This is a genomic window from Collinsella sp. LCP19S3_C9 (assembly GCF_052121575.1).
Classification (GTDB): domain Bacteria; phylum Actinomycetota; class Coriobacteriia; order Coriobacteriales; family Coriobacteriaceae; genus Collinsella.
On the sequence record NZ_JBQKDZ010000004.1, the window covers coordinates 57672 to 114274 of the forward strand.

The 56603-nt window shown below is 58.9% G+C and carries 57 protein-coding genes, 5 tRNA genes and 1 pseudogene (2 of these 63 cut by a window edge); 16 read left to right on the forward strand and 47 right to left on the reverse strand.

Going from position 1 to position 56603, the window contains the following annotated elements; genetic code table 11:
• From ACTQXI_RS02985 to ACTQXI_RS03000, 4 genes are all read right to left on the reverse strand, one after another.
• Positions 1–574 carry the 5' portion of a nucleoid-associated protein gene (locus ACTQXI_RS02985; RefSeq protein ID WP_118377194.1) on the reverse strand. 431 nt of this gene lie to the left of the window's left edge, so 574 of the gene's 1005 nt are visible here — the first part of the coding sequence; the start codon lies at positions 572–574; its stop codon lies beyond the left edge, outside the window.
• 172 nt (positions 575–746) lie between these two features.
• Positions 747–1697 (reverse strand): L-lactate dehydrogenase, encoded by a 951-nt coding sequence (locus tag ACTQXI_RS02990; protein ID WP_117564413.1) that lies wholly within the window; start codon positions 1695–1697, stop codon positions 747–749.
• 201 nt (positions 1698–1898) lie between these two features.
• Entirely contained in the window at positions 1899–3062 is a 1164-nt protein-coding gene (locus ACTQXI_RS02995; protein WP_154517336.1) for a pyridoxal phosphate-dependent aminotransferase, read from the reverse strand.
• Between the two features lie 118 nt (positions 3063–3180).
• Positions 3181–5160, reverse strand: coding sequence for an NAD(+) synthase (locus tag ACTQXI_RS03000; protein WP_441548294.1), 1980 nt, complete (start codon positions 5158–5160; stop codon positions 3181–3183).
• Positions 5161–5363: 203 nt separating this feature from the next.
• Between ACTQXI_RS03000 and ACTQXI_RS03005 the strand changes: the two genes are divergently transcribed.
• Both ACTQXI_RS03005 and ACTQXI_RS03010 read left to right on the forward strand, forming a co-directional pair.
• On the forward strand, positions 5364–6326 hold the full coding sequence (locus ACTQXI_RS03005; protein WP_441548295.1) for a hypothetical protein: 963 nt from the start codon (positions 5364–5366) through the stop codon (positions 6324–6326).
• A 138-nt stretch (positions 6327–6464) separates the two neighbouring features.
• Positions 6465–7778, forward strand: a complete 1314-nt coding sequence (locus tag ACTQXI_RS03010) for a hypothetical protein (protein WP_441548296.1) — start codon at positions 6465–6467, stop codon at positions 7776–7778.
• A gap of 59 nt (positions 7779–7837) precedes the next feature.
• Here ACTQXI_RS03010 and ettA read toward each other — a convergent pair whose 3' ends face one another.
• From ettA to ACTQXI_RS03025, 3 genes are all read right to left on the reverse strand, one after another.
• On the reverse strand, positions 7838–9517 hold the full coding sequence (gene ettA, locus ACTQXI_RS03015) for an energy-dependent translational throttle protein EttA (RefSeq protein ID WP_441548297.1): 1680 nt from the start codon (positions 9515–9517) through the stop codon (positions 7838–7840).
• Positions 9518–9701: 184 nt separating this feature from the next.
• Entirely contained in the window at positions 9702–10403 is a 702-nt protein-coding gene (locus tag ACTQXI_RS03020; RefSeq protein WP_441548298.1) for an SdpI family protein, read from the reverse strand.
• Complete coding sequence (locus tag ACTQXI_RS03025) at positions 10396–10674, reverse strand: autorepressor SdpR family transcription factor (RefSeq protein WP_154517353.1); 279 nt, start codon at positions 10672–10674, stop codon at positions 10396–10398. Before ACTQXI_RS03025 ends, ACTQXI_RS03020 begins: the two co-directional genes overlap by 8 nt.
• A gap of 300 nt (positions 10675–10974) precedes the next feature.
• Between ACTQXI_RS03025 and ACTQXI_RS03030 the strand changes: the two genes are divergently transcribed.
• A complete protein-coding gene (locus ACTQXI_RS03030) occupies positions 10975–11772 on the forward strand; it encodes a tRNA threonylcarbamoyladenosine dehydratase (RefSeq protein ID WP_441548299.1) in 798 nt (265 codons plus the stop codon).
• A 14-nt stretch (positions 11773–11786) separates the two neighbouring features.
• Positions 11787–12569 (forward strand): TatD family hydrolase, encoded by a 783-nt coding sequence (locus tag ACTQXI_RS03035; protein WP_441548300.1) that lies wholly within the window; start codon positions 11787–11789, stop codon positions 12567–12569.
• Positions 12570–12629: 60 nt separating this feature from the next.
• Here ACTQXI_RS03035 and ACTQXI_RS03040 read toward each other — a convergent pair whose 3' ends face one another.
• The 5 genes from ACTQXI_RS03040 to ACTQXI_RS03060 all read right to left on the reverse strand — a co-directional run bounded on the left by ACTQXI_RS03040 (position 12630) and on the right by ACTQXI_RS03060 (position 17700).
• A complete protein-coding gene (locus ACTQXI_RS03040; RefSeq protein WP_441548301.1) occupies positions 12630–13289 on the reverse strand; it encodes an HAD family hydrolase in 660 nt (219 codons plus the stop codon).
• Between the two features lie 64 nt (positions 13290–13353).
• Positions 13354–14196, reverse strand: coding sequence for a Cof-type HAD-IIB family hydrolase (locus ACTQXI_RS03045; RefSeq protein ID WP_441548302.1), 843 nt, complete (start codon positions 14194–14196; stop codon positions 13354–13356).
• Positions 14197–14345: 149 nt separating this feature from the next.
• Complete coding sequence (deoC, locus tag ACTQXI_RS03050) at positions 14346–15020, reverse strand: deoxyribose-phosphate aldolase (protein WP_441015806.1); 675 nt, start codon at positions 15018–15020, stop codon at positions 14346–14348.
• Between the two features lie 282 nt (positions 15021–15302).
• Entirely contained in the window at positions 15303–16997 is a 1695-nt protein-coding gene (gene pgi, locus ACTQXI_RS03055) for a glucose-6-phosphate isomerase (RefSeq protein ID WP_441548303.1), read from the reverse strand.
• Between the two features lie 199 nt (positions 16998–17196).
• Positions 17197–17700 (reverse strand): iron-containing alcohol dehydrogenase, encoded by a 504-nt coding sequence (locus ACTQXI_RS03060; protein WP_427718555.1) that lies wholly within the window; start codon positions 17698–17700, stop codon positions 17197–17199.
• 289 nt (positions 17701–17989) lie between these two features.
• Between ACTQXI_RS03060 and ACTQXI_RS03065 the strand changes: the two genes are divergently transcribed.
• The gene (locus tag ACTQXI_RS03065; RefSeq protein ID WP_441548304.1) at positions 17990–19507 is read left to right on the forward strand and encodes a Y-family DNA polymerase; all 1518 of its coding nucleotides are present in this window, start codon (positions 17990–17992) and stop codon (positions 19505–19507) included.
• Complete coding sequence (locus ACTQXI_RS03070) at positions 19500–19925, forward strand: hypothetical protein (RefSeq protein WP_441548305.1); 426 nt, start codon at positions 19500–19502, stop codon at positions 19923–19925. The genes ACTQXI_RS03065 and ACTQXI_RS03070 overlap by 8 nt, the downstream gene beginning before the upstream one ends.
• Before the next feature lie 20 nt (positions 19926–19945).
• Here ACTQXI_RS03070 and ACTQXI_RS03075 read toward each other — a convergent pair whose 3' ends face one another.
• Positions 19946–20164 (reverse strand): heavy-metal-associated domain-containing protein, encoded by a 219-nt coding sequence (locus ACTQXI_RS03075; RefSeq protein ID WP_427718562.1) that lies wholly within the window; start codon positions 20162–20164, stop codon positions 19946–19948.
• A 147-nt stretch (positions 20165–20311) separates the two neighbouring features.
• Here ACTQXI_RS03075 and ACTQXI_RS03080 point away from each other — a divergent pair, with 147 nt between their 5' ends.
• Positions 20312–20557, forward strand: coding sequence for a hypothetical protein (locus ACTQXI_RS03080; RefSeq protein WP_441548306.1), 246 nt, complete (start codon positions 20312–20314; stop codon positions 20555–20557).
• A gap of 116 nt (positions 20558–20673) precedes the next feature.
• Here the strand turns inward: ACTQXI_RS03080 and ACTQXI_RS03085 are convergent, their stop codons facing one another.
• From ACTQXI_RS03085 to ACTQXI_RS03105, 5 genes are all read right to left on the reverse strand, one after another.
• Positions 20674–21426, reverse strand: a complete 753-nt coding sequence (locus tag ACTQXI_RS03085; protein WP_022094423.1) for an amino acid ABC transporter ATP-binding protein — start codon at positions 21424–21426, stop codon at positions 20674–20676.
• Between the two features lie 12 nt (positions 21427–21438).
• Complete coding sequence (locus ACTQXI_RS03090; RefSeq protein ID WP_441548307.1) at positions 21439–22749, reverse strand: ABC transporter permease subunit; 1311 nt, start codon at positions 22747–22749, stop codon at positions 21439–21441.
• A gap of 166 nt (positions 22750–22915) precedes the next feature.
• Entirely contained in the window at positions 22916–23776 is an 861-nt protein-coding gene (locus ACTQXI_RS03095) for an ABC transporter substrate-binding protein (protein WP_441548308.1), read from the reverse strand.
• Between the two features lie 147 nt (positions 23777–23923).
• Positions 23924–24790 carry a deoxyribonuclease IV gene (locus ACTQXI_RS03100; protein ID WP_441548309.1) on the reverse strand — a complete coding sequence of 289 codons (867 nt, stop codon included), beginning with the start codon at positions 24788–24790 and terminating at the stop codon, positions 23924–23926.
• A 95-nt stretch (positions 24791–24885) separates the two neighbouring features.
• The gene (locus tag ACTQXI_RS03105) at positions 24886–26076 is read right to left on the reverse strand and encodes an aldo/keto reductase (protein WP_441548310.1); all 1191 of its coding nucleotides are present in this window, start codon (positions 26074–26076) and stop codon (positions 24886–24888) included.
• Between the two features lie 162 nt (positions 26077–26238).
• On the opposite strand from ACTQXI_RS03105, the gene ACTQXI_RS03110 reads away from it, so the two are divergent.
• Positions 26239–27009, forward strand: a complete 771-nt coding sequence (locus ACTQXI_RS03110) for a cyclase family protein (protein WP_441048582.1) — start codon at positions 26239–26241, stop codon at positions 27007–27009.
• Positions 27010–27126: 117 nt separating this feature from the next.
• Positions 27127–28041: a ketopantoate reductase family protein gene (locus tag ACTQXI_RS03115; protein WP_441048581.1), complete on the forward strand. Its 915-nt coding sequence runs from the start codon at positions 27127–27129 to the stop codon at positions 28039–28041.
• A gap of 91 nt (positions 28042–28132) precedes the next feature.
• Here the strand turns inward: ACTQXI_RS03115 and ACTQXI_RS03120 are convergent, their stop codons facing one another.
• The 3 genes from ACTQXI_RS03120 to ACTQXI_RS03130 form a co-directional block, all read right to left on the reverse strand.
• Positions 28133–28351: a hypothetical protein gene (locus tag ACTQXI_RS03120; protein ID WP_154517389.1), complete on the reverse strand. Its 219-nt coding sequence runs from the start codon at positions 28349–28351 to the stop codon at positions 28133–28135.
• 185 nt (positions 28352–28536) lie between these two features.
• Entirely contained in the window at positions 28537–29313 is a 777-nt protein-coding gene (locus tag ACTQXI_RS03125) for a hypothetical protein (protein ID WP_441548311.1), read from the reverse strand.
• Between the two features lie 312 nt (positions 29314–29625).
• On the reverse strand, positions 29626–30936 hold the full coding sequence (locus tag ACTQXI_RS03130; protein ID WP_441038734.1) for an O-acetylhomoserine aminocarboxypropyltransferase/cysteine synthase family protein: 1311 nt from the start codon (positions 30934–30936) through the stop codon (positions 29626–29628).
• Between the two features lie 274 nt (positions 30937–31210).
• Between ACTQXI_RS03130 and ACTQXI_RS03135 the strand changes: the two genes are divergently transcribed.
• The 5 genes from ACTQXI_RS03135 (at position 31211) to ACTQXI_RS03155 (ending at position 34820) form a co-directional block, all read left to right on the forward strand.
• Positions 31211–32158, forward strand: a complete 948-nt coding sequence (locus ACTQXI_RS03135) for a LysR family transcriptional regulator (protein WP_427747969.1) — start codon at positions 31211–31213, stop codon at positions 32156–32158.
• 140 nt (positions 32159–32298) lie between these two features.
• Positions 32299–32784 (forward strand): ribonuclease HI, encoded by a 486-nt coding sequence (gene rnhA / locus ACTQXI_RS03140; protein WP_441548312.1) that lies wholly within the window; start codon positions 32299–32301, stop codon positions 32782–32784.
• A 74-nt stretch (positions 32785–32858) separates the two neighbouring features.
• Positions 32859–33965: a Gfo/Idh/MocA family protein gene (locus tag ACTQXI_RS03145; protein WP_427718592.1), complete on the forward strand. Its 1107-nt coding sequence runs from the start codon at positions 32859–32861 to the stop codon at positions 33963–33965.
• A 2-nt stretch (positions 33966–33967) separates the two neighbouring features.
• Entirely contained in the window at positions 33968–34378 is a 411-nt protein-coding gene (locus ACTQXI_RS03150) for an acylphosphatase (protein ID WP_427795950.1), read from the forward strand.
• A 61-nt stretch (positions 34379–34439) separates the two neighbouring features.
• On the forward strand, positions 34440–34820 hold the full coding sequence (locus ACTQXI_RS03155) for a Fur family transcriptional regulator (protein WP_154517406.1): 381 nt from the start codon (positions 34440–34442) through the stop codon (positions 34818–34820).
• Between the two features lie 75 nt (positions 34821–34895).
• Here the strand turns inward: ACTQXI_RS03155 and ACTQXI_RS03160 are convergent, their stop codons facing one another.
• The 3 genes from ACTQXI_RS03160 to ACTQXI_RS03170 all read right to left on the reverse strand — a co-directional run bounded on the left by ACTQXI_RS03160 (position 34896) and on the right by ACTQXI_RS03170 (position 36787).
• On the reverse strand, positions 34896–35693 hold the full coding sequence (locus ACTQXI_RS03160; protein ID WP_441548313.1) for an HAD-IIB family hydrolase: 798 nt from the start codon (positions 35691–35693) through the stop codon (positions 34896–34898).
• Positions 35694–35776: 83 nt separating this feature from the next.
• Complete coding sequence (locus tag ACTQXI_RS03165) at positions 35777–36355, reverse strand: urease accessory protein UreE (protein ID WP_441548314.1); 579 nt, start codon at positions 36353–36355, stop codon at positions 35777–35779.
• Positions 36356–36358: 3 nt separating this feature from the next.
• On the reverse strand, positions 36359–36787 hold the full coding sequence (locus ACTQXI_RS03170; protein WP_441015842.1) for an FKBP-type peptidyl-prolyl cis-trans isomerase: 429 nt from the start codon (positions 36785–36787) through the stop codon (positions 36359–36361).
• Positions 36788–36907: 120 nt separating this feature from the next.
• On the opposite strand from ACTQXI_RS03170, the gene ACTQXI_RS03175 reads away from it, so the two are divergent.
• Positions 36908–37921: a dipeptidase gene (locus ACTQXI_RS03175; protein ID WP_441548315.1), complete on the forward strand. Its 1014-nt coding sequence runs from the start codon at positions 36908–36910 to the stop codon at positions 37919–37921.
• A gap of 74 nt (positions 37922–37995) precedes the next feature.
• Positions 37996–38772 carry a M48 family metallopeptidase gene (locus ACTQXI_RS03180; protein WP_427718607.1) on the forward strand — a complete coding sequence of 259 codons (777 nt, stop codon included), beginning with the start codon at positions 37996–37998 and terminating at the stop codon, positions 38770–38772.
• 6 nt (positions 38773–38778) lie between these two features.
• Here the strand turns inward: ACTQXI_RS03180 and folB are convergent, their stop codons facing one another.
• The 23 genes and pseudogenes from folB to ACTQXI_RS03295 form a co-directional block, all read right to left on the reverse strand.
• On the reverse strand, positions 38779–39264 hold the full coding sequence (folB, locus tag ACTQXI_RS03185) for a dihydroneopterin aldolase (protein ID WP_441048575.1): 486 nt from the start codon (positions 39262–39264) through the stop codon (positions 38779–38781).
• A gap of 43 nt (positions 39265–39307) precedes the next feature.
• The gene (locus tag ACTQXI_RS03190; protein WP_195838586.1) at positions 39308–39889 is read right to left on the reverse strand and encodes an HD domain-containing protein; all 582 of its coding nucleotides are present in this window, start codon (positions 39887–39889) and stop codon (positions 39308–39310) included.
• A gap of 2 nt (positions 39890–39891) precedes the next feature.
• Entirely contained in the window at positions 39892–40449 is a 558-nt protein-coding gene (gene folE, locus ACTQXI_RS03195) for a GTP cyclohydrolase I FolE (protein WP_427718613.1), read from the reverse strand.
• A gap of 67 nt (positions 40450–40516) precedes the next feature.
• Positions 40517–41098, reverse strand: coding sequence for an anaerobic ribonucleoside-triphosphate reductase activating protein (gene nrdG, locus ACTQXI_RS03200; protein WP_427727760.1), 582 nt, complete (start codon positions 41096–41098; stop codon positions 40517–40519).
• A gap of 426 nt (positions 41099–41524) precedes the next feature.
• Positions 41525–43747: an anaerobic ribonucleoside-triphosphate reductase gene (gene nrdD, locus ACTQXI_RS03205; protein WP_427718616.1), complete on the reverse strand. Its 2223-nt coding sequence runs from the start codon at positions 43745–43747 to the stop codon at positions 41525–41527.
• Positions 43748–44314: 567 nt separating this feature from the next.
• Positions 44315–44782 (reverse strand): hypothetical protein, encoded by a 468-nt coding sequence (locus ACTQXI_RS03210; RefSeq protein WP_441548316.1) that lies wholly within the window; start codon positions 44780–44782, stop codon positions 44315–44317.
• A gap of 100 nt (positions 44783–44882) precedes the next feature.
• A complete protein-coding gene (locus tag ACTQXI_RS03215) occupies positions 44883–46082 on the reverse strand; it encodes an MFS transporter (RefSeq protein ID WP_441548317.1) in 1200 nt (399 codons plus the stop codon).
• Between the two features lie 74 nt (positions 46083–46156).
• Positions 46157–47269 carry a butyrate kinase gene (gene buk, locus ACTQXI_RS03220; protein ID WP_441548318.1) on the reverse strand — a complete coding sequence of 371 codons (1113 nt, stop codon included), beginning with the start codon at positions 47267–47269 and terminating at the stop codon, positions 46157–46159.
• Between the two features lie 3 nt (positions 47270–47272).
• On the reverse strand, positions 47273–48280 hold the full coding sequence (locus ACTQXI_RS03225; RefSeq protein WP_441548319.1) for a phosphate acyltransferase: 1008 nt from the start codon (positions 48278–48280) through the stop codon (positions 47273–47275).
• Between the two features lie 5 nt (positions 48281–48285).
• Positions 48286–48519, reverse strand: coding sequence for an acyl carrier protein (locus ACTQXI_RS03230; RefSeq protein WP_441548320.1), 234 nt, complete (start codon positions 48517–48519; stop codon positions 48286–48288).
• A gap of 105 nt (positions 48520–48624) precedes the next feature.
• A complete protein-coding gene (locus ACTQXI_RS03235; protein WP_441548321.1) occupies positions 48625–49047 on the reverse strand; it encodes a Zn-ribbon domain-containing OB-fold protein in 423 nt (140 codons plus the stop codon).
• Between the two features lie 38 nt (positions 49048–49085).
• Positions 49086–50351, reverse strand: coding sequence for a thiolase family protein (locus tag ACTQXI_RS03240; RefSeq protein WP_441548322.1), 1266 nt, complete (start codon positions 50349–50351; stop codon positions 49086–49088).
• 342 nt (positions 50352–50693) lie between these two features.
• Positions 50694–51311 (reverse strand): TetR/AcrR family transcriptional regulator C-terminal domain-containing protein, encoded by a 618-nt coding sequence (locus ACTQXI_RS03245; protein ID WP_441548323.1) that lies wholly within the window; start codon positions 51309–51311, stop codon positions 50694–50696.
• A 28-nt stretch (positions 51312–51339) separates the two neighbouring features.
• A complete protein-coding gene (locus tag ACTQXI_RS03250; protein WP_441548324.1) occupies positions 51340–51978 on the reverse strand; it encodes a 4'-phosphopantetheinyl transferase family protein in 639 nt (212 codons plus the stop codon).
• 149 nt (positions 51979–52127) lie between these two features.
• Positions 52128–52202: transfer RNA gene (locus tag ACTQXI_RS03255), tRNA-Val, on the reverse strand.
• A gap of 3 nt (positions 52203–52205) precedes the next feature.
• Positions 52206–52281 (reverse strand) — tRNA-Gly (locus ACTQXI_RS03260).
• A 33-nt stretch (positions 52282–52314) separates the two neighbouring features.
• Positions 52315–52581 carry a hypothetical protein gene (locus ACTQXI_RS03265; protein WP_441548331.1) on the reverse strand — a complete coding sequence of 89 codons (267 nt, stop codon included), beginning with the start codon at positions 52579–52581 and terminating at the stop codon, positions 52315–52317.
• Between the two features lie 41 nt (positions 52582–52622).
• A pseudogene (locus ACTQXI_RS03270) lies at positions 52623–53339 on the reverse strand (alpha-amylase family glycosyl hydrolase); the annotation flags it as partial.
• 522 nt (positions 53340–53861) lie between these two features.
• Positions 53862–53937, reverse strand: a tRNA-Gly gene (locus tag ACTQXI_RS03275).
• Between the two features lie 42 nt (positions 53938–53979).
• A tRNA-Cys gene (locus tag ACTQXI_RS03280) sits at positions 53980–54053 on the reverse strand.
• A gap of 35 nt (positions 54054–54088) precedes the next feature.
• Positions 54089–54164, reverse strand: a tRNA-Gly gene (locus ACTQXI_RS03285).
• A 105-nt stretch (positions 54165–54269) separates the two neighbouring features.
• The gene (locus ACTQXI_RS03290; protein WP_154517428.1) at positions 54270–55016 is read right to left on the reverse strand and encodes an anti-sigma factor antagonist; all 747 of its coding nucleotides are present in this window, start codon (positions 55014–55016) and stop codon (positions 54270–54272) included.
• A gap of 81 nt (positions 55017–55097) precedes the next feature.
• Positions 55098–56603, reverse strand: partial view of a GAF domain-containing SpoIIE family protein phosphatase gene (locus tag ACTQXI_RS03295; RefSeq protein WP_441548325.1) — the 3' portion only. The gene runs 840 nt beyond the window's last position; only the last 1506 of its 2346 coding nucleotides appear in the window; its start codon lies beyond the right edge, outside the window; its stop codon occupies positions 55098–55100.

Sequence of the window (56603 nt, forward strand, 5' to 3'; positions counted from 1 at the left end):
CGCACTGCAGCAGGCCGTCGGGAATGAGCATGCGGTCCTCGCCGGCAATCTTGCGCTTCTTGTCCACGTAGCCGATCTCCATGGTGCTTGCACGCACGATGGCATAGCTCGGCACCTTTTGCGAGGGGTTTGGCAAAATGGCGTAGTGGCGCGCGATGTCGTTACGAACCTCGCCCTCTTCGCGACCCACCTCGTGCATGAATGCCTGCTTGGAGCCCAGCAGCATCACGGCAAACCAGCGGGCATCTTCATCATCGTCAAAGTCCGCCACAAGCACGTCAGTGGACTCGGCTTTCTCGGCCTTGGTGAGTTCGGAAGAGATGAACTCCGCAATCTGCTGAGACAAGTCCACGAACTCACGCTCACCAAAGAAATAGCCCTTGAGCTCGCCGCCAAACGCAGAGTTCTCCGCAAACGTGGCGCGCTTATTGTCGGCCGAGGTACGTGCACGGCGCAGATGCGTGGTCACAAAGCTGCGCACGGTACGGCTTTCGATATCCAGCTCGCGCTGGCTCATGACGTTGACGGCAGAGTCAAAGTCCAGGATATGCAGAATCGCGTGATTGATTTTCATATACGGCATTCCGTTCTAGATCGCTTTTGGCACGAACCAGTATAGCGGTCGAGTCCACCCCAGGCGCATCGAAGATTGGTGCAAACAAGCCTGTCCCCTTTGCATAAAAAAGCGCCCGGGTCACATGGGCCCGGACGCCTTCGTTGTAGCCTGTTGCTTAAACGAGCCGAATTTAGCAGGAAAAGTCGACGCTGTCGATGATGTCCTTGAGGGCCTTTGCGGAGGCGGTGAGCTCATGCTGCTCGTCATCGTCCAGCGGCACGGGGACTCGGCAGACGACACCGTCGCGACCAACGACCGTCGGCATGGAGATGGCCAGATCGGACAGGCCGTACTCGCCCACCATGAGCGAGGAGACGGGCAGAACGGTCTGCTCGTCACGCATGACGGCAGTGCAGATGCGCTTTACTGCCATAGCGACACCATAGTAGGTGGCGTGCTTCTTCTCGATGATGGTGTAGGCGGAGTTCTTGACGTCCTCGGCAATGCGCTTCTCGGCAGCCTCATGCTCCAGGTGGCCGTGAAGCTCGCAGAAGGTGTTCAGCGGCACGCCGGCAACCTGAGCGCTGGACCAGGCGACAAACTCGGAGTCACCATGCTCGCCCATGACGTAGGCCTGGACATCGCGCGGGTCAACCTCGACGTGAGCGCCGAGCATTTGCTGCAGACGGCCGGTGTCGAGCACGGTGCCGGAGCCGATGACATGGCCCTCGGGCAGACCGGACATCTTGATGGCGGCGTAGGTCAGAACGTCGACCGGGTTGGAGACGATGAGCAGAATGCCGTCGAAGCCAGACTTCTTAATCTCGGGAATAATGGACTTAAAGATGCTGACGTTCTTGTTGACCAGGTCCAGGCGGGTCTCACCGGGCTTCTGAGCAGCGCCAGCGGTGACGACGATCATGGCGGCGTCGGCGACATCAGAATAATCGCCGGCGTAGATCTTCATCGGCTCGGCAAACGTCATGCCGTGCGCAATATCCAGGGCCTCGCCCTCGGCGCGGTTCTTGTCCACGTCGATGAGAACCATCTCGGAGAACAGACCACTCTGCATCAGCGCGAACGCCGAAGACGAACCGACGAAACCGCAGCCGACAATAGCGACCTTCTTCTCGTTAACCATTAGAAACTCCCATCTCTCTCCACAAACAAGCCGCCCGGGAACGACCCGAACGGCTTGCCGTAATCCCAATACATCCAATCGGGACTTTGATTATGCTCCTATACGCAGCCAAAAATCGACCGTTTACCGAAATTGTTTGCAGGATTCGTAAAATAACTGCACGAAATCGGTTTCGAGCTATTGACGAGCCCGAATAGTCTTCTAATACAGGCCCGCCTCGCGAATGGCCTCGACAGCCAAAGCGATCTGATCGGGCGGCAGGACCAGCGCCATGCGCACGTGCCCCTCGCCCGAAGGGCCAAAGCTCGCGCCCGGCGTCACCACAACGCCGGCCTTCTCCATAAGCTCCTCGCAAAACGCCATGGAATCGGTGCGACCACCGGGAAGCTTGGCCCACACAAACATAGAGCCATGCGCGTTGGGACGCTCCCAGCCCAGGTCCTCAAGACCGTCGCACAGGGCATCGCGGCGCTCCTGGTACTTCAGACGTTGCGCCTCGACCTCATCGCGCGGACCATTGAGGCAGGCGATGGCGGCCTTCTGAATCGGGAAGAACATGCCGAAGTCGATCTGGCTGCGCAGCTTGGCAAAGGCAGAGACCACATCCTCGCGACCGACCAAAAAGCCGATGCGCGCACCGGTGACGTTAAACGACTTGGAAAGCGAGAAGAATTCCACGCCCACCTCGAGCGCACCGGGATACTGCAAGAAGCTGCCGCCGGGCTCGCCGTCAAACACGATGTCGGAGTACGCGTTGTCATGGACGATCAGCAGGTCGTGCTCGCGGGCGAAGGCGATGATCTCCTCGTAGACCTCGGGCGTGCCCACCGAGCCCACCGGGTTGGCGGGCAACGACACGATCATGTACTTGGCACGATCGGCCACCTCGGGATCGATGCCCGCCACATAGGGCAGGTAATTGTGCTCCGCCACCAGCGGATAGTACTCGAGCTTGGCATCGGCGATCTTGGCGCCCGCCTCAAAGACCGGATAGCACGGATCGGGAACCAGAATGGTGTCACCCGGATCGAGCAGGGCCAGGCCCAAATGACCCACGCCCTCCTGCGTGCCGTTGCACGACTGCACCATGGACGGCGTAATGCCCGAAACGCCAAAGCGACGCTCATAGTAATCGCACACGGCCTGCTTAAGCTCGGGCAGGTCGCGCAGGGAATACTTCCACATCTCGGGATTTTGGGCGGCCTGCGTGAGCGCCTCGACCACGTGGTCGTACGGCTTAAAGTCGGGCGTGCCCACGCTCATGTTGTAAATGGTCTTGCCCTGAGCCTTCAGCGCAAGAAGTTTGTTGTTGAGCGAGGCGAAGACCTCCGCGCCAAAGCGGTCGAGACGCTGCGATGCCTGCATGGTGCCACCTTTCGATATAAAAAATACGGCGCTCCGACAAGAGCGCCGCGCGATACGGGCCATCAGATTGCAAAAGTGTAACGCTTGCAACCCCCGTATTGGTTCAATTTAGCCAACCTTAGTCAATTGGATTGAGCGCGTCGATCCGCGCAAGCCACAGACGCGAGCTGGCGTCACTCGGCATACGCCAATCACCGCGCGGGCTGAGCGTCACCGAGCCCACCTTGGGACCATCGGGCAGACAGCTGCGCTTAAACTGCTGGGCAAAGAAGCGACGATAGAACGTACGCAACCACGTGTGGACGGTCTTGGCGTCATAGACACCCTCAAAGCTCTTGAGCGCCATACGGTAGATCTTGCCCGGCTCAAAGCCAAAACGCAGCAGGTAATAGAGGAAGTAATCGTGCAGCTCGTACGGGCCCACCAAATCCTCGGTCTTCTGAGCAATCTCACCGTCGCCCGTCGGCGGCAGAAGCTCGGGGGACACCGGCGTATCGAGGATATCGAGCAAGACCTCGGCAATACGCCCGCCAAAGACATCAGCGGCATAACGTACCAGATGGCGCACAAGCGTCTTGGGCACGCTCGCGTTGACGGCGTACATGCTCATGTGGTCGCCGTTATAGGTAGCCCAGCCAAGCGCCAGCTCCGACAGGTCGCCCGTGCCGATGACAAAACCGCCAGCCTGGTTAGCCAGATCCATCAGAATCTGCGTACGCTCGCGGGCCTGGCTGTTCTCGTAGGTCACGTCCTGAACGGCCGGGTCGTGCTCAATGTCCTTGAAGTGCTGCTCCACAGCCGTGTGGATCGAAACCTCGCGGAAGCTCACACCCAGGTCGCGAGCGAGCGACTCGGCATTCGACTTGGTGCGATGTGTCGTGCCAAAGCCGGGCATGGAAACCGCCGTGATACCCGTGCGCGGCAGCCCCAATGCATCGAAGGCACGCACGGTCACAAGCAGTGCCAGCGTGGAATCCAGGCCGCCCGAAAGACCGATGACTGCAGCCTTGGTACCCGTATGGGCAAGGCGAGTCTTGAGGCCGGCAGTCTGCAGATTGAGGATCGTCTCGCAGCGCCCGGCCAGGTCACCATGGTCGGCCGGCACAAAGGGCGCGCGGGGGAAAACACGGTCGATGTCGAGCGCATCGCGCAGGACAGGTTCTTCGGCCAGCACGCCCTCAAACGAAAACTCAACAATCGTGGCCTCCGGCGCATCGTCCGCGCGCGTCCACGTGGTCGAACGACGACGCTCGGCAACCAGACGGTCGAGGTCAACGTCGGCCACCGCCATATCGCAGGTGAGGAGCTTCGTGGCGGCGAGCTTCGAACCGTTTTCGTAGACGAGGTTCTCGCCTGCAAAGACCATGTCGGTCGTGGACTCGCCCTCGCTCGCGTCTGCGTAGGCATAGGCGCAGTACAGGCGCGCGCTTTGGTTAGAGATAAGGCTGCGGCGATAGTCTGCCTTACCGATAATCTCGTCCGAGGCCGACGGATTGAGGATCACCGTCGCACCGGCAAGCGCCATCTCGGTCGAAGGGGGCGCCGGCACCCACAGGTCCTCGCAGACCTCAATACCGAGTACCAAATCCTCGGCGCCCTCATCACAGCAGCGGTAGACAAGCCCCGAACCCAGCGGAACCGGACCCTGACCGGCAAACTCAACCCACACGGGATCGGCGGGCGCCGGAGCAAACCAACGGCGCTCATAGAACTCGCCATAGTTGGGCAGATACTTCTTGGCCGTGAGGCCCAAAAGCTCGCCCGCGCAGCACACGGCGGCACAGTTGTAGATATTCTCGGCCACCGCAACGGGAAGACCGATGGTAAAGACAATCGGCAGCTCACGAGTCTCATCGAGGATATGCACCAGAGCAGCCTCGCAGGCATGCAGCAGCGTGCGGTTATGGAACAGGTCAGCCGCGGTATAGCCAGTCAGATTAAGCTCGGGCAGCACCAGAGCACGGACACCGCGCTCGACCGCCTCGCGAACAGCCGCCAGCGCAACCTCGGCATTGCCCTCGACATCGGCCACGCGAATCCTCGGCGAGGCCGCCGCCACACGCAAAAAGCCATCAGACTGAGAAAGGTGAAGATTCATAAGAATGCTCCCGTGCGTAGACGCCATTCACAACAATTAGCAAGCCCTATTGTAGTTCAACCGCCGGGTGTAACCGCATCCCACCAATTTGGTGAGCTATTGATGAGTTGATGGTATCTGTTAAATGTCACGTACGATTCACATCTGGTGGGTACCCTGATGGCTACACGAAACGAAGCAGATTTACACCGGGAGGGCCCCGTATGACAACCAAGTACACCGACGCGCCGCGCACGCGCGTCATGACACCGGCCGCGCTCAACAACGGCGTTCACGAAAACCATTCCATCGGACAGACCATGGCCATCGCGCCCAAAAAGGGCCTGTTCGACGACATTTCCATTCCCCAAATCATCGCCGGCGCCGCAGCTGCCGCCACGAGCGTCGCACTTGCTTCCAAGATCGGCATCGCCGGATCGGTGATCGGTGCCGCCGTGAGCTCGGTCATCACCGTTGTGTCCTCGCAGGTCTACCGCCACTTTATCTCTGCCAGCGCCGAAGCCCTCAAAGGTACGCACGCCGCCGTCGACTACCCTGCCGGCGCCTATGAGCCCGTTGACCTTAATGCCGAGGAGCACCTGGGCGGAGCCGCGATTACGCAGGAGATGCGCCAGGTTGCGGGGCGCGCGACCACGGCGCGCGTCGCCCCCAACAGTCTGCGTGCCAAGGCGGCGGCAGAGCGCAGCCAGACGCAAAAGAAGGTCATCGTCTTCTCGATCGCCATCGCCATCGTCGCGGTCATCGCCTGCGCTGGCGCCATCCTTATCACCACCGCCGGTGAAGGTCTGGGCGAGCGCCCCGAGTCAATCCTTTCGTCGCGCACGACCGAGCACGACGCGGATAGCACTGGTCAATCGCAAAGCCAGCAGGACGACTCGCAGGACACCTCCGCATCCACCGACTCGTCCTCGAACACCCCCGATCAATCGCAGGGCGCCGATTCCTCTGTGAACAACAGCGGTACGCAATCCGGCACAACCGACTCAAGCCAAACGACTGACAGCTCTCAGCCGAGCACGGGCGACCAGACGAGCAGCAATACATCGGGCACAAGCTCCACCGACAACAGCAACACCAATAGCTCGAACAGTTCGAACAGTTCGAGCGGATCCGCGTCCGGCACGCCATCTGACAGCTCGAGCCAAGGCACGGCATCGGGCAACTAGGCACGTTTGCCTCTCATAGATAACCGACCTGCATAACGGGCGCGAACCGGCAACGGTCGCGCCCGTTTGCCTTGGGCGACGAGATGGCAAGCCCCATGCGATGGTAAGATGCTTTGGTGTGTATAGAGGAGATTTGCCATGAGCAAGACAATAGTTAAGCCCACACTATCGCTGGGCAACCACATCTATCTGTATCGCCTGCTGCGCGATGCGATTGGGTGCGGCAAGCAAACGTTTATGACGCAGGTCGAGGAGGCGCTCGCCGCTGGCGACATGGCCGCTTATGGCCTGGGCTTCGAGTCCACGCGCGAGCTGCTCGAGGAGCTCGACGACTGCATTAAGCTGACCGTCTTTAAAGGCGGCCGCCTGTATGCCACCGTCATCGCCAACGAGGACTGGGATGCCGCCCTTGCCAAAGGCGAGGACAAGCCCAAGGCTGCCAAGGGCGCCAAGCAGTCCTACAAAAAGAAAAAGCGCGGCGAGAAGGACCTCAAGGCCGTGCGTCCCAAGCACGTTAAGCGTCCCGAGCCCGAGCCCGTGGCCGAAGTTGCTCCGGAGCCAGAGCCCGAGCCCGAGACAGGGATCGAAGTCGCTATTGAGGTAACGGCAGAAGCCGAAACCGAAATCGCCGCCACGACCGATCCCGAAGTCATATCCGAGCAGGAAGCCACTGCGGAGCTCGAGGAGGCTCCCAAGTCGACAACCGAAGAAGCCGCCAACCAACCCGAGACGTCTGCGTTCCAAAACAGCGATGTCTTTGGCGACGAGGCCGAGGACGATCAGCCCGACGAGCCCGCCGATCAAGACGCTACCGAGTCGACGCCAGAGCCCGAGACACCGCAGCCTGCCATCTCGCTCACGGTCGTCTATGACCCCGAGAACGCAAACGCCGGCATCACCACCATGGCATCCACGCCAGCCGAGGCAAAGTCGAGCGTCGAGAATGAGAGCGCGGTGCAGGTTGAGGTTGAAACCGCAACTGCAGACGCGCCAGTCACCGTAAAGCCCGCAGATTCTACGATCAAGCCGGAAGCGACGCCAAAGCCCGCACACGTCATCGAGTCCGTGCCCGCCGCTGCTTGCGGCCAAATTCCCGCACCGGCACCGGCTTCGGCACCCGCGGCGGTCCCAACCCCCGCACCCGCAGCACCGACCATCCCCGAGGACTTCCCCGTCGATTTCACAACCGAGGTCTTCTGCCCCGGCCCATTGCTACACCAGCTGTCGACCTATCTCCCCTACGGCGCCGACACGCTCGGCATCGTCGGCGAGTACTACTGGATCGCCCGCGAGCGCGGTACCATCGAGGCCACGCGAAACCGCGCAAGCTTCCCCCTGCGCTACACGCAGGCCGGCGAGCGCCACGAAGTCACCGTGCGCATCCGCCGCAACACCACCGGCGGTCTCGGAGCCACCTGGACCATCGACAAAGTCGAGCCTTCTACCAAGTAAAATAGGGACGATAACCCTCAAGGTTATCGTCCCTTTCTCGTTAGGTCACCTGAGCTCGACTAATCGCGCGTCAGCTTGCGGTGAATACGATGCGGCTGGGCTGCGTCCTCGCCCAGGCGCTCGATGCGGTTGGCCTGATAGGCCTCGAAGTTGCCCTCAAACCAATACCAGTTGCCCGGATTCTCGTCGGTGCCCTCCCACGCCAGAATGTGCGTGGCGACGCGGTCCAGGAACATACGGTCGTGGCTAATGACCACCGAGCAGCCCGGGAACTCGAGCAGCGCCGCTTCGAGCGAGGACAGCGTCTCGACGTCGAGGTCGTTCGTGGGCTCGTCGAGGAGCAGCAGGTTGCCGCCCTGCTTGAGCGTAAGCGCCAAGTTCAGACGGTTGCGCTCGCCACCGGAAAGTACGCCAGCGCGTTTCTGCTGGTCCTGGCCCTTAAAGCCAAAGCTCGCCACGTATGCGCGGCTGGGGACCTCGGTCTCGCCGACCATCATGTGGTCCAGGCCGTCCGAGACGACCTCCCACAGGTTCTTATCGGGGTCGATGCCGGAGCGGTTCTGATCGACATAGGAGATCTTGACAGTCTCGCCCACCTCGAGCTCGCCCGAAGTCAGCGGCTCCAGACCCACGATGGTCTTGAACAGCGTGGTCTTGCCCACACCGTTGGGGCCGATGACGCCCACGATGCCGTTGCGCGGCAGAGTGAATGATAGGTCGTCGATGAGCACGCGGCCATCGAACTCCTTGTGCAGGTGATGTGCCTCGAGCACCTTGTTGCCCAGACGCGGGCCCACAGGGATGCGGATGTCGGTCCAGTCGAGCTTCTGGCTTGCGCGGGCCTCGGCCTCCATCTCCTCATAGCGAGCCAGACGGGCCTTGTTCTTGGCCTGGCGGGCCTTGGGGCTGGAGCGTACCCACTCGAGCTCGGCCTCCATGCGCTTGGCGAGCTTGGCGTCGCGGTTGCTCTGAGCCTCGATACGCGCGGCCTTGGTCTCCAGATACGTGGAGTAGTTGCCCTTGTAGGGATAGAGGTGGCCGCGGTCGACCTCGCAGATCCACTCGGCAACGTTGTCCAGGAAGTAGCGATCGTGTGTGACGGCAAGCACCGCGCCCTGGTAGTTGTGCAGGAAGTGCTCGAGCCACAGGATCGACTCGGCGTCCAGGTGGTTGGTGGGCTCATCGAGCAGCAGCAGGTCGGGAGCTTCGAGCAGCAGCTTGCACAGGGCCACGCGACGGCGCTCTCCGCCGGAAAGCACATTGACCGGCATGTCGGAATCGGGCAGCTGCAGGGCATCCATAGCCTGGCCGAGCTTGGAATCGATATCCCAGCCGTCGGCGGCATCGATTTCGTCCTGGAGCTTGCCCATCTCGGCCATGAGGGCATCCATGTCGCAGTCCGGGTCGCACATCTCCTCGCCGATCTTATTGAAGCGATCGACCTTGGCGATCATGTCGCCAAATGCCATGCGCACGTTCTCGATGACGGTCTTGTCGTCGTCGAGCGGCGGCTCCTGCTGCAGGATACCCACGGTGTAGCCGGGGGTAAGTCTGGCATCGCCGTTGGAGACTTCCTCGATGCCGGCCATGATCTTGAGCAGGGTCGACTTGCCCATGCCGTTAGGGCCCACGACGCCGATCTTGGCACCGGGATAGAAGCTCAGGATCACGTCGTCAAGGATCACCTTGTCGCCATGAGCCTTGCGAGCCTGATACATCTGGTAGATAAACTCTGCCATTTGCCTGTTTTATCCTTTCTACCTGCTGTTTCCCTATTCTTGTTTCGCTTTAGTGGAAACGAGATGAGAAAACCAGCTCTAAAACGTAACGAAAAAGGGGCACGGTTACCCATACCCCCTAATACTACCTGGGAAAAGTCCCCCGGAACATACTATGAACTGCGTACGCTAGTTTTCCGCAACCTTAACGAGCGGCTCGCTGCGATTTGCGCCACAGCAGATACGAGTAGACGTAGACGACTCCGACCGAACCAAACGCCAGAACCGCAATCACCGCGGCGACAACTTCACTTGAAAGCACGCTACCCGCAACGCCCATCACAATCAGACCAACACCCAGCACCATAAAGCAGGCACCGCCAAAACGCTGCGTACGGCGCCAGTTCTCGGGATCGGCAAGTGCCCAGGGCGTCTTGATACCGAGCGTATAGTTCTGCTTCACACGCGGCAAGTAGTTGCCTACGCCAATGAACAGCAAACCGACAGCACCGGAAATCAGCACGTTGACCGAACCGACCGCCGGCACCACGCCCCAGACCGTAAGCTCTCCCAGCCAGCTTATACCACAAATGAACAGGGTGAAGGCGATTACGAAGCCCTGATAGAACTTGCCCGAGGTTCGATATGCCTCACCTTTGGGATCGATGCGCGGCACCACGCAGAACATTGCGAGAAGCACCAGGGGCAGCACGCCGTGCGCGGAGGCCATCCAGCTGGGACCCCAACCGTCAACGCCGTTCGCGCCCCAGTGCGTGGGAATCTGCGCAGGCAAGCTCGGCATCACCATAAGGTGCGCTACGATATTGGCGACGCACAGAGCGACCAGCGCGATCCACACGCGTGGCGATACCCCCGTGGCGTGAATGCCCTTGTTTTCGTTATTCATCCTTATCACCTTCAGTGTTTGTAAAGCCCATAAACCAACCGATCAAGTCCTGCATGACGGTGGTGTTTAAGCTGTAAACGATGTTTTGGCCATGACGTTCATCGGTCACCAACCCGGCGTTTTTGAGCGTCGCCAAATGATGGCTCAACGACGGCTTGCTGATGTCAAAATGCTCGGCAAGCTCCCCAGCCGTGCGGTCGCCCTCGCGTAGTAGTTCCAAAATGCGCCGCCGCGTAGGATCGGCCAGCGCTTTAAAACCCTCTCCCGGCATAGGACCTCCTCTCATCATTTCGTTCGACGCGCACACTATACTCGATATTTAAATGTTTGTCTAATTATCTAATCTTGTACTCAAAAAAATAGCCGCCCCCGCGTAATGCGAAGACGGCCACTTCTCACGCCATAAACGTGTTTCGGAGTTGGCTAACCCGCGGCAACAGGCGCCATCTGCTTCAATCTTATGCGAATCCCGATCCCATTTCAACAAACCCCAAGGGTTCAAATGGAATCGTGATAATACCTATAATGGCGATAGCTAAAACACGACTTGCTTCCCCATCGGAGGATATTTATGACCGAAACCACAGCCGCAACTCCCATCGAGACACGCGACACCAAGCTCGAGATTATCATGGGCCGCGAGGCACTCGATAAGCTCGCCGATGCTACGGTGCTGGTGCTCGGCTGCGGAGGCGTGGGCTCCAATTGCTGCGAGGCACTCGCCCGCGGCGGCATCGGTCATTTCGTCATTCTGGACAAGGACATCATCGCGCCCAGCAATATCAATCGCCAGGCCATCGCCTTTCACAGCACCGTCGGCAAGCGCAAGGTGGACGTGATGGAAGCCATGATTCGCGATATCAATCCCGCCGCTACCGTCATCAAGCGTACCGAATACCTGTTGAGCGACAACATCGACGAGTTCTTTGCGAGCGTTTTTGAGCAGACGGACGGCAAGCTCGACTACGTCGTCGACGCCATCGACACCATCTCGGCCAAGCTCACCATTGCCAAATATGCTCAGGACCACGACATTCGTTTGGTTAGCTCCATGGGCGGGGCCAACAAGCTCCATCCCGAGTGCCTCCACTTTGCCGACATCTTCGATACGGTACGTGACCCCATGAGCCGCATTATGCGCAAAGAATGTAAGAAGCGCGGAATCAAGAGCCTACATGTATTGTTTAGCTGCGAGGAATCGGTTAAGACACAGCCCCGCGACCCTTCCAACATCCATGAGCGTACCGAGCTGGGAACCGCCAGCTTTATGCCGCCCATCATGGGTCAGATGATTGCCGGCGAGGTTATCCGCCAGATCAGTGGGCGCGGCACCGAGCACGTGCGCGCCGATGGTCAGCGCCTGGACTAGCGGAGTGCGCCGAGATGGAGCCCCGGTTATTTGATGCACACTGCCATCTTGATTTGATGGCTTACCCGAATGCTGTTGCCGACGAAACTGCGGCTATAGGGCTGGGGGTCTTTGATTGCGGGGTCGACCCACGCGACTTCGCGGCAGCAAAAAAGCGGGCCAGCCGTTACCCAAACATTATCGCGGGCGTTGGCCTCCATCCTTGGTGGCTCGCCGACGGCCGCTGCGGTCCTGCCGAAGTCAATCTGCTTTGCAAAGTTGCTGCCCAAGAGCGCTATATCGGCGAAGTCGGACTCGACTTTTCCGCGCGCTTCGCCGGAAGCGAACCGCTACAAATACAGGCACTTGACCGGCTCTGCGATACGCTCGTGCAGTATCCTCTTACCGGGCGCGTGATATCAATTCACGCCGTTCGTTCGGCAGGAACCGTACTGAACGTCCTCGAATCGCATGGTCTACTCATCCCAAACTCTGACTCCCCCGCCATCATCTTCCACTGGTTTAGCGGTACTTCGGACGAGCTCGTCCGCGCGCGTAATGTGGGCTGCTATTTTTCTGTCAACGAACGCATGCTCGCGTCTAAACGAGGACGCGAATACGCACGACAGATTCCACTCGATCGTTTACTACTCGAGACCGATGCACCAGCGGAGGCAAACACAGAAACAAGCGCGCAGTCGCTCTTCAAATCGCTCACAAGGACCTCGATGCGCATCGCCTCGCTCAATAATTGTGACGCAAAGCGCATCGAATCGGCAGTTTTAACAAATGCGCACTCTGTTTTTGGCCTTCGCTAACCCCTCTGGGCAAAAAGACGACAACGATACCATTATGACGGTAGACGTGCCGTCCAAGTCCTACGCAAGCTCCAGCAGCTCCGGCAGCTGGTCGATAATCTTGTCCGCGGCATCTTGGCTAAAGCCGAAGCGTTCCTCGCGCTTGGCAATGACCGTCAGGCCGGCTCGCTTGCCGGCAGTGATACCAGGCACCGAATCCTCAACGCAGCAGCAGCGATTCGCGGGAAGTCCCAGCAGGTCCAGCGCATGCAGGTAGATGTCGGGCTCGGGCTTGCTCTCCTTAAACTGCTCGCCGCTCACCACATACTCAAAGGCATCCGACAGCCCGCACGCATTGAGCACTTCCTCGATGCTATCCATGGGAGACGAGCTGGCAAGCGCCACGCGAACGCCGCGGCGCGGCAGCTCTCGAATCGTATCCACGGCGCCTGGGTTAATCAAAGCCTGATAGTCGCGCGGACGCTTATGCGCCCACTCGTCCCAACGGGCCAACGCTTCCTCGCCAGTGAAATGCCCCTTACCGGCGCGCTCAAACCAATCGACCAGCATATGCAGGAAGAACTGATGTGAGGTACCGATCTGCCCATTCAACTCCTCTTGAGTCAGGTTAAGCCCAAGCTCCTTGGCAAACGCGGCAGTCTCGCCCAGGTAGTAATACTCGGTATCGACAATGACGCCGTCCATGTCAAAGATAACGGCGTCGAACGGAAATGCGGACACGGCACCCTCCCTAACAAAAGGGCGCCTGTAAGCAGGCGCCCGAACCATGCATTAATCGGCGATTCTAACCCAGCAGCTTATCCAGCGCCACCGCAATGCCGTCTTCGTTGTTATTGGCAGTCACCATCTGGGCCACGGCCTTAACCTCGTCAACCGCGTTGCCCATGGCAACACCGGTGCCGGCCCACTCAATCATGGACTTGTCGTTCTGGCCGTCGCCAAACGAGACGACCTCGCTGGCATCGATGCCGAGCTTGGGCAGGGCACCCTCGAGCGCGCGGGCCTTGTCGATACCGGGAGCCGTAAACTCAAAATACCAGTCGGCCGTAAACATACCCGAAAGCGTCTGGGTAAAGGGCGCGTACATCTCCTCGTAATGCGCTTGCAGATAGGCCGGGTCGCCCGCAGTGAGCAGCTTGTCCACGGGATAAGTGTCCACGACCTCATGCAGGCTCTCCACCTCGCGAATCTTAAGATCGCACGCGTCGCGCTCGTATTTGACGATGTTTTTCTGCGAGCCATCCGGCAGCGTAATCATGCAGCGGTACGAATCCTCGACATGCAGATCGCGACCGAGCGAAATCATAGGAATCACGTCGAAATTACGCAGATGATCAATCAGACGGTGCAGTTCGTCAGCCGGCATGGCCTGGTCAAAAAGGACCTCATCGGTCTGAGCGTCGACCACATGCGCGCCATTAAAGGCCACCAGCAGACCGTCATGGTTATGAAGGTCGAGCTCCTGCGCCAAGGCGTGCAGCCCCCATGCGGGACGGCCCGAAGCCAAAATGAGCTTAATGCCCGACTCCTGCGCCGCGAGCAGCTTCTCGCGCGTACGCGGGCTGATGACCTTTTGGTCGTTGGTGAGCGTACCGTCGATATCCATTGCGATGGCTTTGATTGCCATATAAGCCTCCCTGTCATTGAACAACCTTGTCTGAGTCATCATACAGAACACCTACTGCGGCTCTGTCTGCAACGGGTAAAAAGCCATATTGTCCCGAACATGAACAGCGTGTGGTCGTGAAGCTTTATCGCTCAGGTCAAATACGTCTGCTAGCGACGCTCATCCGTCGGTGCGCCCTCGACGATCGCGATGCCCGCCGATGCACCTAACGCGCTGGCGCCGGCCTCGATGAATGCGCAAGCCTCTTCGTAATTATGGATACCGCCCGCCGCCTTGATTGCCACGGCATCGCCGAGCACCTCGTGCATCAGCCGCACGTCCTCGAGCTTAGCACCGCCAAAGCTTCTGCCGGTCGATGTCTTAAGGAATCCCGGCTTGGCCTCCAGCGCGATCTCGCATACACGGCGCTTGGCGGCGTCGTCGCCGTCCAGCTTGCACATCTCAACGATTACCTTGTCAGTGATGCCATGCGCGCGACAAAAATCAGCAACGGCAGTCATCTCGCGCTCGATGGCATCAAAATCGCGGTTCTCGATCGACCCCTGATTCAAAACATAGTCAATCTCGGTAAAGCCACACGCAGCGTATTCCTCAAACCTCGCAAGCTTCTCCTCAAGCGTCATAGTGCCCTGGGGAAAGTCGATAGCGCCGGCAAGGATGATGTCAGAGCCCTCGAGCATGGCGCGGCCCGTCTCGTACTCCTGCAGGTTCGCAAATACGCAGCGAAAGTTGTACTTTAGCGCCTTCTCGACATACTGCTCAAACGTGTCCTCGGGGGCATCGATATAGTCGATGTATTTATTGATGGGTTTGGCAAGCGTCATGCTGAGCCTCCTTGTTCAGGGCTGACAACCGATTCGTGGTTTCACGCGAAAAACCACGTTCAATATACGCCCGACATGCAAGGACAGCGTCCGCATTCCGGCAAGTGGTATGAAATTAGCTGTAGACGTATATTTACGGACAGCGAATGGCACCGTACGCGGATGCCGACTGCAAGACATCCCCCCCCTCAATACGCCCTCATGCCCACTCAAATAGCAAAGGGGCCCGCATCCCAACGGATACGGGCCCCTTTCAGTCATAAGCCAACTCGGCCGTAAAGACTACTTGCGGTGAGCGCGGTAGAACTCGATGAGTGCCTGGGTCGAAGCGTCCTGCTCGGCCTTGGCGGCGTCGTCGTGGAAGGCCGGGGTAATCTGCTTGGCAAGCTGCTTGCCCAGCTCGACGCCCCACTGGTCGTAGGAGTCGATGCCCCAGACCGTGCCCTCGACAAACGTGATGTGCTCGTACAGGGCGATGAGCTCGCCGAGTGCGAACGGGGTCAACGTATCGCCGAAGATCGAGGTCGTCGGACGGTTGCCCTCAAAGCAGCGGGCCGGGACGATCTGCTCGGGCGTGCCCTCGGCGCGCACCTCATCGGCCGTCTTACCAAAGGCGAGTGCCTTGGTCTGGGCCAGGAAGTTGCCCAGGAACAGCTCGTGAACATCCTGGCCGCTGTCGGTTGCGGGGTTGGCAGTGTTGGCGAAGGCGATGAAATCGGCCGGGACCACCACGGTGCCCTGGTGCAGCAGCTGGTAGAAGGCGTGCTGACCGTTGGTGCCGGGCTCGCCCCAGAAGATCTCACCGGTGTCGGAGGTCACGGCGCTGCCGTCCCAGCGGACGTGCTTGCCGTTGGACTCCATGGTGAGCTGCTGCAGATAGGCCGGGAAGCGGTGCAGGTACTGGCAGTACGGCAGCACGGCGTGGCTCTTGGAACCGAAGAAGTTGACGTACCAGACGTTGAGCAGGCCCATCAGCGCGACGGCGTTGTTCTCGAGCGGGGTATTGCAGAAGTACTCGTCGATGGCGTGGAAACCCTCGAGGAACTGCTGGAAGCGCTCGGGACCGAGCACGACGATCAGCGACAGACCCACGGCGGAGTCGACGGAATAGCGGCCGCCGACCCAGTTCCAGAAACCAAAGGCGTTAGCGGGGTCGATACCGAAGGCCTCGACCTTGTCGAGTGCGGTGGAAACGGCAACGAAGTGCTTGGCCACGGCCTCGGCGTTCTGCTCATCGGTGCCGTCGATGGCACCCTGAGCCTTGAGCTGCTCGAGCATCCAGGTCTTGACCTCGCGAGCGTTGGTGAGGGTCTCGAGTGTGGTGAAGGTCTTGGAGACGATAATCACGAGCGTGGTCTCGGGATCCAGGCCCTTGAGCTTCTCTGCCTGATCGTTGGGGTCGATATTGGAGATATAGCGGCAGTCGATACCGGCGTCGGCATAGGGGCGCAGAGCCTCGTAAGCCATGACCGGGCCCAGGTCGGAGCCGCCGATGCCGATGGACACCAGATGCTCGATCTTCTTGCCGGTAACGCCCTTCCACTCACCGGAGCGCACGCGCTCGGCAAAGGCGTACATGCGGTCGAGGACCTCGTGCACGTCGGCGACGACGTCCTGGCCGTCGACGATGAGCTGGCCCTTCTCGGTTGCCGGGCGGCGCAGCGCGGTGTGCAGGACGGCGCGGTCCTCGGTGGTGTTGATGTGCTCGCCGGAGAACATGGCGTCGCGGCGCTCCTCGAGCTTCACCTCGCGGGCAAGATCGCACAGCAGCTTGACGGTCTCATCGGTCACCAGGTTCTTTGACAGGTCGAAGTGCAGGTCACCGGCGTCAAAGCTCAGCTTGTTCACGCGCTCTGCATCGGCAGCGAACCAGGCCTTGAGGTCGATACCTTCGGCCTCGAGCTTCTCCTGATGAGCCTCGAGCGCCTTCCAAGCGGCGGTCGACGTAGCGTCGATAGGTGCGGCAACAGTTGCCATAAAGTCCTCCTCAACATACGGGCGCAAACCTCCATGCGCCCGGATAATCAGATGCTCCTATTCTAGCGCAGGTCAAGACCGTAATCAGCGAGCGTTGCCAATCCGCCCCCAAACGGCGACCGACCAAAAAGGGACAGGTTTATTTTGGCAGGTCAAACGCTTTACCTACCAAAAATAGCCCATCTCTTTATGGCAGACATTAGGCCGCGGCGCACACGCTGCCGAGCAGCTCACGCAGAGGAGACCCAATGCCCTCAAGCAGTTCGGGCGCGATGATGGCAAAAACGGGAACCTCACCGGCCCCCACGACGGCAGGCACTTTGCCCTCCGAGACAATACATCCATAAGGGACAAAACCGTCTTCGCCGGCATCGAGCGCCGCCATGCGACGCGCGAGTTCGCGCGCAAAGCCAGCAGTATCGGCATCGCCGATCGCCAGGACAAAGTCCACGCCTTCGTCGGTCGCCAGGGCCACAGCTTCGTCGATCAGCTCGTCTCCCCCGTCGCCCTCAACCGAGCCGCAACGAAAAAGCACGCGCTCGAGCAGAGCTCGGTCAAGCGAGCCGAGCGCCGCCGAGACAAGCTCATCGCGCGTATGTTTGTCGCCACCCAGCACCACCAGCGCCTTGGTGCCGCCGTAGTGAGCGACCAATCGTCCACACCAGCGAGCCACGTCTCCATCCGCAACAAGGCGCGTCGGCATACCAAACCCATAGTTGACCATTATCCCCACAACCCTTCCGTGCTTTATGGTGGTATCGATCGTTAGGCTCATGCTACGAAGCGAGGTTTTCCGGGCTGTTTCGCGCTCTTTAGAGCTGCGTTAAAACCCGATACAACCGCCCGACCATACCTGCCAAAAAGGGACAGGTTTGTTTTGGTCGGTCAAGCGTTTTACCTACCAAAATAAACCTGTCCCTTTTTGGCAGGTTTTGACGATGTCCGGACGAGCGGGTATTATCGAACATGCATTCGATAAGAACATGTGTTTGATGGGAGGACGCGTGGGGCACGGGCGTCACACCTATATCTGCATCGACCTCAAGACGTTTTACGCCAGCGTCGAGTGCGTCGACCGCGGGCTCGATCCGCTCACCACCCACCTGGTCGTTGCCGACGAATCACGCGGGCGTACGACCATCTGCCTCGCCATTACCCAGGCCATGAAAGACCTCGGGATACACAACCGCTGTCGCCTGTTTGAGATTCCCGACGGCATCGACTACATCAAGGCCGTACCGCGCATGCAGCACTACATGGAGGTGTCGGCGCAGATCTACGGTATCTACCTGGAATACGTCAGTCCGCAAGACGTTCACGTCTACTCAATTGACGAGTGCTTTATCGACGTGACACCCTATCTAGAGCTCTACCATACCAATGCCAAAAGCTTTGCCTGCATGCTGCGCGATGAGGTCCTCGCGCGCACCGGCATCACGGCGACAGTCGGCATCGGCCCCAACCTATTCCAGGCCAAGGTGGCGCTCGACATTACCGCTAAGCACGTACCCAGCCGCATCGGTATACTCGACGACGAGACCTTTCGCAAGGAGATTTGGCCCCATCGCCCCATCACCGATATCTGGGGTATCGGCCCCGGCGTGGCAGCTCGCCTCGAAAAGTACGGGGCATACGATCTGATGGGTGTCGCCGCGCTCGACGAAAACCTGCTTTACGACGAACTCGGCGTCAATGCCGAGTATCTCATCGACCACGCCTTTGGGCGCGAGCCGACAACTATCGCCGATATTCAGGCCTATCGCCCGCAGGCAACTTCAACCACCACAGGACAAGTGCTCTCGAAGGGTTATGCCTACGAGCAGGCCTACACCGTCTTGCGCGAGATGGTCGACAACGCCGTACTGGACTTGGTCGATAAGCACGTGGTCTGCGACAGCATCTCGCTCTTTGTGGGCTACGCGAGCGAGCGCGCCGACATACGCCGCCTCGACGCCAGCGGCACAGCGCAATATGTAGACGGATGCGGACATTTGCGTTCGAGCACGTCGAGCATCGAACCCGCCGCAACCGCCGGCCCCGAGCTCGCACCCCGTGCACCCAAGCCCGTCCAGCGCGATGACGAACGACGCCGTCTGGTGCGCGAGGCACAGGCAATCGACGGCATCTTTGTGGGAGAGCATGGCGGCAAACCGCGTGGCGGCTATGCCGCGCTCTTTGCGCACTCTAACGCTTCGCGCAAGCTGCCCGAGCGCACCAATTCGTTTAAGAAGATCATGGGCTATTTCGATGAGCTCTGGGCGCAGACCGTCGATCCCAAACGACCGGTCAAGCGCATCAATTTGGGCTTTGGCAACCTCATGCCCGAGGAATTTGCCACCATCGATCTGTTTAGCGATGTTAAGGCCGATGAACGCGAGCGCGACCTGGCCCGCGCCGTTCTGGCCGTGAAGGGCAAGTACGGCAAGAACGCCCTGGTCAAGGGATTAAGCTTTACCGCCGGCGCCACCGCACGCGAACGCAACGATCAGGTAGGAGGACATCGTGCCTAAGTCCCAACAACAGCCGATGCGGCCACCGACGCCTTTTGAACGCCTGGCGGACCCCGATGGAAGGCGTCGCGCCGCCGACCCCAAGCTCACCGCTAACGGTGCCGTTCGCGCCAACCGCGCCGCGCAGTTTATGCCCTTTGCCGCCCTCACGGGATACTACGAGCTCGTGCGCAAACAAGAGATCTCTGTTGAGCCCAAATGCGAACTCACGGAAGAAAAAGCCCTCGAGCTTTCAAAAAAGCTCGAGGGCCTCAAACGCGGCGACTTGGTGCGCGTCACTTATTACGATACATACGGCTATCGTAGCCGCACCGGCATTCTCGACGAAGTGCTCCCCGCGTTCAAGCTGCTCAAACTCCGAGACATCGCCATCGGCTTCGACGATATCCAAGACATCGAGCTGCGCGGCCGAGCCTAAGCGCAAGCGTACGCCCGGCCCTACGGCTTTATGACGTAATAGCCCGCATCCCTCACGGCAGCCTCAAGCACCTCACGATCGATCGGGTTTTTAGAACGGATGCACGCCGTGTGGTCTGTATACGTCACCGTAGCCCAAATGCCATCGAGAGCATTGAGGGCGTTCGTCACATTTTGCGCGCAGCCGCGGCAGCTCATACCGCCAATAAGCAGTTCATCGCTATAGGGATAGTGAGACACATCGGTGTCCGCGACCGCGACCCTCTTGATCTTCTTTCTGCCCGCCCCATCGCCGCAACAGCATGTGCCATGCGTCGATGCGACAATACGCCGGAATCCAAAAAATAAGCCGGCGGCTATGACGCCCTCGCCTTCGGCTGCCCCGCCATGGGCTCCGAGGAGCTCGAGTACGATGAGTTTCAGCCGATGTGGGACGAAGTCAAGGAGACCCTCGGCGACAAGAAGGTCGTCCTCTTTGGCTCCTATTCTTGGGCCGAGAGCGAATGGATGGACAACTGGAAGGCGGACGCCGACGAGGCCGGCGTCAACGTCGTCGATTCCGTCATCTGTTACGACGCCCCCGACGATGAGGCAGAGGCCGCCTGTCGCGCCCTTGGAGCCGAGCTCGCCTAACGGCGATAAGCTCCGCCCATACGCGGCTCTGCACCAAAACACATTCGCATCCCAACAAAAACGGGGCTGGATCCAAATCCAGCCCCGTTTTCTGCTATGTCAGCCACATAAAGCAGCTACGAGATGTTGCCCAAAAACGCCTTGGTGCGCTCGCTCTTGGGATGGTCGAAGACCTCGCTCGGCGTGCCCTCCTCCACGATAACGCCGCCGTCCATAAAGACGACGCGGTCGGCGACGTCGCGGGCAAAGCCCATCTCGTGCGTCACCACGATCATCGTCATGCCGTCACGCGCAAGATCGCGCATGACGCCAAGGACGTCGCGGACGAGCTCGGGATCAAGCGCCGACGTAGCCTCGTCAAAGAGCATCACGTGCGGATTCATCGACAGGGCGCGGGCGATGGCCACGCGCTGCTGCTGGCCGCCCGAAAGCTGGCTCGGCATAAAATCGATGCGCTCCGCCAGACCGACCTTGGTCAGCTCCTCGACGGCAATCTTCTCGGCCTCTTCCTTGCTGCGCTTGAGCACCTTTTGTTGCGCAAGCATGACGTTCTTTTTGACCGACAGGTGCGGGAACAGATTGAACTGCTGAAACACCATGCCCAAGTGCGTACGCACCTTATTGAGGTCGACGCCCTTGGCGCACACATCCACGCCCTCGACGACAATCGAGCCGCTCGTGGGCTCCTCAAGACGGTTAATGCAGCGAAGCATCGTCGACTTGCCCGAGCCCGAGGGGCCCAGGACCACGACGACCTCACCCTTGTGCACATCCAGATCGATGTCGCGCAGGACCACGTTATCGCCAAAGGCCTTCTGGAGATTCTTGATGCTGACGACGACCTCGTTCGAGTTATTGGTTTCGCTCATAATAGAACCTCCTTACAGACCTGCAATATGATCGGCGGGTGTCGCGACAACCTGTCCGGCGCTCTTGGTGGGACGCTTCTTTTTGGTTTCGGCCGTCCCCAGAAGTCTCGCCTCAAGACCGCTCACCAAGCGCGCAAGCGGCAGGGTAATGACCAGATAGAACAGGGCGGCAACCACATACGGCGTGATGGAGCCCGTCGTCGCCACGATGGTGCGGGCATTCATGACGATCTCGACCACGCCCACGGCGGCGAGCAGCGACGTATCCTTGTAAAGCAGGATAAACTCGCTGGTCAGCGTAGGCAGGACATTGCGGAACGTCTGCGGAATCATAACGTAGAGCAACGTCTGGAAGGCATTCATGCCCAGCGAGCGGGCAGCCTCGTTTTGGCCCTTGGGGATCGACTGAATACCGGCACGGAAGATCTCGCACAGGTACGCAGACGAGTTCATGGCCATGACGATAACGCCCAAGACGTAGTCGTCCACCTTGACGCCGGCAAGTGGCAGGCCAAAGAACGCGATATAGATCTGCAGGAACGCCGGCGTACCGCGGATGATATTCACGTAGATGCCGGCAAGACAGCGCAGGATGCGCGACTTGGAGATGCGCATGAGCGACAAGGCAAAGCCAAAGGGGATTGCCAGCGGAAACGCCACAAGCACGATCGAGAGCGACATAAGGAAGCCCTTAAATACGACCGGCAGGCTCTGGACCAAAATGACCGGGTTCAAGAACAGGCGCAGGAACATATTGGAATTCCAAGCCTCGACCCACGGCTGTTCCTTAAGATCGGCCTGGAAGTTATCGAAGGCCGTCACGCCCTTAATCTCGACGGAAGGAATCTTGGAAATCTTCTTGGTCGAACCGTCGGCGAGCGTATAGGTGCCGCTAAAGGCCTCGTCGCCGCCTTCGACGGGGAAGGTCACGCCGTACACCTCGACACGGAAAAAGCCGCCGGCAGGCGCCGTCTCGCCAAAGTCGATCTTGAGCGTCTGGCCATCAGCCGTGCACGTGGGCTTCATGGGTGTGCGATCCATGAGGTCCTCGCCCGAGAGCATCGTCAATCGCGTGTCATCGGTACCAAACGTCGTGCCGTCGACAAACGTCAGCGAAAGACCGCTCAGCTCCTCGTCGGCGTCGGCCTGAACTTCCCAGGTAATGCGTGTCTCGGTGCCGCCGATCACATCGCTGCCCGAACCGGTGTTGGGTCGGGCGGTAATCTTTGCGGTCTCAAGCGCTTGGGCAGTCGAGGGCGCAGATGCCCCCACGCACACCAGCGCGAGCGCCACGGCCATGACGCAGGCTAGCTTTTGGAGCAAGGCGGGTAGTGAAGAACGCTGCTCAGCGGCCCCTTTGTTCAGTCGAGACAAGGTGGCTCCTATCGTAGAAGTTGCCGGCAAAAGAGACGGAAACACTCTCCGTCGAGAGAAGCGCAAAGGCCCTCTCCGCTAAACGGAAAGGGCCCACACGCAATCAAGTATCTGTTTACTTGATGTTGTACTTAGCCATGAGGGCGTCAACGGTGCCGTCGTCGGTCAGGTCCTTGATGGCCTGGTTGATGTCGTCCTTGAGCTTGGTATTGCCCTGGTTGATGGCAATAGCGTACTCCTCGCCGGTGCTGATCTGTTTAACCGTGTGGCAGGTGTTGAACTGCTCGGCGGTCAGCTGGCTGGCAACGGAGCGGTTGGTGACTACGGCATCGCCCTTATCGGACTGCAGGGCGCTGAAGCACTCGGTAGCGTCCTTGTAGGGGACGATCTTGGCCTTGGGGAAGTTCTCCTGGGCAAAGGCCTCGGCGGTCGAGCCAGACTGGACGATGATGGTAGCGTCGGCGTTGTTGAGCTTCTCGCTGTAATTGTCGGCCGTGATGTCGGTGTTATCGACCTTGGTCACGATAGCCTGATCGTCCATGTAGTAGGAATCGGAGAAAGCGACTTCCTTCTCACGCTCGGGCGTGTCGGTGATAGCCGCAATGGAGACGTCATACTTGGTGCCCGAAGCGACGCCGGGGACGAGCGTGTCGAAGTCGTTGTTGACGTACTCGACATCCAGGCCCAGCTTGTCGCCGATAGCCTTGATGAGCTCAAGGTCAAAGCCCTGATAATCGCCGTTGTCATCCTTGTACTCAAACGGAGCGTACTCGGCAGAGGTGCCGACGGTCAGCGTACCGTCCTTGACGAGTGCGTACTCCTTGGAGCCGTCGACCTTCTCGACCTTAGCGTCGTCAGAGCTGCTGGAACCGGCATCAGAACCAGAGGTGGCGTTGGACAAGCCGCAGCCCGTCAGTGCGAGGGCAAGCGCCATGGCGCCCGTGGCGGCAAATGCGCCAAGCTTCTTCAGCTTCATAATCAGTCTCCTTCCAATGGCCCCATGTGATTCAGGGGCCTGCAAAAACTGAGGGCTATTATGCACCCGCGTGAGAGAATCTGCAATTAGAAAACTGATTGAAACAAACCCATAACGTGAATGGAACACTCCGCTTTGTGACAGTCATTACTGCTGCAACGACCTTAATAGCGTAATTTCCGCTGCATAACCTGCAAGTTCGTTCGGCGTTTCCAAAATGAATGGCAATGATCGCAGGCGGCTATTCGATACAATATTCTGCATAGCCTGCATTCCACCGCCAAGTTCCTCGCTGCCGAGGTAACCCTTGCCGATGCACTCATGCCGGTCCTTATGGGCACCGCGGGGATTCTTGGAATCATTGATATGCACAGCGCGCAGGCGCTCGATACCCACCACACGATCGAACTCGTCGAGCACACCGTCAAGATCTTGGACGATATCATAGCCGGCGTCATTTACATGGCAGGTGTCCAGGCAAACGCCCAGCTTGGCCGACAGCTCGGGGCGCCTGTCAGCAACGCCCTCGATGATGATCGCCAGTTCCTCAAAGCTGCGGCCCACCTCGGTGCCCTTGCCAGCCATGGTCTCGAGCAGTACCGTCGTCTGTTGGCCCTCAAACATCACCTGGCACAGGGTGTCGACGATCATCTGAATGCCGGCGTCGGAGCCCTGTCCCACATGCGCACCGGGATGGAAATTGTAGTAGTTACCGGGCAGCGCTTCCAGACGCTGCAGATCCTCAGCCATGGCCTCCAGGGCAAACTCGCGCGCCCGCTCTTTGGCCGAGCAGGGGTTATAGGTATACGGAGCATGGGCCACGAGGGGACCAAAATCGTTTTGTTCCATAAGCTCGCGCAGGGCCGCCACGTCATCAATGTCAAGGTCTTTCGCCTTGCCGCCGCGCGGGTTGCGCGTAAAGAATGCAAAGGTATTGGCGCCAATGGATAGCGCCGTCTCCCCCATCGCCCGATAGCCCTTCGTCGTGGATAGGTGACACCCAATCGTCAGCATCCCCAGCTCCCCCTCATCAGTTACGGTGAAATAGTTCCTGTTGATGCCTTATTCTGCCGCAAACAGGAACTATTCCACCGCAAGTTATAAAAGGGTCATGAGGAGCGCGTTTTGCCGAAGGCCTTAAGCGCCGCCGTCACGGGGCCAGGCTGGAAACGTCGGCGCACATCGTCGAGACGCTCGGGAATATCGATGTGTTGCGGGCAGTGGCGTGCGCATTTGCCGCACTTGACGCAATTGCTCACCAACTTGGGCTCGCTTGTGCGCACCGCGCTCGCCGTAAAATACTGCGATAGACCCGTAAACCAGCTGTGCGCATAGCTTGCGTTGTAGGCGGCAAAACACCCAGGAATATTGATGCCTTTAGGACACGGCATGCAATAGCCGCATCCCGTGCAGGGCACGCGATTCGATTTTTCAAACTCCGTCAGCACGTGCGCGATGGCATCGAGCTGAGTAGCTGTCATCGAATCCGGCAGGGCCCGATCGGCCAACGCCGCGTTCTCATCCACCTGCGCGGTATCGGTCATACCCGAAAGCAGCATCGTCACCTGAGGATGATTCCACACCCACGAAAGCCCCCAAGCGGCAGGAGTGCACAAATGCGGGTCACGGGCGCTATCGAGCACAGCGCGGGCCCGCGGCGGCAGCTTGCCCGCCAGGCGTCCACCCAAAAGCGGCTCCATCACAAACACCGCGAGGCCTCGCTCGGCGGCGGCCATGAGCCCCGCCGTTCCCGCTTGGTAACGCTCGCCGGCATAGTTGTACTGTATCTGGCAAAAGTCCCACTCATAAGCATCGAGCATCGTGAGGAAGTCCGCCGCACTGCCGTGGTACGAAAAACCGATCCGTCGAATACGCCCCGCAGCCTTTTGGCGCACAATCCAATCCTCGATACCCAGTGCCACCACGCGTTCCCACTGGGCGGGCGAGGTAATGTTGTGCATGAGGTAGTAGTCGATATGGTCAGTCCGCAGGCGGCGCAGCTGCTCATCAAAGAAACGGTCGAAATCCTCCGCGCACTTGCACGAGGCGTGCGGCAGCTTGGTCGCGAGCAAAACCTGGTCGCGCAGGCCCAAGCGCTCAAGCGAAGCGCCTACGCAAGCCTCGTTGCCGGGATAAAGATAAGCCGTATCCAGGTAATTTATCCCCTGCTCCACGGCGCGGGAAATGATAGTATCGGCTGTCTTCGCATCGGGGCGTCCCGGCGCACCGGGAAACCTCATGCACCCCAGCCCCAACGCCGAGATACGGTTACCGCTTTTGGGGTCAACGCGATACTGCACGGCCCCTCCTCCCCCATCGAAGCTCTGACGCGGCGAAACAAACCCGTCACGCCACCGAAACACATCGGAATCGCAATCGAGAACGTATCGTAACGCAGCAGAAATCGAGCTGTCACGGCACCCCTTTAACATCAGCAAAAAGCCCGATGAAAGGAGCCAGCCATGCCCACGCTCGACCTTTGGAACCTCGCCACCCAGCTCAAAAGCACCGATTACCGCTGGATCGACCTCACCCACACGCTCTCGTGCGACACCCCGCACTGGTTTGGCTTTAAGCCATTTGAGTCCACCAAGCTCTTCGACTACCTGCCCGGCACGCCCGAAGATATGCTCGCGCCCATGCGTTGCTTCCAGTATTCGGTCGCCTCGCAGTACGGCACCCACGTCGATGCGCCGCGCCACTTTCATGTTGACGGCCGCTCCCTCGGCGAGATCGAGCCCGTCGAGTTTATGCATCCGCTCTGCGTGATCGATAAGCACGAGGAGTGCGCCGCAAACCCCGACTTTATCCTGACTATCGATGACCTCAAAGCTTGGGAGGGCGAGCACGGTCGCATTCCCGAGGACGCTTTCGTCGCCTTCCGCTCCGACTGGTCCAAGCTCGCCGACCTCGAAAACAAGGACGAGGACGGCCAGCCCCACTACCCCGGCTGGGACCTCGACGCCATCAAATGGCTTGTAGAAGAGCGCAACATCGGCGCTATCGGCCACGAGCCGGCAGACACCGACCCCGCATCCGTGACCACACGCGAGGACGCCTACCCCTACCCCGGCGAGCAGTACATCCTCTCGGTCGACCGCTATCAGATTGAGGTCATGGACCATCTGGACGAGCTTCCCGCCACAGGCGCCGTCATCTTCTGCACCTTCCCCAAGGTGCGCGATGGCGTTGGATATCCCGCGCGCGTTTTTGCCATCTGCCCCGCGGCATAAGTTCCCATGCATTTGTTCTTCTAAATTCAGCCTCCGGTGTACGCCACATGCCCCAGCGGCATACAATCCATCAGGCGCCCCATATGCGGGCGCCTTTTATATGGGGAGATGATTCACATGCAGATCAACAAGGTCGCCTTTATCGGCAAGGGTGGCGTCGGCCTGCTCTACGGCAGCATGATTGCCAAGACCCTCGGCAACGATGCCGTCGAATACGTCATGGATGACGCGCGTTTCGAGCGCCACGTGGGCGATGCGCTCACCGTCAACGGAAAGCCCTGCACGCTCAAGTCCGTCCGCGCCAGCGAGGCAACGCCCGCCGATCTGGTCATTCTCACGGTCAAGACGACGGGGCTCAACCAAGCACTCAAGACTATGGAGCGCGTCGTGGGACCCAACACGCTCATCGCCTCGCTGTGCAACGGCATTACGAGCGAGCAGAAAATAGCCGAGCGCTTTGGCTGGAAGCACACCGTCCTGGGCATCTGCCAGGGCATGGACGCCGTATTCCTTAACGGCGCGCTCACCTTTACCAATGCGGGCGAGATTCGCTTTGGCGCGGCAGCAGGCACCGAGCCCGCAACCGTCACCGCCATCGATGAGCTCTACACGCGCTGCGGCATCGCCCATACCGTCGAGAGCGACATTGCGCACCGCATGTGGGCCAAACTCATGCTCAACGATGGCATCAACCAGACCTGCATGGCCTACGGCGGCACGTACGGGAGCGCCACGGAACAGGACTCCGAGCAGCGTCGCTGCTTTGTTTCCGCCATGCGCGAGACACTTGCGGTCGCCAACGCCGAGGGCGTTGGGCTTACCGAGGCAGACCTGACGCAGATGGTGCACCTCATCGAGGGAATCGATCCCGCCGGCATGCCCTCGATGGCGCAGGACCGCATCGCACAACGTAAAACCGAAGTCGAGGAGTTCGCGGGCACCATTTGCCGCCTGGCGGCCAAACACGATATCCAAGTGCCGCAAAACGATTGGCTCTACCAGAGGATTCGCGAAATAGAAAGCAGCTGGTAGCCTCGCCCGCACGGCGACGCGCGCAATGTAAGCAGACAGGCCTTCGCGAGGATCCCATCGCTCGCGAAGGCCTGTCGCATTTAGGCCGAGGCTAAAACTGAGGCTCGTTTTGCGACTCCGGGACCTCGTCCTCGTCATCGCGGCAAAGCACCACGCCGGCGCTTCCCAACAGCGCCGCTGCAATCAAGGCGCTCACAACCACAGGAGCAGCACCCGTAGTGGACTGCAAGCCGGCAACTAACGCCGCCGTCGGACCAAGACATCCGATCAAAAGGGCAACGACGGCAATAGCGACATCTCGAGCGTTCATGGGATCACTTCCTCCACGAGAAAGACCTTGTTTCTCATGACTTAGTGTGCCCCGCGCCCATATGCCCAACGTAGTGCCACGGTAAGGGCTCTGTTAACCCAAATGCATATAAAAACGGGCGACTTTACATTGCCCGAAAGCTCAGTAAAGACGCCCGTCCATCATGTGCAATCGATGCCGACAGATTACCAACCGGTGTAGTAATCGGTAGTTCCGGCTGCGCAACCCGAATCGTAGACCTTGCACTCGCCCTTAGAGCCCGTAAAGGTCGAGCCCTGGGACTTATCGCTCGCAGCCACCACGTAGTAGCCGTCGGAATCACGCCAAAAGCCCTCGGAATCCAGCGTCCACTCACCCGTGCGGTGGTGATACAACACGTTGCTGCTGTAATAGGTCTCGCGACGACCGTTGTAGTTATTGACGCCGCTCGAGCGCGTCAGGCCCGAGCCGTTCGCGTAATACGCAGCAGACGCGTAAGACGAGCCGGAGCCGGCGTTGTAATACGAAGCCTGAACGGCCTCGGCAGCTTCTGCCTCGACGGCCGCAGCCTCGAGCGCCTCGCGCTTAGCATCCTCGAGCGTGGAGCGAAGCTCGTCGAGCTCGGCCGACTTCGCGTCGACCTCCTCCATCGTCAAAAGACTGCCCGCACCGTCGATACAACCCTGCAGTACAGCGCGCTCGTCATCGGTGGCATAGTCACCGTACATGTTCATGATGATCTGCGCGCGGACCTCTAGGGAATCGCGCTTGGCCCCCATCGAGGCGTTCCACTCCTGCATGGAGCCAAAGCCGTCGCTACGATAGTCGACGGGCTGCATCAGGGTCGCCTCGGACGGCGTTGATCCGACCGCGTCGGACAGTGTTGCCGCGCGGGCATCGGTTACGCCGGCACCCACTAAAAGCGCCACGGCAAGCGTGGCAGAAAGGGCGGCGGCCTTCGGTTTTCGTGAATCGATCCTCATGTAGCTGGAAACCTCCGTAGTGAGTTTTTGCTGCGTTTAAGCTGCGTGTGATTCGATCGCGCTGCATAGTACCCCGAGTAAATCGCGACCTGCGGTTTTTCTCAAAAGGTGCACGTCATTTGCGTAAAACTCACATCCTCTCAACAGGAGTTTTCCACATCTCGATTGCATAAAGCATGCCAAAAACCCTGCAACAGCGCCCTTCCTATGCAAATAAGGCGCCTGCACAACCATTGTTCGCGCAGGCGCCTTGAGCAGGCATTTTATGCAGTTATACCTATCGAGTCGCAAGGGGCCCTTGCACAAGTCGCCTTACTCGTCCAGCGCGGCAAAGGCCTGCTTCAGATCCCAAATGATATCCTCGGCGTTCTCGGTACCAATGGAAAGACGGATCGTGGAGGGCGTGATGTTCTGCTCGGCGAGCTCCTCGGCAGAGAGCTGGGAGTGCGTGGTGGTAGCCGGGTGCACGACGAGCGACTTGACGTCGGCCACGTTGGCGAGCAGCGAGAACACCTGCAGATGATCGATGAACTTCCAAGCTGCCTCCTGGCCACCCTTAATCTCAAAGGTGAAGATCGAGGCACCGCCACGGGGGAAATACTTCTGGTACAGCTCATGGTCGGGGTGCTCGGGCAGGCTCGGGTGGTTCACCTTGGCGACGTGGCCGTCACCGATCAGGAACTCAACGACCTTCTTGGTGTTCTCGACATGGCGGTCAACGCGCAGCGACAGGGTCTCGGTGCCCTGGAGCAGGACCCAGGCGTTAAACGGGCTAATGCAGGCGCCCTCGTCACGCAGCAAGATAGCACGGACATAGGTCGCGAAGGCAGCGGGGCCGGCGGCCTCGGTAAACGAGACGCCATGGTAGGAGGGATTGGGCTCAGCAATCTGGGCGTACTTTCCGCTCGCCTTCCAGTCAAAGTTGCCGCCATCGATAATCACGCCGCCCAACGAGGTGCCGTGGCCGCCGATAAACTTAGTTGCAGAGTGAACGACGATGTTGGCGCCGTGCTCCAGCGGACGGAACAGATACGGGGTGCCGAAGGTGTTGTCGACGACAACCGGAAGACCATGCTTCTTGGCGACCTCGGAGATAGCGTCGATGTTGGGGATATCGGAGTTGGGGTTACCGAGCGTCTCGAGGTAAATGACCGTGGTGTTGTCCCTGATGGCGCCCTCGACCTCGTCCAGGTTGTGGGCATCGACGAAGGTGGTCTCGACACCAAACTGGGAGAGCGTGTGCTCCAGCAGGTTGTAGGAACCACCGTAGATGGTCTTTTGGGCCACCACATGGTCGCCGGCCTGAGCGAGGGCCTGCAGGGTATAGGTGATGGCGGCGGCGCCAGAGGCGACGGCAAGACCTGCAACGCCGCCCTCGAGCGCGGCAATGCGGTCCTCAAAGACGCCCTGGGTGGAGTTGGTCAGACGACCGTAGATATTACCGGCGTCGGCAAGGCCAAAGCGGTCAGCGGCGTGCTGGGAGTTGCGGAACACATAGCTCGTGGTCTGGTAGATAGGCACGGCGCGGGAATCGGATGCGGGGTCGGCGCTCTCCTGGCCAACGTGCAGCTGCAGGGTGTCGAAACCAAAGGTGTGCTCGGGGTTGTTGATAAACTGGCTCATGATGATCTCCTTGATCGAACAAAAGTAATAAGAGTAAGAGAAGTAAGTCGCCGTCTCCTGATCACGCCGACGGGCGCAAGCAGGAGCCCGGCATTCGTCTTAGTAAGCAGTTCATATGCGGTCCTCCTTTTGACATCCCGTTCTCGTGGTCGGCTTAATTACCTACCACCTTTGTGTGTTTTGAATAGTACGAGCATTGTTTCGCGCGGTCAATCACTTAAAAGCGCTAACCTGTTATCGGTTTTATAGATAACACTCGAAAGGACGGGCGCCGATGACCCTCCAACAGCTTCGCTTTTTGATCGCCGTGGCAGAGTCCGGTTCGATCAACGCCGCAGCTCAGCGCCTCTATACCGCGCAATCCAATATCTCCAACGCCGTCAAAAGCCTAGAGCAGGAGCTCCGTCTGGAAATCTTTACGCGCTCCAGCCGCGGCGTCACACTCACCAACGACGGCACCGAGCTTTTAGGCTATGCGCGCCAGGTCGTAGAGCAGGCCGATATGCTCGAGGCCCGCTACGAGGACGGCGGCACACCCCAGGCACGCCTTGCCGTCTCGGCCCAGCACTACGCTTTTTCGGTCGAAGCCTTTGTCAACGTCGTCGAGCGCTGCCGCGACAGTAAGTTTGAGTTCATCATGCGCGAGACCACCACGTCACAGATCATCGACGACGTCCGCGCATTTCGCAGCGATATCGGCATTCTGTATCTGGATGACTTTAACGCCCGCGTCCTGCAGAAGGCCTTCGCCGACGCCCGCGCAAGCTTCCATCCCCTCTTCGATGCAACGGTCCACGTCTTCGTTAGCGAGCGCCATCCGCTCGCACGCCGCCCCCAGCTATCGCTTGCCGACCTTACGCCCTATACGCGCTACAGCTTTGAGCAGGGGACCTCAAACTCCTTCTATTACGCCGAGGAGCCGTTTAGCTATATCCCCTGCGACCGCAACATCCGCGTTTCCGACCGTGGCACGCTCACCAATCTGCTCATCACGTCGAACGGTTACACTTTGTCGACCGGTGTCCTCTCCAATGAAATGCAATGGGGCATGGCATCGATCCCGTTGGCAGACGCTCCAACGATGCGCGTGGGCTACATCATGCACGATGAGCGCAAGCCCTCTCCCCTGCTGCGGCAATACCTCGACGAACTCGATCGCATCATCCACGAAAACCAACCATTTGGGGACGGGATAGAAATGGCAGATTTAAAAGCCCTCTAGCTCTTGACAATTCAGGTCGCCCATCTTTCTTGGCGACAACGTCTCCACCATCCTTGTGGAGCGGCGCGCCTCGCATAAAACAGGATGGACCGGCGATACAATAGACAGCCGCAAGAGAGGAACTCGACGAAAGGAAGTCTGTGAAGGTCATCATCTATACCGACGGCTCGGCTCGATCCAATCCGGGACGCGGTGGCTACGGCGCCGTGCTCAAATACACCAACCCCGCCGGCAAGACCTTCACCTCCGAGCTTTCGCGTGGCTACGTCAAGACCACCAACAACCGCATGGAGCTCATGGCGGTCATCGTGGCGCTCGAGGCACTCAACCGTCCCTGCGAGGTCGAGGTCCACTCCGACTCGCAGTACGTCGTCAACGCCTTTAACAAGCACTGGATCGACGGTTGGAAAAAGCGCGGGTGGAAAACTGCCAACAAGCAGCCCGTTAAGAACCGCGACCTGTGGGAGCGCCTGCTTGCCGCAAAGAGCAAGCATAAGGTGGAGTTCATCTGGGTTAAGGGGCATGCCGGCCACGAGCTCAACGAGCGCTGCGACGAGCTCGCCACCACTGCGGCCGATGGAGTCAACCTCGATATCGACACCGGCTTTAACGAGAGCGACCTGTAATAGCGTTTTCGCGCAGCTTTATATCCCCACGCGCTACACTCATCCTGTAGACCAAAACAACGCAAGGGGGACGTATGCTGCGCATCGCGACCATCGGCACATCCATGATCACCGACGACTTTATCCAGGTCGTCAATGCCAACGACCAGGCTGTATTCGTAGGCACGCTCTCGCGCAACGCCGAGCGCGGCGCCGCCTTTACTGCCGAGCACGGCGGCGAACGAAACTTTACTTCACTTGATGAGCTTGCAGCAGCCGCCGACGTCGACGCCGTCTATATCGGCAGCCCAAACGCACTTCACTACGAGCAGGCCCTTGCCTGCATCGCCAGCGGCAAGCACGTCATCGTCGAGAAGCCCTTCTGCGCCACCGAGGCGCAGGCGCTGGAAGTCTTCCGCGCCGCCGAGGCGGCGGGCGTCGTAGCCCTCGAGGCCATGCGCCCGCTCCATGACCCCGCTTTCCACGCCATCGAGGACGCCCTGGGCGAGATTGCGCCCATTCGTCGCGCCTCACTGCGCTTTGGCAAGTATTCTTCACGCTACAACGAGGTTCTCGCGGGACGCGCCACCAACATCTTCGACTGCCACATGGCCTCGGGCTCCCTCATGGATATTGGCGTCTACACCGTCGAGCCCATGGTCGAGATCTTCGGCATGCCCTCCGGCCTTACGAGCATGGCTACTCTGCTCGACCCCACCACGCAAGAGCTCACCCATGGCCCCATCGATGGCTGCGGTTCCATCCTCGCCAGCTACGGCGGTGGCCGTATCTCCGTCGAGCTCGCGCACTCCAAAATTACGAATGACCTACTGCCCTCGCAGATCGAAGGCGAGCGTGGCACTATCCAGATTGACCATCTGTCCACGCCCCGCAACGTCCGCATCGACTATCGCGGCGATGTCGTACGCGGCTCGGCGACCGAGGCGCCGCGCGAACAGAGCGACAACGGCCGCGTGCTCGACCTTCCCAAATCGAGCAACACCATGGAATACGAACTCGCAGACTTTATCACCGCCATCGGCGGCATCGATAACGTCAAGGAAGAGATTTGGGAGACCCCGGCGGGACGTCACGAGCTTGGCCACTATCGCGACGTCACGCTTGTCTCGCTGCGCATCATGGATGCCGTGCGCCAACAGGCCGGCATTACCTTCCCCGCCGATTCTGTCAAGCAGGCCTAGCGATGGGTATTTTCGACAAGCTTTTCTCGGGCGTCGCCGGCGGCAGCCGCGAGCCCCAAAAGCCCTCTGGCGTCGAGCTCGAGCTGCGCCGCAGGCTTACTGTGCTCGCAAGCGACGAGGCCACTCAAGACACTCCCCTGCGCTATTTCCTGCGCTGGGAGGGACAGGTCCAAGGCGTTGGTTTTCGCTTTACCAACACCAACCTCGCGCAGGCACGCGCACTCACCGGCTGGGTGCGTAACATGGAAGACGGCTCAGTCGAGATGGAGATACAGGGAGCTCCAGCAAACATCCTATCTCATCTCGAGGCGCTTCATGCCTCCTACGAGCGCATGGGAACGCGTTTTCGCCTCGTAGACGCCCAGGTCCGAGCCCCACTTGCCAATGAAGACGGTTTCACTCCTCATTATTAGTATTGTGTGCTAAATACGGTATCATTTACCTACGATCGTTAATAGAAAAGAGGCGAGGCGCATGGCGGTGCAAAGAAGGAATACCAGGCAGCGAAAGCTAGTTCTTGATGCCGTGCGCCAAAGCTACAACCATCCCACCGCCGAAGAGATCTACAACGCTGTGCGCGCGCAGGATGACAAAATCAGCCGCGGTACGGTCTACCGCAACCTCAATCTCTTGGCCGATGCCGGGGAGATTCTCTCGATTAAAACGCCGGGCGGCAGCCGCTTCGATCGTGCCATCGAACCGCATGCGCATATCATCTGCACCTCGTGTGGCCGCGTCATCGATGTGCCGCTCCCCTTCAATACCCAGCTCGACGCCAGGGCATCCGAACAAATCGGATGGAGCGTCAGCTCGCACTACACCATCTTCGAGGGCCTCTGCCCCAACTGTAGGTAGATTTTGGGGCATGCCTTAAAATCAACTTTTCACCGATTGCGGCAAAAGGAAGATTTCCAGGCATGTCCCAAATGTCTACTCAGCAAGTAGGCGACGCAGCTCTTCTTCGACCGTGCACACGTAACGGACGCGGTCGTTGATACCGCGCATACTGGGATTGCAGCTCTCCATCAGATAGGGATGGCCCACCACGTTGAGCATGTCGCGGTCGTTTTCATTATCGCCAAACGCCATCATTTCGTTAGGTGAGATCCCCAGCGCACGACCATAATCGGCAAGCGCGGACCCCTTGCCCGAATCAAAGCCGATAAAGTCGGTCCATTCGGTTCCCGACGTCATCACATCGACCCGGTCGCCAAAGCGACGGACGAAATACTCCAGCGCCGCCGGCTGCTCTGTCTCGGGCGTTTGAAACGCGATCTTAATGACGTCCTCGTCGATGTCCTCGGGGCGGTCGACCACCGCCACATCGCAATGGACCTCGTAGCGCAAATGGTCGACGAATGCATCGTTGCCGCTCATGGTGTAGAGGTGCCCCTCGCAGGAAAGGGTCACGTCGGCATGGGGATACGCAACCACGGCATTTGCGATATCCATAGCAAGGTTACGCTCCATGGAACGCTTGACAACGGCACGCCCCTCGCTCATCACGAGGGCTCCGTTTTCGCATACATAGGCGAGCTCATCGGCCACCGGGGCAAACAGATAGCGCAAGCTCGCATATTGACGGCCGCTCGCCGGCATAAACACGATGCCACGACGATGCAGCTCATCGATGAGCTCAAAGGCCTCGGAACGCGGCTCGCACTCCCCCGGATGCAGCAACGTGCCGTCCAAATCGCATGCAATCAGCTTGATTCCCTCAAGACCCATATGCTTTCCCCCACAGCACCTCATCAACAGCAAGACGGACTTTGAATAGCTGCCTCTCAAATTCCGTCTTGCTCATACGCACGTTAACCGCGCGCCTTTTTTACGATCGTAAAGTCGGGAGCCATGCTCACAACGGCATACGCCGCACTCGACGCAAAACGCCGGTCCGTATCGAGTTCACGGCTAACCACCGAGAGCATAACGCCCTCGACGCCCCGGAGCATGCGGCCCAAAACAGGCTGCACCGGCGTATACATGCGCACGGTATGCTCGTCCGAATCGCCTCGGAAAAGCGGCGCATGCATGTTGCCGATCTCCCAGCACGCATGCGCGAGCGCAATCGGATCCATGCGGTCGACTTCGACCAAATAAACCTCGGCGCTGCGCAGGCGCACGACAACCGCCACGGGCACCATGCCCGAACGGTCGATGGCGAGCACGTCGCCGTCGGCAAGACGACTGCCGTCGGCAGTATCCAGCCGAACATCGACCGTGCGCCCCAGCTCCGTCACGCCCGCAAACGCGCATGCATCAGCCTGGTCCCAATCGAGCAGTAGCTCGTCAACTTCAAAGATGCCACCCAGCTCCCGACGAAGCAGGAGTTCATAGGACGGATCGTTGAGATTTCCCAAGCATGTCGTCGAAACCAAGCGTTCAGGCATACTCTAATCCTCGACCTCGACGAGCTCGATATCAAAGTTGAGATCCTTGCCGGCCAGCTCGTGGTTAGCATCGAGCGTCACGGCCTCGGGCGTCACATCGATGACAACGGCAGGGACAGGCATGCCGCTCGGCGTGGACAGGAAGAGCTTCATGCCCTTCTCGATCTGCTCGATGTTGGGAACCTGCTCGGCCGGGAAGGTGATAACCATCTCGGGATTGTGCTCGCCGTAGGCATCGGCAGCAGGAATGTGCACGGACTTCTTCTCGCCCACCTGCATGTCGACAACGGCGGCATCGAAGCCCTTGATCATCTGACCGGCACCGCAGGTGAACTCCAGCGGCTCGCCGCGATCGTAGGAGCTATCGAACTGCGTGCCATCGTCGAGCGTGCCGCGATAATGAGTCTTGACCTTCTTGCCCTGGTTGGACATGGAAACCTCCGTGATAAGGGCGGCACACAACGCGGGCCGCCATGAACGTATGGCGCTAACTATACCCTAGTCATACAATTCGAAGACAGTTTGCAAAGAAACGCTGCAACCGGAGGAACCATGGCATATCCCGTATTTGACTTGCACTGCGACACCGCCGACCGCATCGGCTGGGCCACGCTCGATCTCGACCTGCGCTTTACCGCCGGCACCGACGGTTATTTCCCCGGCGACGAGACGCATCCGCAAGATTTCGACCTCATCGAGGGCAATGCCTGCGCCATCTCGCTCGCAAAGATCGGCAACACGCCGTGGGCACAGTGCTTCGCCACGTTTATCCCCGACGAGATTCCCACCGCCCACGCCGCGCGCTTCCAGGCGCAGATCATGGCGCATATGAGCGGCCAGGCCATGCTCAACCACGACCGCATGGTCAACGTGCGCAGCGCCGCGGACATTCGCCCCGCGCTCAAGGACGGCAAGGTCGCCTGCATCCACACCATCGAAAACGCCACGTTCTTTGCCGAGGACCCCGCACTGATCGAGGTGCTCAAGAGCTTGGGCGTACTCATGTCATCACTCAGCTGGAACGCGCAGGGGCCGCTCGCGAGCGGACACGATACCCACGCCGGCCTCACCGCCGCCGGCATCGAGGCACTTACGCAGATGGAGCACGCCGGCATGGTGCTTGACGTCTCCCATCTCAACGATGAGTGCCTTGACGAGGTCGCCGTCCGCGCCACGCGTCCCTTCGTCGCCAGCCACTCCAACTCCCGTGCGGTTTGCGGCGCCAAACGCAATCTTACCGACGACCAGTTCCGCACCATTCGCGACATGGGTGGCATCGTCGGCCTCAACTACTGCAGCGAGTTCCTTTCCAACGACGCAACCGACAAGACCGCCGCAGACGTCACCTTCGATCAGCTGGCGGCACATATCGAGCACTGGCTCGACCTGGGCGGCGAGGACGTCATCGCGCTCGGCGGCGACTGGGACGGCGCCACGGTGCCCGCTTTCCTCTCCGATGCCAGCAAGATGCCCGAGTTCCAGAACATGCTCTCCAAGCATTTTGGCAAGACCGTGATGCAAAAGCTCTGCAGCGACAACGCGCTTGCCTTCTTTGAGCGTTATTAATTTCACATCCCTTGAGCGGGCCGGCATGCCGAACGGTCGACATGCCGGCCCGTCCCCAATCTGAAGGACCGCTTTTGACGCAGCAGTTTACGATTTCCGTATCCCGACCGGATGGGATGCCCATCCCCGTCGTCGTTACCAAAAAGCGTGTCAAGAACTTCAACCTACGCGTCACATCGAGCGGTGAGGTCCACGCCAGTGCGCCGCTCGGCGCCACCCGCGAGCGTATCGAAGCATTTGTGAAGCGCAACAGCGCCTGGATTATCAGCCGACTTGCCCAGCGCGAGCAACGTCAGGCGACGGAGCGAGAGCCGCTCAGCCCCTCGTCCATCATTGCGCTTTGGGGCAAGCCCATCACGGTACAAGATGCGCTCGATCACAACTTTGCATCACCCGCACCGCGACCCAAACAGGCCACCTTCGCAAGTTTTATGGGTACCGACGAGCCAAGTGGGCGCGCGCAGGCAAAGCAGCGCACGGCCCTCGACGGCCTAACGCCCGATGAGCTCCAAGCCCGCATCGACCAGCTCTATACATCCGAGGTCACCACGGCGCTGCGCGATATGGTGCGCACATACGAAATCGCAATGGGTGTCGTCGCTTCCCGCGCTTCCGTGCGCAGCATGAAAACGCGCTGGGGCTCGTGTACGCCCAAAACCGGTGCCATTCGCATCGCACGCGAGCTTGCCGCCTACCCCGTCGAGTGCCTTGACATGGTTGTCGCCCACGAGCTCGTCCACTTGCTCGAGCCAAGCCACAATCAGCGGTTTCACGCCCTGCTCGACACGTACTGCCCCAACAATAGAGCTCTGTCGCAGCGGCTCAAGCAGCCACCCATAGAGACGTATTAGAACCGGTTAGCGCACGCGCTCGATCTCGACACCGCAGCTTGCCAGGGGAAGACCGACGGGCGCCCAAGGCTTATCGAGCTTAACACGCACGCCGAGCAGCAGAGGGTAACGACGTAGCAGCATCTGGGCCACGCCCTCGGCTGCGGCCTCGATGAGCTTAAACGTATGCTCGCGCAGATAGCCATCGACATCGTGGCACACCGAGCCGTAGTCAATCGAGGCATCCAGGTTATCGTGCTCCCCTGCTGCACGCAGGTCGGCATAGAGCACCAAGGACACGATGAACTTCTGACCCAGGGCGTTCTCCTCGGGATACACGCCGTGGTTGGCAAAGACCTCAAGACCTTCAACGGTGATGCGATCGGCATGGCGCAGATCGTCATAGCTCACGTGGGGCACCGCCGTTGCGGTGGATATTTCGCCCCTTCCACGGCGGGCGAGCTCGGCGCCTTCAGTCTTGGTTGCATTCTCGGGCAGTTTCTTGTTACCCATCGCGATCGTCTCCTTCGTTTAGAACCCCGACCGCGCAAACCAACTACACGCGAATCGACAGGTTCTTTTTATCATCGCTCCAGTTGCAGGCATTGCGCGCGGGGCATGCAAAGCAGGCGCGCGACGCTTTGTCGGCTGCATAGAGCAGACGCTCCAGCGGTTGGCTGTTCACGCGCAGCTTTCTATGGCCTAAAATGGCCGTCTTAATGGCCGCGGCATCGGCCGGATCAAATGCCACGTCATCGGGCATGCCGCCAAGAATCGCATCAGCGACGCGCTCGCTTGCAACATCATGGGATATACCCGATTCATACTGTTCATCTTTGCCGATATCGTGAAGAAGTGCCGTGGCGTAGATGACCTCGCGGTCAAATTCGAGCTGTTCCTCAAGATTCTTAATCCACATAATGCGCGCGACATCCAGCAGATGGTCAATACCGTGGCGGCAAAAGATGCGCCCCGATTCCAACTGTGCAATGTTGCCCAGGTGTCGCCGGAACAGCCCGTTGGCACAAATGTAATCAATGCGAGGCATGGCGCCAAAGGGAGTCAGGCCCGAAGCCATAAAGCCGCGACGCGGCGTCCCCTCATCGGTCTTCGATGTAAAGTCGTTGACGACTCTCATGGTTAGCGGCCCAGCATCCTAAAGAATCGCTCCTCGAGCGCGGGATCGGTCTCAAAGACACCGCGACGAGCAAGCGTTACGGTCTTGGTACCGGGCTTTTGCACGCCGCGCATGGTCATGCACATATGCTCGGCTTCCATCAGCACGATCGCCCCTTGGGGAGCAAGATACTCCATGAGGGCATCGGCAACCTGCGCGCACAGCTGCTCCTGCAGCTGCAGACGACGGGCATAGACCTCAACCGTGCGAGCAAGCTTAGACAGACCCGCCACGCGACCGTTAGGGATATAGCCGATCGCAGCCTTGCCATAAAACGGCAGCAGATGGTGCTCGCACAGCGAGTAAAACGTAATGTCGCGCTCGATAACCAAATCGTTCGAAGCGACGGCAAAGGTTTTGGACAGGTGCTCCTCGGCACTCCGGCCCATACCGCCGGCAATCTCGCCATACATACGGGCGACGCGTGCCGGGGTCTCCAGTAGGCCCTCACGAGTTGGGTCCTCGCCTATACCTTCAAGCAGCAGCTTAATAGCAGTCTCGACTTTTTCCTGATCGACCATCTGGGCCTCACTTTTTTCGATTTCGCGTTCGCGCTATGGTACCACGCTGGCACGCAACCTCTTCCAGCTACATAGTATGGGTCGAATAGACCGGATCGTCCCGCCAAAGCTCCACAGCGTCGCAAAGCGCAACGCCCTCGCGCGCAGCACGAGCGCGCGTGGCGTTCATGTCGATCACGCGCTGATTGCTCGAGCCCCTAAAGCGCAACGAGATATCGTACAGATCTTGAACGAACGGACCGTCTACCAGCATGTCGAGGCAAGCAAGGATACGGTCCGTCACGTCGGTATGGTGGCGGCCGCCCGGCATTAGTTCCTCGAGCACATCACCGGTAAAGCACCAAATGGTCTTCCCAGACTCCACAGGATAGGTCGCACGCACGCGTTCGATAAAATCAACGAGCCCCGCCTGGTTCTCGGGTTCCATAGGCTCCCCGCCCAGAATCGTCAGGCCATCAATAAAGGGATGATCAAGACTCTCGATGATTTTGTCCTCGACGGCACGATCGAACGGTTCACCCGCGGCAAAGTCCCACGCGACGGAGTTAAAACAATTCTTGCACCCACGACGGCACCCACTCACAAACAGAGAAGTACGAACGCCTTCTCCATCAGCAATGTCGAAATACTTAATGTTCGCGTAGTTCATAGGTAACCTTCCTGGGGGTCTGGAGCATATCATCCCGTCCTCAAACATTCTCGGCCTTCGGCCTGCGAAACTGCGGGCGGGACGATATGCTCCAGATCCCTCGCGAGCGACACTCGGTGAACAAAGCGAACATCGAGTATGGGGTTCGAGGTCCAATAAAAACTGGGTTGCGGCTCAACCGCCATCGCAAGTAAATCGCAGCTGCAGCTCGAATTATTTCCGCCAAGAACTTCGAGGAGTGAGCAGACCGCATACTGCATCTCAGCTACATCAACTTGGCTGCCCCGTAGCGAGGCCCCGGACCTTTGCTCGATATGAGTTCCGCACGAACAGGAGGCGCCAGTGGCGCCTCCGTCGTGAGCCAGGGCTGTCCGAAATAGCGAGTAAAGGTCCGGGGCCTCGCTACGGGGCAGCCTGGGATGGTTATTAGAGATGCAGCACGCGGTCGCGGATCTCCTCGGTTCGACCCTGGTTCCAGAACTGGGTACCGATGTAGCCGCACGTGCGACGGGCGACATTCATCTTCTCCTGGTCACGATTGCCGCAATTGGGGCACTCCCACACCAGTTTGCCATCGTCCTCGACAATGCGAATCTCGCCGTCATAGCCGCACACCTGGCAGTAATCGCTCTTGGTGTTGAGCTCAGCGTACATGATGTTGTCGTAGATGTACTGCATTACGCGAATGACCGCCTTGAGGTTGTCCTGCATGTTGGGAACCTCAACGTAGGAGATAGCACCGCCCGGCGAAAGCTGCTGGAACATACCCTCAAACTTAAGCTTGTCGAAGGCATCGATCTCCTCGGACACGTGGACGTGATAGCTGTTAGTAATGTAGCCCTTGTCCGTCACGCCCGGGATAATGCCGAAACGGCGCTGCAGGCACTTGGCGAACTTGTAGGTCGTCGACTCAAGCGGGGTGCCGTACAGCGAGAAGTCGATATCGCTTTCGGCCTTCCACTCGGCGCACTTGTCGTTCATGTGCTGCATGACGGCCATGGCAAACGGCGTGCCCTCCTTCTCGGTGTGGCTGTGGCCCGTCATGTACTTGACGCACTCATACAGACCGGCGTAACCCAGGCTAATGGTGGAATAACCGCCCACGAGCAGCTTGTCGATCGTCTCGCCCTTCTTAAGGCGCGCCAAGGCACCGTACTGCCAAAGAATCGGCGCAGCATCCGAAAGCGTGCCCATCAGGCGCTCATGACGGCACAGCAGGGCGCGGTGGCACAGCTCAAGGCGCTCATCGAAGATCTTCCAGAACTTGTCCATGTCCTGATGCGAGCTCAGCGCAACATCGGGCAGGTTGATGGTCACAACACCCTGGTTAAAGCGACCATAGTACTTAGGCTTGGTCGGGTCATAGTTCAGAGCGTTGGCGACATTGTTAAAGCCGTTGCCCGAACGGTCGGGCGTCAGGAAACTGCGGCAACCCATGCAGGTATAGCAATCGCCGTTGCCGGCGGTCTCGCCCTTAGACAGTTTGAGCTCGCGCATCTTCTTCTCGGAGATGTAGTCGGGCACCATGCGCTTGGCGGTGCACTTGGCGGCGAGCTTGGTCAGATAGAAGTACGGCGAATCCTCGCGGATGTTATCGTCCTCGAGCACGTAGATGAGCTTGGGAAACGCCGGGGTGATCCACACGCCGGCTTCGTTCTTAACGCCCTCATAGCGTTGACGAAGCGTCTCCTCCACAATCATGGCAAGGTCGTGCTTCTCCTGGGGCGTACGGGCCTCATTGAGATACATAAAGACCGTCACGAACGGCGCCTGGCCATTCGTGGTCATAAGGGTCACGACCTGATACTGAATCGTCTGGACGCCGCGACGAATCTCATCGCGCAGGCGTTCCTCAACGACCTCGCGAACCTTCTCGGCAGATGCCGAAACACCGAGCTCCTCAAGCTCGCGAGCGACCTCGCCGCGAATCTTTTGACGGCTCACCTCAACGAACGGGGCGAGATGGGTCAGCGAAATAGACTGACCGCCGTACTGGGAGGAAGCAACCTGGGCGATAATCTGCGTCGCGATGTTGCAGGCGGTCGAGAAGCTGTGCGGCTTCTCGATCAGCGTGCCCGAGATAACGGTGCCGTTCTGGAGCATGTCCTCCAGGTTCACCAGATCGCAGTTGTGCATGTGCTGGGCAAAGTAATCCGAATCGTGGAAATGGATCAGGCCCTCATTATGGGCATCCACGATCTCCTGGGGCAGCAGCACGCGTTGGGTCAGGTCCTTGGAAATCTCGCCGGCCATATAGTCGCGCTGAACGGAATTGACGGTCGGATTCTTATTGGAGTTCTCCTGCTTAACCTCTTCGTTATTGCACTCGATCAGCGACAGGATCTTGTCGTCGGTCGTGTTCTTTTGGCGCTTCAGGCTCTGAACATAACGATAGATGATGTAGCGGCGAGCGACCTCGTAGCAGTCGAGACGCATGATCTCGTCCTCGACCAGATCCTGGATCTCCTCGACCGATACGGTATGGCCGGCCTTCTCACATGCCTCGGCGACGTTTTGCGCCGCGTAGATCACCTGGCGGTCGGTAAGACGAGAGCCCTCCTCGACCTCCAAGTTGGCGGCGCGAATCGCATTGACGATCTTATCGATGTCAAAGGCAACCTCGGTGCCGCTGCGCTTGATGATCTTCATCCTCTTGCCTCTTTCGCGTCGTAATCCCATTGCGCTTCAGAGCCAAACGATGCCTGGCAGGGCTTGTCCCTGTCTTGCGGCGCCGTCGCGCAATCTGTGTTCTCGATAAACCATAGGTCCTCATGCGGACAATCCTCGCGGCCGATCAAGCGGCTCAAAGGCGTGTCCAAATGGGACGAACAAGGTCTTCGTTCTCTGTCCGACATCTATCATACGACAAAGACGCCTCTATATCCTGTATTCTTTTTTTAGGTTAAACACAACATATAGTGTTTCAGCAGGTCAAAGCAATTGGTCATTTTACAGACACATTAATTATGAGGGTTTCTTGGCAAGTCGGTAAAACGTTACCAACGCGGCTACCTGCAAGGCAGTTATAAAACCCCCTAGTCAAGCCGCCGACAAATCCTACCAAAACCAAGCCGCTCACGCGAAAAGAATCCAAAAGATTATGCTTGACCAACATGTTGCGGTCGAATGCCGGCGGACGGAGCGACGGGGCTGCAAACGCTCGGAAGACTACAGCCCCGGCACCCCGTCCGCCGGCATTCGATAGGCGAGGAGCTATTAGTTCTCTTCGCGAGCTATCATGCGGCCGAGAGCCGCTGTAAAGGGATCGAGCAGCACGCCGGCGATAACCACAAAAGCCCACCCCTTTGTGACAAGGCCCGCCCAGCGCGCGAAGAACGTACGGCCTTCAATCGTTCCGAATCCTCCCTGGAAGGCAATCTCGCCAAAACCGATCACCATAAAAAGGAGCGTGGCGCCGATGACCGTACCGGCGATCTTGTGCGATGCACTCCCCTGCTCAAAACCAAAAAAGTCCAGGCACATACCAACCGTTTTGCCAAACAGCGGGAGTGCGCTCAGAACCTCGGCGATCACCGTGGCCACGATGAGTTGTCCCCAAAAGCCCGTGGGGCTCGTCAGATCCAAGCCAGGCGCCCCTTCAATGATGGGGAGAAACGCGCAGAGCAATAGCGGGTTGAAGAAGCCGTTGAGAATACCGATAACGCGGTTGACAGGTAACTTCATAGCCTAAAGCCTTTCAAAGTCATTGATAGAAAGAGGGCCGCCGGCATATGTCGGCGGCCCCGATAAAACATGATGTGCGGCGAAGCAACTACAAGAGCGGCTACTCCGCCTCGCCGCTGGCCGCCATCGTCTCGGCCTCGGCAAGCTGGGCCGGGGTGAGCTTGCGATACTTAATGGCGCCAAAGACGACACAAGCCGCACAGACGATCATGCCGGCGATGAACTTCTGGTCAATCGTTGCACCAAACGGCGACGTCACGGCCTCAAACACAATGGGAGACAGTGCCATGTCAAAGTTGATGCCTGCCATGCCAATGGCGAGGTTAAACGCACGTCCCTCGGGGGCAGAGTTGCCGGCGGCAAAATTGCCCTCCAGCGGCACGTAGGTCTCCTTGCCCAGCGCAACGACAAAGCCCGCAACGCACAGCACCATAAAGGCGGGCGCAACCAGCGTCATGCCCAGGCCAACGAGCGTCACGCCCCATGCGATCGGCATAGCCAGGTTCTTAAACTTGGCAAACAGCGGACCGACCAAAAGACCAGCCGCAATACCGGCAACGGTCATAACGGTAGAGGCAAGACCGGACTCCACGGTACCGCCAAAGCCGCGACCCACGACAAGCAGCGAAACGTTGGAGCTGAAGAGCTGGAACGTGAGTACGAACACAAAGCTCATGAGCGTGATATTTGCGACCTCTTTAGGCATATTGGCAAACACGTTGACCTTGCGCTTGGGCTCAAGATGACCCTCGGGAAGGCAAACAGCCTCGATCACGATGAAAATGATCATGATGAAGTACGCCGCATAGCTGTGGAACCACTCGGCAGAACCCAAAATGCCGGAAACCATCGTCCAGATAATGCCGCCCAGTGCAACAAAAGTGGAGTAGATGCCCATGACAAACGAGCGCTGCTTTCCGCCGAAATAGTCGGCGATCAAGGCGTCGGTCGAGTTCTGCACGGCGCCGAGGCCAAGGCCCATCACGGCAGAAGCCGCTAAGACCTGGCCGAGTGAGTCGTGGAACACCAGCACCGAGGCGCCTGCCAGCATCACGATAACGTGACCGACAAGCGTCGTCTTCTTCTTGGACACGCGAGAGGCGAGCTGGGAAGAAACGAGCATAGCGGACAGCGCCATCATCAACGGGATGATGCCGATGATCATCTGGACGGCAGCGATGTTTTCGTTGGGAAACGCCGCCGCGACAGAGGCCACGATGGGGACGGGCACCGACATGCCCATAATGCACATGGCGGCGGCATAAATGCCCACCAGGTACTTAATCTTGGTTTTATCCATGATCCATCCTTACACTTAAAGAAAAGGGTCGGGGCGGCCGGACGTCACCATCGGCCGCCCCAAATACAGCACTATCAGTCGTTGAATCCGGCGAACACGGGCTCTCCGCTGTACACGAGCGCCTCCTCGACGCCATCGAGCACGCGGCAGGCGCCGGACGCCATCGCCTCGAGTTCAAACTCGCCGGGATAAGCCGATACGGGGGCGATCCAAGAGCAGCACTCCTCAATCGAGGCAACGAGCTCCTTGCTGTGGACCATGCCGCCTCCGAGCAAGATGCCGTCGACATCGCCCTTCAGCACACAGGCCATCTCGCCAATCCACTTGCAGATTTGGTAGACCATTGCATCCCAGGCGCGAGTTGCGGCCTTATCGCCCGCTGCAGCACGATCGCACACCTCGATGGCATCGGAGGTACCCAAAAGGTCAACGAAACCGCCGGTCTTCATGCAATGGGCGCGGGCGACATCAAGGCCGTGTTCCGCGGTGTACTTTGCGACCTCGATCGCGGGAACCGATCCGCAGCGCGTCGGTGCCATGGGGCCCTCGCCGCCGACGATGTCGTTGCCGTCAACCATCTTGCCCTTAAGATGAGCCGAGATAGAGATGCCGCCGCCGATATGGCAAACGATGAAGTTGCACTCATCGTAGGGGCGACCGAGCTTTGCCGCATGGCGGATGGCGGTCTCTTTGAGATTAAGGGCGTGCAGATGCACGTTTCGATACACACCCTTAATGCCCGTCATACGTGCGAGGTCGCACAGCTCGTCGGTATCGGGAGGATTCACCACAAAAGCGGGCTTTCCCGTCTTTGAGGCGAACTCATGGGCAATCTGGGGACCCAGCTGCGCCGGGTGCTGAATGCCGTTCGCACCGATGCGGGCATGCTCGAGCATGACCTCATTGATGGCATACGTGCCGCCGGGCAGCGAAAGTAAGCCGCCGCCGCGACCGACAAATGCATCAAAGTCCTCGAGCTTTAGGCCCGCCTCCTCCAGTGCTCCAAGAATCAGATCGCAGCGATACGGCATCTGAGCCGAAACCCCGTCGAACTGGGCAAGGTCCTTTGCATCGTGCGCAACGTTCTTGCTGAGCTTGCACTCATCGCCCTCAAAAACGCCCACCTTCGTGGAAGTGGAACCCGGGTTGATTACCAGGACACGCCAGGGAGTCTTTTTATCGGACATGCCTTAAGCCTCCTTAAGCGCCTGGGCACGCACGCAGCTCATCACCACGTTGCCGACGATCTCGTCGACGGGCGCAGAGCGCGAGCAATCGCACACGATCTTCTTGAAGCCCTGAAGCATGGGGCCGTAGGCATTTGCACCGGTCAGATTCTGGATGATCTTGACGCCGATATTGCCTACGTTGATATCGGGCCAGATGACCACGTTGGCTTGGCCCGCAACAGCGGACTCACGATGTACCTTCTTGGCCGCAACCTTGGGGTTAATCGCCGAATCAAACTGGAACTCGCCGTCGATGGCAAGATCGGGACGGCGATCGTTGGCAATCTCGCGAGCACGACGCACCTTGTCGACAAGTTCGTTATCCATCGAACCGTCAGTCGAATGCGAAAGCAGTGCGCAACGGATATCCCATCCGGTCAGCGAGCGCACCGTCTCGCTCGACGAAATCGCGATCGAGGCAAGCTCCTCGCTCGTGGGGTCAACGCAAACGGCGGAATCGCCAAAAGCCAAAAGGCCGCCTTCACCGCCGTTCCAATTGGGAATGTCGGCGATACCGCACGAGCTCACGGTGTCCACCCCGTCGGCAAGGCCGACGATGGTCTGTCCCGCCAGGATAATATCGCCCGTGGCGTTATCGATGCCGGCGAACATTACGTCGACATCGCCGAGCACCTGCAAAATAAGAGCGCGCTCAAGCGGGCGCGTCATACGGCGCGCGGCGCCCTTGGACTTAAACTTGCAATCCGGATGCGAAAGGTAGCGCTCACAGCAGGCGGCGTTCGCCTCCTCGTCGGTCACATCGACAATCTCGATGCCGTCAAGGGAGATACCGCGCTCGTCGGCAAGCTCCTTGAGCTTACCGCCGTCGCCAACCAGCACGCATTCGGCAAGATGCTCGGCAGCGATCTTTGCGACCGCCTGCATCATGGTCTCGTTTTCGCCCTCGGGAAAAGCAACGCGCATAGGCTTGGCGGCAGCCTGCTCGCGCAGGGTCTGCATCAGGTCCATGGCAGTTACTCCATCTCTTCGGCAGTGCGCTCGATAAGCTCGCCGATGGTCTTCATGACCATGACCTCGCGAACGGGAACCTCGGCATCGAGCTCGTTCTCGATCATGGACGTCAGGGCAATCATCTTCATCGAGCCCTTGCCCAGGGTCTCAAACGTCGTCTCGGGGGTCACATCGCCGTCATAGTTGTAGGCGGACTTGGCAAAATCGCAAATCTGCTGAGTGAGTTCATCGTTCATGGCAAAGCCTTTCTAAGATAAAACAGAGGGGCGACCACGGCGGGCTGGAGACATGGGTCCCGCCGTGGCCTAAGAGAGGAATCGAATTGTTACAAGGGTGAAAACTTAGTCGTCAAGCTCGAACGTAAGCTCTTTGTAGCCCGGACGGTCGATGACCTTGGCATGGACGCCAACGGTCTCGCCCGCCATGAGTTTGGCGCGAATCTCGGGGGCCTTCTTCTTGGTAATGCCGTAGATGACGTAGGTGTACTGAGAACCCTCGTCGATATCGACGGCGCCGTAGGCGTACTTGCCATACTCCTTGAGGTAGGGCTTGTCGTTCTGCGGACCAGGCAGGGTAAAATCGATCAGACGGCCGTGGCCGGAAACCTGGACCCAGTCGGTCTTGTGGTAGCCGCAGGCATTGCAGGCAAGGTGGGGCGGAAACTCGACAGCTCCGCACTCGGGGCACTGACGTGCCCAATAGATGCCCTCTTCAAGACCCGTGTAGAACTTCTTGACCACGGGCTCCATATCTTTGAGTTGCATGAGAATACTCCTTATGGGAAATCGAAAACCGCGGTCGCTTAGGCGACGATACGAAGAATCTGGCAGCGCACGTTCTGAGAACCGCCAAAACCGCGCAGGAACGCCGTCTCGGGGATCTTCTTCATCTGGGTAGCACCGGCGACGCCACGCATCTGCTTGACGGCCTCGACGATATCGGCGATGCCGGATGCGCCATGAGCGTGACCGAAGTTGCAGCGGCCACCGTGCGGGTTGATGGGCTTATCGCCGTCAAAAGCGGTGCGACCATCGATCGCGTACTTCCAAGCCTCCCCGCGCGGAATATAGCCGCACTCCTCGGCCGAAACGATCTCAGAAGCCAGGAAGAAGTCGTTGCACATGAACAGGTCGATCTCGTCGGGGCTCACGCCGGTAAGGTCATAGACCTGCTTGGCGGCAAGCTCGGTAGCCCAGTGCTCGTTGTGGAGCAGACCGGCCTCGACAGCAGAGGCGCCCGTACCCAGAACCTCGATAGGTGCATACGGGACACCCATGGCCTTGGCCTTCTCCGTGGGCATTACGACAACAGCAGCGGCACCGTCGCACTTCTTCTCAAAGCCGGTAACGCGCAGGTACTGCGTAACGCGCGGGTTGTACATGCTCTTGAGATATTCATCGGCGGTATCGAACCCAGCTGCCTTCGCGTCCTCCTCGACCGTGGTCTCGTACCAGGCAAGGGGATTCAGGACGGCACCGCGGCGAAGGCTCTTGGTAAGGCCGTTCAGGGCGTCATCGATCTGATCGGCGGTAAGGTCGTACTGCATCGAATACTCGTTGATCCAGTTATCGAACGACACGCCAAAGGCGCCATCGAGCGGGCGACCATAAGCACGGTCATAGATCTTATCGAGCGAGGGAATCATGACGTCGAGCGTAAAGTCCTGACGAATATGGGAGGGCATATGCTCAACGGGAAGCGTCGAAGCCAAATCGCAGGCACCCGTAAGGACAACATCGTAGGCACCGGAGGCGACTGCCATCACGGCCTGCTCAAGGGCGACGTAGCCCGTGCAGCAAGCCTCGGAATGATGGACAGAGCCCTTGGCGCGAACGCCAAACCAATCGGCAACCTGCATGTTTGGGGTAATGCAATCGCCAACGAGATACGGATTGGCGCTGCAGTGATAGAAAAAGTCGATATCGCGGGGCTCAAGACCGGCATCGGCAATTGCCTCGAGGGCCGCATAGCCAAACGCCTCGCCCTCGCCAATGCCCTGGGTCTCGGGATGCTCCTCAAAATCCTTGAACGGGGTGCAGCCTACGCCTACAATCGAGACACTGCGCATGTTCTTTCCGAGCGTAACCACTGAATATCACATCCTAATCATGTGAAGGTGTACGGAATGATGGCGCAGTCCAGCCGCGAGCGAAGGTGAGAGAGCGCTCGCGGCTTTTCTGTACCGTCACACGTTGAACTACTGCAGTGGTTCTTTTGAACGTAGCTTTAGTTTACGAGGGTTTATTTGGTGTTGTGGGACAAAAAGCCGCTATGTGTCCCATCATTTGGTACACATAACTTAATTTCGTTCCAAATAGCAGATAAATGACCATGCTTAAAGCCGATTCATAGGGCCGGAGCACTTTGAGTTCACTGCATGAGCAACCGTTCATCCCTAAAAAACAGCCGCTCACCCGAGCAGCTTTTCAAAATCGGGAATACGTGGGTGCCAATGGCGCGCGGCATCGTCGACAAACAGCGGCGCATAGAGCATGCGATTGAGCGCAGCGGCAACGGTGCGTGCCTCCAAATCAGGACGGACCTCGAGCCAGTACTGGATAAGGTTATGGTGACCCGCGAGAGCAAAAGCCAGATACAGGTCAAGATCGGTCTCATCAGAAAATGTTGAGCGCAGACGGTCGCGAAAATACTCATGCATGAAAATCGTAGCCTTATGCGTGAACACGGGATCCCCGTTTTCGCTGTTAAGCGCCAAAACTTTCGAGCGATTAGCCTTGAGGATCTCCATGCGCTTGATCATCGTGGGCGTAGGGTCCAGCTGCGCATCGCCAAAACGAGCCTCCAGCGCAACATCATTGATGTCCTGCATATTCTGCAGCAGCTCATCTTCAAAACGTTTAACCACATCATCGACAGAGCGATAACAGCGATAGAACGTAGATTTGGATGTATGGGCAAGGCGAAGTACCTCGGCCACCTTAATCGACTGCACCGGAGTTGTCGCCATAAGTTCAAAGACGGCATCCTCGATCCGTGAAGCAATATCGTTTTGAGCGTTCAGTGACATACCGGTCTCCCCTATTGGCGATTGGCTCCTATGCTACCCGAAAGGTGTGCTCCTTGAGGACGATACGAGGCGTAGAGCGCGCCGCACAAGAGATGACACAGCGACCGTATGTCACCGACGAAGTATTCCATCCGTCGGGCATACCATCTTTGCGAGGGTCAATCGAAAACCCGACGCCTTCAGCCTTGAGGATGGCCTCGATGCGCGTCCATACCTGGCACATGCGACGGCAGCGATCCCGCTGATTGCCCGCAGTGTCAATCCATGCACGCTCCTCGGTGGCTGCCATTCGACTAACCGCTAGGGGCGATACCTCATCCATCGACTCAATGTCTACGCCTATAGGTCCTCCAGATAACTGCGCGGCCTCAGAAACAGCAAGAACGACCGTACCGGCGGCATGCGAAATCGAAATGGAGGGGGCATTAGTATCTGCAAGTTCAGGCTTGCCAAATGAAGAGCACACAAGCTGCGTATCCTCGTAGACACCCAAAACGTCACGAAGAAGCGCACCCACACCGGCAGCTTCTCGACGAGAAGAATACGGAAGGTCATTGTTTAGAGCACGAGCGGCATAATGAGGTGATATCGGCGCAAGATCGACGATTGCACGGGGGTCAACCATGGAAACGCGGGCGACGTGCACGGTTATGATCAGAATAATCATCTCCCACGAGACCAAGAGGCCAATAACGACAAATTATGCTGGGCAGCAAATGCAACGTGAAAAGGCGACCGAGGTCGATAATTTGACGGCATATTATGTGTGTTTATAACAAAACAGTCCAGAAGCAAAGCCTCTGGACTGCGAACATTTGGTGGGCGTTACAAGATTTGAACTTGTGACCTCTTCCGTGTCAGGGAAGCGCTCTCCCCCTGAGCTAAACGCCCAAATGGAGCGGACAACGGGGCTCGAACCCGCGACCCCAACCTTGGCAAGGTTGTGCTCTACCAACTGAGCCATGTCCGCTTACGGGGATTAATCTTACGTGATGCCCGCATCCTATGCAAGAACTTTTTTTGAAAAGTTTTGCGACGCCCTCGCGAACCTCACGAAGACATCAGCCACCTCAAAAAGGCCGAGCTCCTCACCCTGATACACGTATGCCGAGCCCGGAAGCGCCAGCTCAAGCAAAAGGGCCGCCCGCGCGCGGCGCTCGCCGAGTTCACGGTCCTCGTCATAAGACGACCCGTCGCGTAAGAGCCAGTCGGGCGCAATCTGGCGGTAGCGCGTCGCCTTGATTTGCAGCAGGGCATAGCGCGTCGCCACTCGCGATAGATCTCGTGGACCTCGTTGCGGTCCCACAGCGGATGGGTGCCGTCGTCAACCATGTCATCGCCCTCGGCGAGATGCAACCGGTCGAGGTCATCGCGGTCGAGGCCCTTGGCGAGACCGTGCGCCACATCAATGCGAAAGCCATCAACGCCTCGATCGCTCCAAAACGTCAGGACGTCGCAAAAGAACGCATGAACCTCGGGGCATGACCAGACAAAGTCCGGCCGCTCGGGCGTAAACATATGCAGCTACCACTGACCGTCCGCAACACGCGTCCAGGCGGGGCCGCCAAAGTTGGCATTCCAATTGGTGGGAGGCAGCTCGCCATGTTCGCCGCGACCATCGCGGAATATATAACGGGCGCGCTCGGGCGATCCAGGGCCGGCGGCAAGAGCGGCTTTGAACCAGGGGTGCTGGTTGGATGAATGATTGGGCACGATGTCGACGATGACCTTGATGCCGCGTGCGTGAGCCGCAGCGACCATGTCATCGAAGTCGTCAAGCGAGCCGAGACGTGGGTCGACATCGCAGTAGTCCGCCACATCATAGCCACCATCGACAAGAGGCGATGGGTAAAACGGGCTCAGCCAGATGGCCTCGATGCCCAGCCGCTCAAGATAGTCCATCTGCTGGGTAATGCCCGCGATATCGCCCAGACCCGAACCAGTCGAATCCTTAAACGAGCGCGGGTAGATCTGATAGATCGCGGCATCGGACATCCATGGGTGCGAAGAGGACTTTTCTGTAGCCATGGAGCGCGCCTCCCTTGCAACGAGGTTTTGCGAGATGCCCACGATGATACGCCCAAAGCTGATATTCGCGGCAAACAACGCCACGGCCACGCCCCAAGACGCTCGCTCCCTCTCGGGTTCGAGCCTCCCGGGACGAATCGACCGATTAGTGAAAAGAACGGAAAACCCACTCCCCCGGCCACGACAGCGAGCGGGCTCCGGGTGCCCCAGGTTGCCGCGAAAGAGGAGGGAAGCGTACTTTATGTACGCGACCGACGATTGAGGGGCAAGATGGGGTGCCGGGGCTCGCGCAGCGTCAACAAAAAACGCGGTTCGTTAGAACCGCGTAAGATAGTTGGAGCGGACAACGGGGCATCCGCGTATCCGCTTCGCGGATCCGCACCGGCTTCGGCCGCCTGCCGGCGACCTCGCCAGCTCGCTACAAACGCTCCGCGTTTGCTTAACGCTCGCTCCCTCTCGGGTTCGGGCCTCTGCAATGGGTACGAAAAAGCCCGGCTACCGTGGTAGTCGGGCTGTTGTGCTTGGAGCGGACAACGGGGCTCGAACCCGCGACCCCAACCTTGGCAAGGTTGTGCTCTACCAACTGAGCCATGTCCGCATATGTAAAACAAAACGGGCGCCGGAGCGCCCGGATGTTGCCTGGAGGCGAAGCCCGGATTCGAACCGGGGGTAAAGGCTTTGCAGGCCTCTGCCTTACCACTTGGCCACTTCGCCGAAAAAGGACCGTTAAGAACGGTCCGGAAATGCAATGGAGCGGACAACGGGGCTCGAACCCGCGACCCCAACCTTGGCAAGGTTGTGCTCTACCAACTGAGCCATGTCCGCTTGCGGGTTATTAATTTACGCGAGTTATCCAAAAGACGCAAGTACTTTTTTCAAAAAAGTTGCCCAAAGCAAGTTCACGCAGGGAAATCATGTCGATTCAAGGCGCTAAGCGCACGATTCCAATGCCGAACTAAACAGCTTGACCATCCGAACGCGTGTGCCGGCACCATCCGTGCGACGGGCAACCTCCACATTATCGACGAGCATGCGCATAAGCTTGATACCGCGTCCGCGTTCCTCGGATGCCATCGGTTCGCTCGCCCCATCGATAGAATAGCCAGCGCCTCGATCAAGCACCTCAAGCACAACACGGTCCCCATAGGCCTGAATCGTCAGGATGCAGCCAACACCGCCCGCATGGTCATATGCGTTACCCAATGCCTCCCCCAACGCTAATGCGACGTCATAGCGCTCATCACGCCTCAGGGGAAGTGATTCGAGAAGCTCGGCCACACGGTGCCGATAATACGGGAGATTCTCGATGCCTCGCTGCACCTTGACGCTCTTGCTCCATCGCGGCAACTCCCCCACCGGAATGGCGGGAATCGACTCCCGCACCGGACCCGCAACATGAAGGATGTCGACAAGTCGGGCAATCTCCAAAAAGCGAACGACCTCATCGGAGGCGTTAACAAGCGAAAGCAGCCCTTCTCGTCTCATAAGCTCTCTGGCACGCGTAAGCAAAAACGCCAAACCCGTCGAGTCGATAAAAGCCACGGTCTGGCAATTGATGACAACACGGCGCACCCCCCGGTCGATTAAATTATCCAACCGTCGGCGCAGCTCGGGCACCGAGGCGATATCGATATCGCCCGGTGGCGTCAAAACCGCTATGTCATTCCACTCATTCATGCGACCATGGTTCCCCAAAAGAGCTCGCTCGATGCACACTTTTCTGCAACCGTTAGGATTCTGTATGCCCAACGTCGCGACCTACGATCGACCCCGTAAAAACTCAAGGGACACCAATGCAATGTCATCGTCCAGCGCCGAGTCGGTAAAGCGGTCAAGCTCGCCCAAGACCTTACCGCAGATGCCCGATACGCCCTCACCCGAAACAGAGAGTAGAAGGTCGCGCAGGCGTTGCTCGCCAAAGAAAGCACCCGAGCGGTCGCGTGCTTCGATCGTTCCGTCGGTATACATAAACAGCATGTCACCAGGATCGAACGTAAACACGCCCGTCTCGTACACCATGCTCTCAAAGGCACCGATCACGCCCGATTGGCACCCAAGGAGCTCCACTTCTCCCCCGCAGGTCTCTCCTCCGCCATGCGGCGTCGACGACGGCCTAATGACCATAGTGGGAGGATGTCCCGCAGAGCAATAGGTAGCGCGGCCCGCTTTAAGATCAATCTTGGCGATAAACGCCGTCACAAACGTCTCGACCCTCGAAAAGCCCATGAGCATGCTATTGAGCGAGCGGGCCATGCGAGCGGGTCCCGCACCCTCCCAGGCATAAGCCGTCAACGCCGTCTTGACGAGCGCCGACATCGACGCCGCCTCAATTCCTTTGCCGGAGACATCGCCCAATATCATAACGGCGCAATCGTCGGGAAGACGGATAAGCGTATAGAAGTCACCACCGACCAACGCCGAATTCGTTGCCGACAGGTATACCGAATCGGTTGCGATGCCCGGAACGTCGCCTAGCGAATTTCTCATGCCAATCTGAAGCGTCTGAGCGATATGACGCTCTTCACGCTTTTGAGACTCGCCCTCATAGATCAGCTCAAAGTCGTGTGCCAAATGCACCATGTAGTCGTATTCAAGGTCGTCGATTGGCTCCTGGCTGCCATCACGGAGCAGCAAAACGCGCCTCGTCGGTCCCTTGGCGATATCAGCGGGCACGATTGCATCGTTGCTTCGCGTACCATCCGCCTCCGAGTGGCAGCGCCCCGCCTCGATACCGGAGTCGACATAAAGTCCCTGACACGGCAGGCCGTGGGCTCTCAACCATGCGCCCATAGTCGTGGATTCGTCCACGCGCGTAAGGCGCACGTGCTTGAGGTCGTCGGCGCTCGTCCCACCCAGCACCGATGTCTCAAATCCATCGGAAATTGCCCCCAGGCGCGCCGCCGGCGTCGTGACAGAAAAGAAGAGTGACTCCGGATCGCCCGGCAATGCCACACGACTGCCGCCTTCAAAATCGATGACATAGGTTCCGAGGCCCGCATCATACTCCACGGGGCAGAAATGGCAACTGAGCACAGCGCAGATTTCGGTCGACACCGCACGCGAGGCGGCAACAGGATCATCGAGATAGGCAAACAACTCATCGCGCAGCACGTTGAGAGAACGGCCAAGCTCTGCCGTGCGACGTGAACGTAGACTCGATGCCATGCCGACTAGTTGGATGGAGAGGTAATCGCAAATGACCTCGAGCACGTTGACATCATAGGCAAGCGGCGCCTGCGGACGTTTCCAACCGACCTCCAACAC

Coding starts and splice junctions, on each gene's coding strand:
- ACTQXI_RS02990 (WP_117564413.1), bottom strand. CDS start 1,697: ATGGTTAACGAGAAGAAGGTCGCTATTGTCGGCTGCGGTTTCGTCGGT.
- ACTQXI_RS02995 (WP_154517336.1), bottom strand. CDS start 3,062: ATGCAGGCATCGCAGCGTCTCGACCGCTTTGGCGCGGAGGTCTTCGCC.
- ACTQXI_RS03000 (WP_441548294.1), bottom strand. CDS start 5,160: ATGAATCTTCACCTTTCTCAGTCTGATGGCTTTTTGCGTGTGGCGGCG.
- ACTQXI_RS03005 (WP_441548295.1), top strand. CDS start 5,364: ATGACAACCAAGTACACCGACGCGCCGCGCACGCGCGTCATGACACCG.
- ACTQXI_RS03010 (WP_441548296.1), top strand. CDS start 6,465: ATGAGCAAGACAATAGTTAAGCCCACACTATCGCTGGGCAACCACATC.
- ettA (WP_441548297.1), bottom strand. CDS start 9,517: ATGGCAGAGTTTATCTACCAGATGTATCAGGCTCGCAAGGCTCATGGC.
- ACTQXI_RS03020 (WP_441548298.1), bottom strand. CDS start 10,403: ATGAATAACGAAAACAAGGGCATTCACGCCACGGGGGTATCGCCACGC.
- ACTQXI_RS03025 (WP_154517353.1), bottom strand. CDS start 10,674: ATGCCGGGAGAGGGTTTTAAAGCGCTGGCCGATCCTACGCGGCGGCGC.
- ACTQXI_RS03030 (WP_441548299.1), top strand. CDS start 10,975: ATGACCGAAACCACAGCCGCAACTCCCATCGAGACACGCGACACCAAG.
- ACTQXI_RS03035 (WP_441548300.1), top strand. CDS start 11,787: ATGGAGCCCCGGTTATTTGATGCACACTGCCATCTTGATTTGATGGCT.
- ACTQXI_RS03045 (WP_441548302.1), bottom strand. CDS start 14,196: ATGGCAATCAAAGCCATCGCAATGGATATCGACGGTACGCTCACCAAC.
- deoC (WP_441015806.1), bottom strand. CDS start 15,020: ATGACGCTTGCCAAACCCATCAATAAATACATCGACTATATCGATGCC.
- pgi (WP_441548303.1), bottom strand. CDS start 16,997: ATGGCAACTGTTGCCGCACCTATCGACGCTACGTCGACCGCCGCTTGG.
- ACTQXI_RS03060 (WP_427718555.1), bottom strand. CDS start 17,700: ATGCCGACGCGCCTTGTTGCGGATGGAGACGTGGCTCGCTGGTGTGGA.
- ACTQXI_RS03065 (WP_441548304.1), top strand. CDS start 17,990: ATGGGAGGACGCGTGGGGCACGGGCGTCACACCTATATCTGCATCGAC.
- ACTQXI_RS03080 (WP_441548306.1), top strand. CDS start 20,312: ATGGGCTCCGAGGAGCTCGAGTACGATGAGTTTCAGCCGATGTGGGAC.
- ACTQXI_RS03085 (WP_022094423.1), bottom strand. CDS start 21,426: ATGAGCGAAACCAATAACTCGAACGAGGTCGTCGTCAGCATCAAGAAT.
- ACTQXI_RS03095 (WP_441548308.1), bottom strand. CDS start 23,776: ATGAAGCTGAAGAAGCTTGGCGCATTTGCCGCCACGGGCGCCATGGCG.
- ACTQXI_RS03100 (WP_441548309.1), bottom strand. CDS start 24,790: ATGCTGACGATTGGGTGTCACCTATCCACGACGAAGGGCTATCGGGCG.
- ACTQXI_RS03110 (WP_441048582.1), top strand. CDS start 26,239: ATGCCCACGCTCGACCTTTGGAACCTCGCCACCCAGCTCAAAAGCACC.
- ACTQXI_RS03115 (WP_441048581.1), top strand. CDS start 27,127: ATGCAGATCAACAAGGTCGCCTTTATCGGCAAGGGTGGCGTCGGCCTG.
- ACTQXI_RS03120 (WP_154517389.1), bottom strand. CDS start 28,351: ATGAACGCTCGAGATGTCGCTATTGCCGTCGTTGCCCTTTTGATCGGA.
- ACTQXI_RS03125 (WP_441548311.1), bottom strand. CDS start 29,313: ATGAGGATCGATTCACGAAAACCGAAGGCCGCCGCCCTTTCTGCCACG.
- ACTQXI_RS03130 (WP_441038734.1), bottom strand. CDS start 30,936: ATGAGCCAGTTTATCAACAACCCCGAGCACACCTTTGGTTTCGACACC.
- ACTQXI_RS03135 (WP_427747969.1), top strand. CDS start 31,211: ATGACCCTCCAACAGCTTCGCTTTTTGATCGCCGTGGCAGAGTCCGGT.
- ACTQXI_RS03145 (WP_427718592.1), top strand. CDS start 32,859: ATGCTGCGCATCGCGACCATCGGCACATCCATGATCACCGACGACTTT.
- ACTQXI_RS03150 (WP_427795950.1), top strand. CDS start 33,968: ATGGGTATTTTCGACAAGCTTTTCTCGGGCGTCGCCGGCGGCAGCCGC.
- ACTQXI_RS03155 (WP_154517406.1), top strand. CDS start 34,440: ATGGCGGTGCAAAGAAGGAATACCAGGCAGCGAAAGCTAGTTCTTGAT.
- ACTQXI_RS03160 (WP_441548313.1), bottom strand. CDS start 35,693: ATGGGTCTTGAGGGAATCAAGCTGATTGCATGCGATTTGGACGGCACG.
- ACTQXI_RS03165 (WP_441548314.1), bottom strand. CDS start 36,355: ATGCCTGAACGCTTGGTTTCGACGACATGCTTGGGAAATCTCAACGAT.
- ACTQXI_RS03170 (WP_441015842.1), bottom strand. CDS start 36,787: ATGTCCAACCAGGGCAAGAAGGTCAAGACTCATTATCGCGGCACGCTC.
- ACTQXI_RS03175 (WP_441548315.1), top strand. CDS start 36,908: ATGGCATATCCCGTATTTGACTTGCACTGCGACACCGCCGACCGCATC.
- folB (WP_441048575.1), bottom strand. CDS start 39,264: ATGGGTAACAAGAAACTGCCCGAGAATGCAACCAAGACTGAAGGCGCC.
- ACTQXI_RS03190 (WP_195838586.1), bottom strand. CDS start 39,889: ATGAGAGTCGTCAACGACTTTACATCGAAGACCGATGAGGGGACGCCG.
- folE (WP_427718613.1), bottom strand. CDS start 40,449: ATGGTCGATCAGGAAAAAGTCGAGACTGCTATTAAGCTGCTGCTTGAA.
- nrdG (WP_427727760.1), bottom strand. CDS start 41,098: ATGAACTACGCGAACATTAAGTATTTCGACATTGCTGATGGAGAAGGC.
- nrdD (WP_427718616.1), bottom strand. CDS start 43,747: ATGAAGATCATCAAGCGCAGCGGCACCGAGGTTGCCTTTGACATCGAT.
- ACTQXI_RS03210 (WP_441548316.1), bottom strand. CDS start 44,782: ATGAAGTTACCTGTCAACCGCGTTATCGGTATTCTCAACGGCTTCTTC.
- ACTQXI_RS03215 (WP_441548317.1), bottom strand. CDS start 46,082: ATGGATAAAACCAAGATTAAGTACCTGGTGGGCATTTATGCCGCCGCC.
- buk (WP_441548318.1), bottom strand. CDS start 47,269: ATGTCCGATAAAAAGACTCCCTGGCGTGTCCTGGTAATCAACCCGGGT.
- ACTQXI_RS03225 (WP_441548319.1), bottom strand. CDS start 48,280: ATGGACCTGATGCAGACCCTGCGCGAGCAGGCTGCCGCCAAGCCTATG.
- ACTQXI_RS03230 (WP_441548320.1), bottom strand. CDS start 48,519: ATGAACGATGAACTCACTCAGCAGATTTGCGATTTTGCCAAGTCCGCC.
- ACTQXI_RS03235 (WP_441548321.1), bottom strand. CDS start 49,047: ATGCAACTCAAAGATATGGAGCCCGTGGTCAAGAAGTTCTACACGGGT.
- ACTQXI_RS03240 (WP_441548322.1), bottom strand. CDS start 50,351: ATGCGCAGTGTCTCGATTGTAGGCGTAGGCTGCACCCCGTTCAAGGAT.
- ACTQXI_RS03245 (WP_441548323.1), bottom strand. CDS start 51,311: ATGTCACTGAACGCTCAAAACGATATTGCTTCACGGATCGAGGATGCC.
- ACTQXI_RS03250 (WP_441548324.1), bottom strand. CDS start 51,978: ATGATTATTCTGATCATAACCGTGCACGTCGCCCGCGTTTCCATGGTT.
- ACTQXI_RS03290 (WP_154517428.1), bottom strand. CDS start 55,016: ATGAATGAGTGGAATGACATAGCGGTTTTGACGCCACCGGGCGATATC.